Source organism: Pantoea sp. JZ29 (genome assembly GCF_035190385.1).
GTDB classification, from domain to species: domain Bacteria; phylum Pseudomonadota; class Gammaproteobacteria; order Enterobacterales; family Enterobacteriaceae; genus Pantoea; species Pantoea stewartii.
Genome location: NZ_CP045241.1, coordinates 3284293 through 3341567, shown reverse-complemented (window position 1 = coordinate 3341567; position 57275 = coordinate 3284293). Strand labels below are relative to the sequence as shown.

54 protein-coding genes, 1 other RNA gene and 1 other annotated feature (1 of these 56 running past the window's edge) are annotated in these 57275 nt (G+C 53.7%); of the genes, 30 read left to right on the top strand and 25 right to left on the bottom strand.

The features are described 5' to 3' along the window. Positions 1-87: 87 nt before the first annotated feature. From cyoE to GC090_RS15580, 7 genes are all read right to left on the bottom strand, one after another. On the bottom strand, positions 88-975 hold the full coding sequence (cyoE, locus tag GC090_RS15610) for a heme o synthase (protein WP_006117969.1): 888 nt from the start codon (positions 973-975) through the stop codon (positions 88-90). 12 nt (positions 976-987) lie between these two features. Next, positions 988-1317 carry a cytochrome o ubiquinol oxidase subunit IV gene (locus tag GC090_RS15605; protein WP_006117967.1) on the bottom strand — a complete coding sequence of 110 codons (330 nt, stop codon included), beginning with the start codon at positions 1315-1317 and terminating at the stop codon, positions 988-990. Continuing rightward, positions 1317-1928, bottom strand: coding sequence for a cytochrome o ubiquinol oxidase subunit III (locus tag GC090_RS15600; RefSeq protein ID WP_006117966.1), 612 nt, complete (start codon positions 1926-1928; stop codon positions 1317-1319). The genes GC090_RS15605 and GC090_RS15600 overlap by 1 nt, the downstream gene beginning before the upstream one ends. Further along, positions 1928-3910, bottom strand: a complete 1983-nt coding sequence (cyoB, locus tag GC090_RS15595) for a cytochrome o ubiquinol oxidase subunit I (RefSeq protein ID WP_033738655.1) — start codon at positions 3908-3910, stop codon at positions 1928-1930. The genes GC090_RS15600 and cyoB overlap by 1 nt, the downstream gene beginning before the upstream one ends. A gap of 4 nt (positions 3911-3914) precedes the next feature. Next, the gene (gene cyoA / locus GC090_RS15590) at positions 3915-4841 is read right to left on the bottom strand and encodes a cytochrome o ubiquinol oxidase subunit II (RefSeq protein WP_033738657.1); all 927 of its coding nucleotides are present in this window, start codon (positions 4839-4841) and stop codon (positions 3915-3917) included. Between the two features lie 446 nt (positions 4842-5287). Continuing rightward, positions 5288-6760 (bottom strand): muropeptide MFS transporter AmpG, encoded by a 1473-nt coding sequence (ampG, locus tag GC090_RS15585; protein ID WP_324020337.1) that lies wholly within the window; start codon positions 6758-6760, stop codon positions 5288-5290. Between the two features lie 46 nt (positions 6761-6806). Beyond that, on the bottom strand, positions 6807-7385 hold the full coding sequence (locus GC090_RS15580) for a lipoprotein (protein WP_006117962.1): 579 nt from the start codon (positions 7383-7385) through the stop codon (positions 6807-6809). A gap of 266 nt (positions 7386-7651) precedes the next feature. Here GC090_RS15580 and bolA point away from each other — a divergent pair, with 266 nt between their 5' ends. From bolA to GC090_RS15535, 9 genes are all read left to right on the top strand, one after another. After that, entirely contained in the window at positions 7652-7966 is a 315-nt protein-coding gene (bolA, locus tag GC090_RS15575) for a transcriptional regulator BolA (RefSeq protein WP_006117961.1), read from the top strand. A gap of 295 nt (positions 7967-8261) precedes the next feature. Further along, on the top strand, positions 8262-9566 hold the full coding sequence (gene tig, locus GC090_RS15570; protein WP_033738663.1) for a trigger factor: 1305 nt from the start codon (positions 8262-8264) through the stop codon (positions 9564-9566). A 335-nt stretch (positions 9567-9901) separates the two neighbouring features. Beyond that, positions 9902-10525, top strand: coding sequence for an ATP-dependent Clp endopeptidase proteolytic subunit ClpP (gene clpP / locus GC090_RS15565; RefSeq protein ID WP_006117959.1), 624 nt, complete (start codon positions 9902-9904; stop codon positions 10523-10525). A gap of 132 nt (positions 10526-10657) precedes the next feature. After that, positions 10658-11929 (top strand): ATP-dependent protease ATP-binding subunit ClpX, encoded by a 1272-nt coding sequence (gene clpX, locus GC090_RS15560; RefSeq protein ID WP_033738665.1) that lies wholly within the window; start codon positions 10658-10660, stop codon positions 11927-11929. Between the two features lie 186 nt (positions 11930-12115). Next, positions 12116-14470, top strand: a complete 2355-nt coding sequence (lon, locus tag GC090_RS15555; protein WP_033738666.1) for an endopeptidase La — start codon at positions 12116-12118, stop codon at positions 14468-14470. 215 nt (positions 14471-14685) lie between these two features. Then, complete coding sequence (gene hupB, locus GC090_RS15550) at positions 14686-14958, top strand: nucleoid-associated protein HU-beta (RefSeq protein ID WP_006117956.1); 273 nt, start codon at positions 14686-14688, stop codon at positions 14956-14958. Positions 14959-15208: 250 nt separating this feature from the next. Beyond that, positions 15209-17077: a peptidylprolyl isomerase gene (ppiD, locus tag GC090_RS15545; RefSeq protein ID WP_039338626.1), complete on the top strand. Its 1869-nt coding sequence runs from the start codon at positions 15209-15211 to the stop codon at positions 17075-17077. Between the two features lie 139 nt (positions 17078-17216). Continuing rightward, positions 17217-17540, top strand: a complete 324-nt coding sequence (locus tag GC090_RS15540; RefSeq protein WP_033738667.1) for a helix-hairpin-helix domain-containing protein — start codon at positions 17217-17219, stop codon at positions 17538-17540. A gap of 95 nt (positions 17541-17635) precedes the next feature. Next, on the top strand, positions 17636-18040 hold the full coding sequence (locus GC090_RS15535) for an acyl-CoA thioesterase (RefSeq protein ID WP_006117953.1): 405 nt from the start codon (positions 17636-17638) through the stop codon (positions 18038-18040). Between the two features lie 36 nt (positions 18041-18076). Here the strand turns inward: GC090_RS15535 and queC are convergent, their stop codons facing one another. Continuing rightward, positions 18077-18772, bottom strand: a complete 696-nt coding sequence (gene queC / locus GC090_RS15530; protein ID WP_006117951.1) for a 7-cyano-7-deazaguanine synthase QueC — start codon at positions 18770-18772, stop codon at positions 18077-18079. Between the two features lie 108 nt (positions 18773-18880). Then, complete coding sequence (locus GC090_RS15525; protein ID WP_058708281.1) at positions 18881-19915, bottom strand: PLP-dependent cysteine synthase family protein; 1035 nt, start codon at positions 19913-19915, stop codon at positions 18881-18883. Between the two features lie 116 nt (positions 19916-20031). Between GC090_RS15525 and GC090_RS15520 the strand changes: the two genes are divergently transcribed. From GC090_RS15520 to amtB, 5 genes are all read left to right on the top strand, one after another. Further along, positions 20032-20493, top strand: a complete 462-nt coding sequence (locus GC090_RS15520) for an Lrp/AsnC family transcriptional regulator (RefSeq protein ID WP_033738670.1) — start codon at positions 20032-20034, stop codon at positions 20491-20493. A gap of 24 nt (positions 20494-20517) precedes the next feature. Continuing rightward, a complete protein-coding gene (locus GC090_RS15515; RefSeq protein WP_033738672.1) occupies positions 20518-22287 on the top strand; it encodes a SmdA family multidrug ABC transporter permease/ATP-binding protein in 1770 nt (589 codons plus the stop codon). Next, on the top strand, positions 22280-24055 hold the full coding sequence (locus GC090_RS15510; protein ID WP_324020332.1) for a SmdB family multidrug efflux ABC transporter permease/ATP-binding protein: 1776 nt from the start codon (positions 22280-22282) through the stop codon (positions 24053-24055). The genes GC090_RS15515 and GC090_RS15510 overlap by 8 nt, the downstream gene beginning before the upstream one ends. A 257-nt stretch (positions 24056-24312) precedes the next feature. After that, a complete protein-coding gene (gene glnK, locus GC090_RS15505; RefSeq protein WP_003850469.1) occupies positions 24313-24651 on the top strand; it encodes a P-II family nitrogen regulator in 339 nt (112 codons plus the stop codon). A gap of 33 nt (positions 24652-24684) precedes the next feature. Next, positions 24685-25971, top strand: a complete 1287-nt coding sequence (amtB, locus tag GC090_RS15500) for an ammonium transporter AmtB (protein WP_324020328.1) — start codon at positions 24685-24687, stop codon at positions 25969-25971. Between the two features lie 48 nt (positions 25972-26019). Here the strand turns inward: amtB and tesB are convergent, their stop codons facing one another. After that, complete coding sequence (gene tesB / locus GC090_RS15495) at positions 26020-26883, bottom strand: acyl-CoA thioesterase II (protein WP_006117944.1); 864 nt, start codon at positions 26881-26883, stop codon at positions 26020-26022. Positions 26884-27075: 192 nt separating this feature from the next. Here tesB and GC090_RS15490 point away from each other — a divergent pair, with 192 nt between their 5' ends. After that, entirely contained in the window at positions 27076-27633 is a 558-nt protein-coding gene (locus GC090_RS15490) for a YbaY family lipoprotein (protein WP_324020327.1), read from the top strand. Positions 27634-27673: 40 nt separating this feature from the next. Here the strand turns inward: GC090_RS15490 and GC090_RS15485 are convergent, their stop codons facing one another. Continuing rightward, a complete protein-coding gene (locus tag GC090_RS15485; protein WP_033738677.1) occupies positions 27674-27988 on the bottom strand; it encodes an MGMT family protein in 315 nt (104 codons plus the stop codon). Between the two features lie 161 nt (positions 27989-28149). On the opposite strand from GC090_RS15485, the gene ffs reads away from it, so the two are divergent. Further along, an RNA gene (gene ffs, locus GC090_RS15480) (signal recognition particle sRNA small type) lies at positions 28150-28246 on the top strand. 167 nt (positions 28247-28413) lie between these two features. Here the strand turns inward: ffs and GC090_RS15475 are convergent. The 3 genes from GC090_RS15475 to GC090_RS15465 form a co-directional block, all read right to left on the bottom strand. Further along, positions 28414-28629 (bottom strand): hemolysin expression-modulating protein Hha, encoded by a 216-nt coding sequence (locus GC090_RS15475; protein ID WP_006117940.1) that lies wholly within the window; start codon positions 28627-28629, stop codon positions 28414-28416. A 24-nt stretch (positions 28630-28653) separates the two neighbouring features. Beyond that, positions 28654-29031, bottom strand: a complete 378-nt coding sequence (gene tomB, locus GC090_RS15470) for an Hha toxicity modulator TomB (protein WP_039338473.1) — start codon at positions 29029-29031, stop codon at positions 28654-28656. A 146-nt stretch (positions 29032-29177) separates the two neighbouring features. Next, positions 29178-29531: a hypothetical protein gene (locus tag GC090_RS15465; RefSeq protein WP_185199664.1), complete on the bottom strand. Its 354-nt coding sequence runs from the start codon at positions 29529-29531 to the stop codon at positions 29178-29180. 349 nt (positions 29532-29880) lie between these two features. Here GC090_RS15465 and GC090_RS15460 point away from each other — a divergent pair, with 349 nt between their 5' ends. The 3 genes from GC090_RS15460 to GC090_RS15450 are packed head-to-tail and all read left to right on the top strand — an operon-like array spanning position 29881 to position 32276. Continuing rightward, on the top strand, positions 29881-30549 hold the full coding sequence (locus GC090_RS15460) for a metal ABC transporter ATP-binding protein (protein ID WP_033738793.1): 669 nt from the start codon (positions 29881-29883) through the stop codon (positions 30547-30549). Continuing rightward, on the top strand, positions 30546-31385 hold the full coding sequence (locus tag GC090_RS15455; protein WP_006117933.1) for a metal ABC transporter permease: 840 nt from the start codon (positions 30546-30548) through the stop codon (positions 31383-31385). Before GC090_RS15460 ends, GC090_RS15455 begins: the two co-directional genes overlap by 4 nt. Before the next feature lie 12 nt (positions 31386-31397). Continuing rightward, positions 31398-32276 (top strand): metal ABC transporter substrate-binding protein, encoded by an 879-nt coding sequence (locus tag GC090_RS15450; RefSeq protein WP_058708286.1) that lies wholly within the window; start codon positions 31398-31400, stop codon positions 32274-32276. A 57-nt stretch (positions 32277-32333) separates the two neighbouring features. On the opposite strand, the gene ykgO is transcribed toward GC090_RS15450, so the two are convergent. The 4 genes from ykgO to GC090_RS15430 all read right to left on the bottom strand — a co-directional run bounded on the left by ykgO (position 32334) and on the right by GC090_RS15430 (position 37666). Beyond that, complete coding sequence (gene ykgO, locus GC090_RS15445) at positions 32334-32474, bottom strand: type B 50S ribosomal protein L36 (RefSeq protein WP_006117931.1); 141 nt, start codon at positions 32472-32474, stop codon at positions 32334-32336. An 11-nt stretch (positions 32475-32485) separates the two neighbouring features. Beyond that, on the bottom strand, positions 32486-32740 hold the full coding sequence (locus GC090_RS15440; RefSeq protein WP_033738687.1) for a type B 50S ribosomal protein L31: 255 nt from the start codon (positions 32738-32740) through the stop codon (positions 32486-32488). A gap of 548 nt (positions 32741-33288) precedes the next feature. Continuing rightward, positions 33289-36447: an efflux RND transporter permease subunit gene (locus tag GC090_RS15435; RefSeq protein WP_324020322.1), complete on the bottom strand. Its 3159-nt coding sequence runs from the start codon at positions 36445-36447 to the stop codon at positions 33289-33291. Positions 36448-36463: 16 nt separating this feature from the next. Then, positions 36464-37666 carry an efflux RND transporter periplasmic adaptor subunit gene (locus GC090_RS15430; RefSeq protein WP_006117928.1) on the bottom strand — a complete coding sequence of 401 codons (1203 nt, stop codon included), beginning with the start codon at positions 37664-37666 and terminating at the stop codon, positions 36464-36466. Positions 37667-37808: 142 nt separating this feature from the next. Between GC090_RS15430 and acrR the strand changes: the two genes are divergently transcribed. Then, entirely contained in the window at positions 37809-38447 is a 639-nt protein-coding gene (gene acrR, locus GC090_RS15425) for a multidrug efflux transporter transcriptional repressor AcrR (protein WP_039338471.1), read from the top strand. Here the strand turns inward: acrR and rsmS are convergent. Continuing rightward, the gene (gene rsmS / locus GC090_RS15420) at positions 38444-38599 is read right to left on the bottom strand and encodes a pleiotropic regulatory protein RsmS (RefSeq protein WP_006117926.1); all 156 of its coding nucleotides are present in this window, start codon (positions 38597-38599) and stop codon (positions 38444-38446) included. The genes acrR and rsmS overlap by 4 nt on opposite strands. A 76-nt stretch (positions 38600-38675) precedes the next feature. Next, entirely contained in the window at positions 38676-39206 is a 531-nt protein-coding gene (gene priC, locus GC090_RS15415) for a primosomal replication protein PriC (RefSeq protein ID WP_039338470.1), read from the bottom strand. A gap of 57 nt (positions 39207-39263) precedes the next feature. Here priC and GC090_RS15410 point away from each other — a divergent pair, with 57 nt between their 5' ends. From GC090_RS15410 to GC090_RS15375, 8 genes are all read left to right on the top strand, one after another. Continuing rightward, positions 39264-39653 carry a DUF454 family protein gene (locus GC090_RS15410; protein ID WP_039338624.1) on the top strand — a complete coding sequence of 130 codons (390 nt, stop codon included), beginning with the start codon at positions 39264-39266 and terminating at the stop codon, positions 39651-39653. Positions 39654-39798: 145 nt separating this feature from the next. Further along, positions 39799-40350 carry an adenine phosphoribosyltransferase gene (gene apt / locus GC090_RS15405; protein ID WP_006117923.1) on the top strand — a complete coding sequence of 184 codons (552 nt, stop codon included), beginning with the start codon at positions 39799-39801 and terminating at the stop codon, positions 40348-40350. Positions 40351-40508: 158 nt separating this feature from the next. Beyond that, entirely contained in the window at positions 40509-42485 is a 1977-nt protein-coding gene (gene dnaX / locus GC090_RS15400) for a DNA polymerase III subunit gamma/tau (protein ID WP_324020320.1), read from the top strand. After that, positions 41827-41888, top strand: a sequence feature (DnaX frameshifting element). (Overlaps the previous gene by 62 nt.) A gap of 56 nt (positions 42486-42541) precedes the next feature. After that, positions 42542-42871: a YbaB/EbfC family nucleoid-associated protein gene (locus GC090_RS15395; protein ID WP_033738698.1), complete on the top strand. Its 330-nt coding sequence runs from the start codon at positions 42542-42544 to the stop codon at positions 42869-42871. Further along, positions 42871-43476, top strand: a complete 606-nt coding sequence (gene recR / locus GC090_RS15390; RefSeq protein WP_006117920.1) for a recombination mediator RecR — start codon at positions 42871-42873, stop codon at positions 43474-43476. The genes GC090_RS15395 and recR overlap by 1 nt, the downstream gene beginning before the upstream one ends. A 98-nt stretch (positions 43477-43574) precedes the next feature. Beyond that, complete coding sequence (gene htpG / locus GC090_RS15385; protein ID WP_033738700.1) at positions 43575-45449, top strand: molecular chaperone HtpG; 1875 nt, start codon at positions 43575-43577, stop codon at positions 45447-45449. Between the two features lie 279 nt (positions 45450-45728). Then, positions 45729-46373, top strand: a complete 645-nt coding sequence (adk, locus tag GC090_RS15380) for an adenylate kinase (protein WP_033738701.1) — start codon at positions 45729-45731, stop codon at positions 46371-46373. Between the two features lie 368 nt (positions 46374-46741). Beyond that, entirely contained in the window at positions 46742-48043 is a 1302-nt protein-coding gene (locus GC090_RS15375) for an inosine/guanosine kinase (RefSeq protein WP_033738797.1), read from the top strand. Between the two features lie 67 nt (positions 48044-48110). Here GC090_RS15375 and ybaL read toward each other — a convergent pair whose 3' ends face one another. Continuing rightward, the gene (gene ybaL, locus GC090_RS15370) at positions 48111-49805 is read right to left on the bottom strand and encodes a YbaL family putative K(+) efflux transporter (protein ID WP_033738703.1); all 1695 of its coding nucleotides are present in this window, start codon (positions 49803-49805) and stop codon (positions 48111-48113) included. 759 nt (positions 49806-50564) lie between these two features. On the opposite strand from ybaL, the gene ushA reads away from it, so the two are divergent. Continuing rightward, positions 50565-52289: a bifunctional UDP-sugar hydrolase/5'-nucleotidase UshA gene (gene ushA / locus GC090_RS15365; protein ID WP_416381886.1), complete on the top strand. Its 1725-nt coding sequence runs from the start codon at positions 50565-50567 to the stop codon at positions 52287-52289. Positions 52290-52325: 36 nt separating this feature from the next. Here ushA and GC090_RS15360 read toward each other — a convergent pair whose 3' ends face one another. Then, entirely contained in the window at positions 52326-52757 is a 432-nt protein-coding gene (locus GC090_RS15360) for a multidrug/biocide efflux PACE transporter (RefSeq protein WP_039338466.1), read from the bottom strand. 86 nt (positions 52758-52843) lie between these two features. Between GC090_RS15360 and GC090_RS15355 the strand changes: the two genes are divergently transcribed. Then, a complete protein-coding gene (locus GC090_RS15355; RefSeq protein WP_324020315.1) occupies positions 52844-53713 on the top strand; it encodes a LysR family transcriptional regulator in 870 nt (289 codons plus the stop codon). On the opposite strand, the gene ybaK is transcribed toward GC090_RS15355, so the two are convergent. From ybaK to copA, 3 genes are all read right to left on the bottom strand, one after another. Continuing rightward, positions 53710-54189, bottom strand: a complete 480-nt coding sequence (ybaK, locus tag GC090_RS15350) for a Cys-tRNA(Pro)/Cys-tRNA(Cys) deacylase YbaK (RefSeq protein ID WP_033738710.1) — start codon at positions 54187-54189, stop codon at positions 53710-53712. The two genes, GC090_RS15355 and ybaK, sit on opposite strands and share 4 nt — an antisense overlap. 185 nt (positions 54190-54374) lie before the next feature. Continuing rightward, a complete protein-coding gene (locus GC090_RS15345; protein ID WP_006117911.1) occupies positions 54375-55178 on the bottom strand; it encodes a TraB/GumN family protein in 804 nt (267 codons plus the stop codon). Between the two features lie 67 nt (positions 55179-55245). After that, on the bottom strand, positions 55246-57275 hold the 3' portion of the coding sequence (gene copA, locus GC090_RS15340) for a copper-exporting P-type ATPase CopA (protein ID WP_324020312.1). It continues 487 nt past the right edge of the window; 2030 of the gene's 2517 nt are visible here — the last part of the coding sequence; its start codon lies beyond the right edge, outside the window; it ends in the stop codon at positions 55246-55248.

Here is a 57275-nt window from a genome sequence, read left to right as displayed (position 1 = left end):
GGAAGGGTAAAACAATAGTTCTTAAGCAGTCGTAACAAAAAGAAAGGGCGCGAAAATCGCGCCCGTTTCATGCTGTTTTGGTACACATCAGCGCACGTAAGTCAGCAAATCTTTTGACGCTGGCGTCATGAAATCCACTGACATCATCACGCTCAGCGCGGTGATGGCGACGATGGAGAAGACAAACAGCTTACGTGCCCAAACCCGATCGTTTGAGGTTTTATAACCTGACAGCGCCATGCCGAGCCACCAGACGCTGACGGCAGCGGCAACGACCAGATACTTATAGCCTGCATAGCCACCCAGCGTCAGCATCAGCGTGGCAATCATAAACGCCAGGATATAGAGCGTAATATGATTTTTTGCCACAGAGATGCCTTTCACAACCGGTAAGACCGGGATGTTGGCAGCCTGGTAATCCTTAAAGCGGAAGATAGCAATCGCATAGGAGTGCGGCATCTGCCACAGGCTAAAAATCGCCAGCAGAATCAGTGCGCCCGCATCGAACTCATTGGTCACGGCACAGTAGCCAATCACCGGCGGCGCAGCGCCAGACAAGCTACCAATCAGCGTACCGTAAACCGAATGACGCTTCATATACAGGCTGTAAACGCCAACGTATACCACGAAGCCCATCACCGCCAGCCACATGGCCAGCGGGTTAGCACCGAAATACAGCAGTGCAAAGCCAGCAATACCCAACACAGTGGCATACACCAGGCTTACTTTCGCGGAGATAAGGCCTTTAACCAGCACCCGATTCCTGGTTCTCTCCATCTTGATGTCGATATCGCGGTCAATCACGTTGTTGAAGACACAACCTGACGCAACCACCAGCGACACGCCAACCAGTGAGGTGAGAAACAGGGCGTAATCAATGCTGCCCTTAGAGGCCAGCAAAAATCCGCCAATCACAGAAATTAAATTCCCGAAAATAATTCCTGGCTTTGTAACTTGCAGGTATTGCTTAAACATTACACAGACTCTTTAGTGGGGCATCATGTTGTAGTTGAGGTTCCACATGATCCACAGTGAGCCAACCACAACAATCAGGATAATGATTGCTGAGAAGACAATGGCCACCATGTTCCAGCCGCCCTCAGATTTGCTGTCCAGATGCAGGAAGTAAACCAGGTGAACCAGCACCTGAACGACTGCACAGACCAGCACAACGCCGAGGATGGTTCCATGAGAAGCACTACCATCCATTACCATCCAGAACGGGATTGCCGTCAGGATGATAGAGAGGATGAAGCCGATCATGTAAGACTTCACGCTACCGTGTGATGCACCATGTTCGTTAACAGAATGACTCATTACATGGCTCCCATCAGATAAACAACGGTAAACACGCAGATCCAAACCACGTCCAGGAAGTGCCAGAACAGGCTCAGACACATGATACGGGTACGGTTAGTGGCGTTCAGACCGCGTTTCGCGATCTGGAACATCAGCACGGCCATCCAGATCAGACCCGAGGTCACGTGCAGACCGTGCGTACCGACCAGTGTAAAGAAGCCGGACAGGAAGCCACTACGGTTTGGACCGAAGCCTTCAGCAATCAGGTGATGGAATTCATAGATTTCCATCCCGATAAAGCCCGCACCAAACAGGAAGGTCAACGCCAGCCAGCCGATAACGGCGCCTTTGTTTTCCTTGTTCATGGCGATAACAGCCATGCCGTAGGTGATGGAGCTTAATAACAGCAGGGCGGTTTCAACCAGCACGAACGGCAGTTCAAAGATATCTTTGCCTGCCGGGCCGCCGGCGGTGTTGTTAACCATAACTGCATAGGTCGCAAACAGGGTTGCAAAGATAATGCAGTCACTCATCAGGTAGATCCAGAAGCCAAAGACTTTATTGGCTCCTGCATCGTGATGCCCATGCTCCGCATGGGCGTCGTGGTGGTGTTTTACGGTAGTTGACATTATTTCAGACCTGCTTTGCTGATTTCGTCAAAGTGCTGCTTTTCAATCTTCTCTACTTCGGCAACAGGGACGTAGTAGTCCACGTCTTCGTCGAAGCTCTTCACGATCCAGCTTACGATCATGCCGAGGAAAGTAAGACCTGCCAGCCACCAGATATGCCAGATCATCGCAAAACCGAAGATGGTCGCAAACGCGGCAATAACAATCGCAGCACCGCTGTTTTTCGGCATATGAATTTCTTCATATTTAGCCGGCTGCTTGTACGCTTCGCCTTTCTCTTTCATTTCCCAGAAAGCGTCACGCTCATGCACATGCGGGATAACAGCAAAGTTATAGAACGGCGGTGGTGAAGAGGTTGCCCACTCCAGCGTACGGCCACCCCACGGATCGCCAGTCAGGTCACGGTTCTGGTCGCGGTCACGTACAGACACGTAGAACATGATCAGCTGACAAATAATACCGCAGGCAATCAGACCCGCACCTACCGCTGCAACAACCAGCAGAGAGTGGAACTGAGGATCGATATCCTGGCTCAGACGACGGGTCATTCCCATGAAGCCCAGTGCGTACAGCGGCATAAAGGCAACGAAGAAGCCGATGATCCAGAACCAGAAAGCACGTTTGCCCCAGGTTTCGTTCAGGGTAAAGCCGAAGGCTTTCGGGAACCAGTAGGTCACACCCGCCATACAACCGAATACCACACCACCGATAATCACGTTATGGAAGTGCGCAATCAGGAACAGACTGTTGTGCAGGACAAAGTCAGCGCCCGGAACGGCCAGCAGAACACCGGTCATACCACCCACAGAGAAGGTGACCAGGAAGCCTACGGTCCACAGCATCGCAGAGTGCATCTGAATGCGACCCTGATACATGGTGAACAGCCAGTTAAAGATTTTAACCCCGGTCGGAATCGCGATGATCATCGTCATGATACCGAAGAAGGCGTTAACGTTGGCACCGGCACCCATGGTGAAGAAGTGGTGCAGCCAGACGATGAACGACAACACGGTAATGGCGATGGTCGCCCAGACCAGTGAGGTATAACCAAACAGACGTTTTTTCGAGAAGGTGGCCGTGACTTCAGAGAAGACACCAAACACCGGCAGAACAAGAATGTACACCTCTGGGTGACCCCAGACCCAGATCAGGTTGACGTACATCATCATGTTACCGCCCATATCATTAGTAAAGAAATGGAAGTCGAGGTAACGATCAAGTGTCAACAGCGCCAGAGTCACGGTCAGAACCGGGAACGCAGCGATGATCAGGACGTTGGTGCACAGCGCAGCCCAGGTAAAGACGGGCATTTTGAACAGGTCCATGCCCGGCGCACGCATCTTCAGAATGGTCACGAAGAAGTTAATACCGGTCAGGGTTGTACCAATACCGGAAAGCTGGAGACTCCAGATCCAGTAATCCACCCCCACGCCGGGACTGTATTCTGCCCCCGACAGCGGTGGATAGGCCAGCCAGCCAGTTTGCGCGAATTCGCCGACACCCAGAGACAGGTTAACCAGAATCACACCGATTGCGGTAAACCAGAAGCTCAGGTTGTTCAGGAACGGGAAGGCAACGTCACGCGCACCGATTTGCAACGGTACGGCAATGTTCATCAGGCCCACCACGAATGGCATCGCCACGAAGAAGATCATGATTACGCCGTGAGCGGTAAAGATCTGGTCGTAGTGATGAGGGGGCAATATGCCTGCTTCCCCGGAGGAAGCCAGAACCTGTTGGGTACGCATCATCACGGCGTCAGCAAAGCCGCGCAGCAGCATGACGAACGCCATGATGATATACATGATACCCAGTTTTTTATGGTCGATTGACGTCAGCCATTCAGACCACAGATATTTCCACTTACCAAAGTAGGTGATGGCAGAGACGATCGCCAGACCTGCAATGATGATGCCGGCAACCGTAACCATGATAATCGGTTCATGGTAGGGCACTGCATCCAGAGTTAATTTTCCGAACATCGTATTATTCCTCGGCTCCCGCGGTAGCGGTGTGACTCATGTCCATGCCTTTGTGTTCAGACATGTCCATTTTCCCGTGGCTATTCATGAACTTGTTAATGACCTGCAAGAACAGTTCAGGATTAGCTGAAGAGAAATATTCCACCGGGTGATTTTCGCTTGGCACAGCCACTTTCTCGAAATCATCCATCGTCATCAGCGTGTTAGGTGCCGCTTTTACTTTGGCAACCCACTGCTGGAACTCCGCATCGTCTTTGGTTGCAATGGCTTTGAACTTCATGCCAGAGAAACCGCGACCACTGAAGTTGGCGGAAATACCGTCGAAAGTTCCTGGCTCGTTGGCAATCAGGTGCAGTTTGGTCTGCATGCCCGCCATCGCGTAGATCTGGCTACCGAGCGTAGGAATAAAGAAGGAGTTCATGACGGAGTTGGAGGTGATTTTGAAGTTAACCGGGGTGTTTGCCGGGAAGGCAATCTGGTTAACTGTCGCAATACCTTGTTCTGGATAAATGAATAACCATTTCCAGTCCAGAGCAACGACGTCAATTTCAACCGGTTTCACGTCAGAGGCCAGGGGTTTGCTTGGCTCCAGCGCATGGGTTGATTTCCAGGTCAGTACTCCAAGGAAAACGATGATCAGGATCGGAATGGTCCAGACCACAGCTTCCACTTTATTGGAGTGTGACCAGTTAGGACTGTACTTAGCATTCGTGTTCGACGCCCGATATTTCCAGGCAAACACGACGGCCATTAAGACTGCAGGAATCACGACGATCATCATCAGACCAAAAGCGGTCAGTATCAGCGAACGTTGCTCCAGCGCAATCTGTCCTTTGGGATTTAACAATGCATTATCGCAGCCACTCATTAATAAAGTGCCTGCGATTAATGACAAAATCCCCAAACTTTTATTGTATTTACTGAGTCTCATTTAACGACCTCAATGACAAAGGGCTCTATTGTCGTTTAAGTGTGCGCGCATTTTACGGGAAGGTTTATGCAGTGTAAACCAGCTTAAGGATGTGTCAGAACCATGTTGACACCTTTTGCTAAGGGTGTCACAGATGTTGTTCTCGGTGACAAATTATTAACGTGGACAAGCAGTTGGCAGTAATATAACAAAAAGAGATGGATGCGGGGTTAAACAAAAGTAGGAAAGGAATAACCCTGACTTTTAATACCCAATTATTTAACAATATTGCATCATTTTTTCTCTAATTTTTAACTTAATTAATTGCGTACCGGATTTAAATATCTTGCCCGAAGCGCGCACATGATAAAAATATTTTTTGTAAATTGACACGCAAAGACAAATTAGGTTCGCTTAACCAATTGGCTGAAATGGCACCTGCGACTGTGTGATTATGAGGCAAAAGGTCAATTCCCGGCCTTTCTCAATGCGCGATAATCCAGCACCACACCGGACAGCACACCGCAAAGCGCCAGCGCCATACCGGCTTCAAACAGCGGAGCCAGCCACGCCGAAAGCGTGAGCATACCCGTTGCATTCAGCGCCAGCGACAGCAGCCATAGCGCCAGTAACCCGCATCCGCCTGCAAACAGCCGTTTCGTCCAGAGGTAGCCTGCGGAAAAATGGCGACGCGGCAAAAACTGGCCGGTTTTTTGGGTAAAGTCCAGTGTACCGCGACAAAAAGCCAGCAGGGCCAGGCCCGGCAGACCGGCGAAAACGGTAAAGGCGTAGAACGTTGGCCAGCCCCAGATCTCGACCAGATAACCGGCTGCAGGTCCCACGTAAACCCGGCCTACCGCTGAAAGCGCAGACAGCAGGGCGAACTGCGTCGCCGAGAAGGACTTATTACACAGCGTCATCAGCAGCGCGACAAACGCAGCGGTTCCCATTCCGCCACACAGGTTCTCAATAAAGACCGCGCTCGCCATGCTCCAGAGGTGTTTGTCGGTGACCGCCAGCAGCCAGTAGCCGAAATTCGACACCGCCTGGAGCAGGCCAAAAATCATTAACGCGCGAAACAGGCTCAGGCGCTGCATCAGCATGCCGCCATAAAGCGCGCCAATGATGGTCGCCAGCAAGCCCAGCGTTTTGTTTACCAGCCCGACGTCGCCAGGATTAAATCCCACGCCGCGAATCAAAAAGGTGGTGGTGAGAGAGGCGGCAAATGCATCGCCGAGCTTGTAAAGAATGATGAGCGTGATCAGCAGCCAGGCGTTGTTGCGATTAAAAAAATCGTGCAGAGGATCGACAACCGCCTGACGTAGCGTACGCGGCGCGGCCTGCGCGTTGTCCGGCTCTTTGGCAAGACAGGTTGCGATAAGACAGGGCAGCAGGAGCAGGGCCATGAGCCAGTAAGTCGCCTCCCAGCCGAGATAGCGATCGGCCAGCCACAGGGCCAGACCGCCCGATATCAACATTGCCAGGCGATAGCCTAACACCGTAATGGCAGCGCCACTTCCGCGTTCTTCCGGTGGCAACACATCCGTTTTCCAGGCATCGAAGACGATATCCTGTGACGCAGAACAGAATGCAATCAGTACCGCCAGTGCCGCCATCAGGGTTAAATCCCGGCTGGGCTGCAAAAAGCCCATTGCCACAATGCTGGCCACCAGTGCCAGTTGCGTAATGAGCAACCAGCCTCTGCGCCGACCGAGAAGCGGCGGCGTGAAGCGATCCATCATGGGGGACCAGAGAAACTTAAACACATAGGCCTGGCCCACCAGTGAAAAGAATCCGATGGTTTTCAAATCGATATTATCAACCGTCATCCACGCCTGCAGCGTCCCGCTGGTTAAGGCCAGAGGCAAACCTGATGCGAATCCCAGAAGGAGTAAAATGGCTGCATTTTTTTGGCGGAAGACACGGAAGTAGTGATTCATACTGACCTTGAAAAGTGCCCGGCCGGGTGCCGGGCAAAAGACCTGATTAACGGGCGTTTTGTTTGATGAAGTCGTTGACGCTGGTGTCCTGCGCCATATCGGCGATCACGTCGCTCAGCGTAGAATTCACCGCATTGGTGATTTTCTGATTGGTGGCGCTGAAAGCCCCTTCTACGCTGTAGGTCTGGCGGTAATTTTTAATCTGTTTATTGCCATTTTTCGCGGTCGCCACGATAGAGATATCCGCCTTGGTGGTAATGCTGTAACGCACATCACCCTGGGTGACGTCGGCATACAGATTATTGACGATGATTTGCAGATCAACCGCGCCATTAGGACCGACCATATAGCCGCGCGCTGTCATTTGTTTCTCCAGCACTTCCTGGAGTAAGAAACGCAGATCGCGCGACGGGGTCAGGCTGACCAGTTGTCCATCGCGATTAACTTTTGCCAGCGCCTGATCGCGACGCTGATCGGCGCCGTTGATACTCACCGTAATGCCCATCAGGCTCGGATCGCGCTGTGGCAGCTGAATCTTAGGTTGAATGGTCAATGTGTTGTTGCTGGAAGCGCAACCGGCCAGGATAAAAGCAGCCAGCAGCGGGAATAACAGTTTTTTCAACATACGCTTTCTCGTTAGTGTCATGGGTTGGTGTGCAAAAACTGCGGCCATCATAGCAAAGCGGTGCAGTGAATAAAGCCCTTTGCCACAAGGTAAACCGCGCAAGGCGCTTTTTCTTGCTCTCTACCTTTTCATATTCCCCGCCTGACAAGGCACAAGCGAAGAGGGCGACGGAGTGATAATATTGCGTCCGCTGTCGCGTTGCGCAGCCAAAAACGGACTAATATTTAAACAGATGGGGCACAGCGCTCGCCATTGAGGGTAAAACCATGATTCGAGAACAGATAGAAGAGAAGCTGCGCCTGGCTTTTGAGCCGGCTCATCTGGAAGTGCATGATGAAAGCTACCGACACAATGTGCCTGCCGGTTCTGAAAGCCATTTCAAAGTGGTGATTGTCAGCGACGTTTTTACCGGTCAGCGTTTTCTCGCCCGTCATCGCGCAATTTATGGTGAACTCAGTGCTGAGCTGGCGGGAAGTGTTCACGCACTGGCCTTGCATACTTATACCCTGAAAGAGTGGGAAGGATTGCAGGATACGGTACTCGCTTCGCCGAACTGTCGCGGCGCGGGCACACTCGCATAACACCCTCTCTTTTTAAACGGCCTGTGGGCCGTTTTTGTGTTTTTATCCTTGCTAAACGCGTTACCTGGCTCAAAAAAGCAGCAAACTCCCTGAAAAGTGGTGACTTAGCGTCCTCGACTCATCTCAGTGATGCCGCTATAATGCTGCGTCTATTTTTCCGGAATGTCTTCGGGACGCTTCTGGTAACAGGGATCAGGTTCTCTTCACGGAAGCCGTCCCGGTTGTTAGATACGGCGCATTAATTAATGTGTGGTGTCTGAAGTTGACCGAGCACGTGATTTTTTGAGGTAACAAGATGCAAGTTTCTGTAGAAACCACTCAGGGCCTGGGCCGTCGCATTACGATTACTGTCGCAGCTGACAGCATCGAAAGCGCCGTTAAAAAAGAACTGGTGGATGTGGCGAAGAAAGTCCGTATCGATGGTTTCCGTAAAGGCAAAGTGCCCATGAACATCGTCGCGCAGCGCTACGGTGCTTCTGTGCGCCAGGACGTGCTGGGCGATCTGATGACGCGTAACTTTGTTGACGCCATCATCAAAGAGAAGATCAATCCGGCTGGCGCGCCTAACTATGTGCCAGGCGAATACAAAGAAGGTCAGGACTTCACCTATGCGGTTGAGTTCGAAGTGTATCCAGAAGTTGAGCTGAAAGGCCTGGAAAACATCGAAGTTGAAAAGCCTCAGGTCGAAGTGACCGATGCCGATGTCGATACCATGCTGGAAACGCTGCGCAAGCAGCAGGCTAACTGGATTGAAACCGACGCTGCAGCGGGTGCTGAAGACCGCGCTACCCTCGATTTCACCGGTTCTGTTGACGGCGAAGAATTCGAAGGCGGTAAAGCATCTGACTTCGTTCTGGCCATGGGCCAGGGCCGTATGATCCCAGGCTTTGAAGAAGGCGTTGTGGGTCACAAAGCAGGCGAAACCTTCACTATCGACGTGAAATTCCCTGACGACTACCACGCGGAAAACCTGAAAGGGAAAGACGCGAAGTTCGAGATCGTGCTGAAGAAAGTGGAAACGCGCGAACTGCCAGAACTGACCGAAGAATTCATCAAGCGTTTCGGCGTGGAAGATGGTTCGGTTGCGGGCCTGCGTGCGGAAGTGCGTAAGAACATGGAACGTGAGCTGAAAGGCGCGATTCGTAACCGCGTGAAGACACAGGCTATCGACGGTCTGGTTGAAGCGAACCCTATTGATGTGCCTGCTGCGCTGATCGACAGCGAAATCGACGTTCTGCGTCGTCAGGCTGCACAACGCTTTGGTGGTAACGAGAAGCAAGCGCTGGAACTGCCACGCGAACTGTTTGAAGAGCAGGCGAAGCGTCGCGTTGTGGTCGGTCTGCTGCTGGGCGAAGTGATTCGCACGCACGAACTGAAAGCCGATGAAGATCGCGTTAAAGTGTTGATCGAAGAAATGGCGTCTGCTTACGAAGATCCGCAGGAAGTGATCGAGTTCTACAGCAAAAATAACGAGCTGATGAACAACATGCGCAATGTGGCGCTGGAAGAGCAGGCGGTTGAAGCTGTGCTGGCGAAAGCCAAAGTTTCTGAAAAAGAAACTAACTTCCAGGAACTGATGAATCAGACCGCTCAGGCCTGATCGTCCGTTTAACCCCTTGTGCTAAAGCCCGCGCCTGAAAAGTCGCGGGCTTTTTTCTGTAATACGCTTTCTGGCAACGGGTCTGTCGCTATTTGATTAATTTTTAGGCGAATTGTTCACGCATCGCTTTTTCCGGGTTAGCGATTGATGAAAAGGTTGTTATGCTTGAAACAACTGAGCACTATCCCAAGATAGAGGGAGTATGCAAAAAACAGTTCGGCTGACTGATTAACCGTCCTGATGTTGTCGGTAAGAGGCAGAGCATAGTTTTTGTTGCTCGTCTTACGTAAAATCGGTACAGAATGTTGCCAATGAAATTTATCCAGGAGACGGTAATGTCATACAGTGGCGATCGTGAGTTTACTGCACCGCACAATGCGTTGGTGCCAATGGTGGTCGAGCAAACCTCGCGCGGCGAGCGTTCATACGACATCTATTCCCGTCTGCTTAAAGAGCGCGTTATCTTCTTAACCGGCCAGGTAGAAGATCACATGGCTAACCTGATTGTGGCCCAGATGCTGTTTCTGGAAGCGGAGAACCCGGAAAAAGATATTTACCTTTATATCAACTCACCGGGTGGCGTCATTACGGCTGGCATGTCAATTTATGACACCATGAAGTTTATCAAGCCTGACGTCAGCACCATTTGTATGGGCCAGGCCTGCTCAATGGGGGCTTTCCTGCTGACAGCCGGGACGAAAGGCAAGCGTTTCTGCCTGCCAAACTCACGCGTGATGATTCACCAACCGCTGGGTGGCTATCAGGGACAGGCGACCGACATTGAGATTCATGCGCGTGAAATTTTGAAAGTGAAGCAGCGCATGAACGAGCTCATGGCGGAACATACCGGTAAGTCACTGGAAGAAATTGAGCGTGACACTGAGCGTGACCGTTTCCTCTCCGCCAGCGAAGCGGTAGAGTATGGATTGGTCGATTCAATCCTGACGCATCGCCAATAAGCCCTAACTTCACCTTGTCTCTGGTCTATAGTTAACAGGACAAGATAATGACGGGTTGAATGAACATCGGCCGTGTACCCACGGCCAGTGCTGTACGGCTGGTACGGCCTGAGAACAAGAAGAGGTTAACTGATGACAGATAAGCGCAAAGACGGTTCAGGAAAGTTGCTGTACTGCTCTTTTTGCGGCAAAAGCCAGCATGAAGTGCGTAAGCTGATTGCCGGGCCGTCAGTGTATATCTGCGATGAGTGCGTTGATCTGTGTAACGACATTATTCGCGAAGAGATTAAAGAGGTTGCCCCGCATCGCGAACGTAGTGCGCTGCCTACGCCGCATGAGATCCGCCATCACCTCGACGATTACGTTATTGGTCAGGAACGGGCCAAAAAAGTCCTGGCCGTGGCGGTGTACAACCACTACAAACGTTTACGCAACGGGGATACCAGCAACGGTATCGAACTGGGCAAAAGTAACATTCTGCTGATCGGTCCGACCGGTAGCGGTAAAACGTTGCTGGCTGAAACCCTGGCCCGTTTATTGGATGTGCCGTTTACCATGGCGGATGCAACCACGCTGACCGAAGCCGGTTATGTGGGGGAAGACGTCGAAAATATCATCCAGAAGCTGCTGCAAAAATGTGACTACGATGTGCAGAAAGCCCAACGTGGTATCGTCTATATCGATGAAATCGATAAAATTTCACGTAAATCAGACAACCCATCGATCACCCGTGACGTATCGGGTGAGGGTGTGCAACAGGCGTTACTGAAGTTGATTGAAGGCACCGTCGCCGCTGTGCCGCCGCAGGGTGGCCGTAAGCATCCGCAGCAGGAGTTTTTGCAGGTCGATACCTCTAAGATTCTGTTTATCTGTGGTGGCGCCTTCGCCGGTCTGGATAAGGTTATCTCGCAGCGCGTTGAAACCGGTTCAGGCATTGGCTTTGGCGCAACGGTGAAAGGTAAATCACAGAAGGCAACAGAAGGCGAGTTACTGGCGCAATGTGAGCCGGAAGATCTGATCAAATTTGGCCTGATCCCAGAATTCATTGGCCGTCTGCCTGTGGTAGCCACGCTCAATGAACTGAGTGAGGAAGCGCTGATTCAGATTCTGCGTGAGCCGAAAAACGCACTCACCAAGCAGTATCAGGCGTTGTTTAACCTGGAAGGCGTTGAGCTGGAGTTCCGTGACGAAGCCCTGACGGCGATTGCTAAAAAGGCGATGTCACGTAAAACCGGTGCGCGCGGTCTGCGTTCTATCGTGGAAGGCGCGCTGCTCGAAACCATGTACGATCTGCCGTCCATGGAAGATGTCGAGAAAGTGGTGATTGATGAGTCGGTGATTGAAGGTCAGTCTGAACCCATGCTGATTTATGGCAAGCACGAAGCTCAGGCTTCTGGCGAATAAATAAACAAATCGTCCACATTGTGCCATCTATAAAGGGGAAAATCTTTCCCCTTTTGCATTTCTCACCGTTGTGACATTGAATGTCTGACAATCATCCCCATATACTCAGACACCTGTGGGTTTGACCGCACACCTGCCTGATGCGGTACCCATCACCTTGCGGACACTAAACTAAGAGAGAGCTCTATGAATCCTGAGCGTTCTGAACGCATTGAAATCCCCGTCCTGCCGTTGCGCGACGTGGTAGTTTATCCGCACATGGTAATTCCGTTGTTTGTTGGCCGGGAAAAATCAATTCGGTGCCTCGAAGCCGCAATGGATCATGATAAAAAGATCATGCTGGTCGCACAGAAAGAGGCTTCAACGGATGAACCTGGCATAAACGATCTTTTTTCAGTGGGTACCATTGCCTCCGTACTGCAGATGTTAAAACTGCCAGACGGAACGGTAAAAGTGCTGGTTGAAGGTTTACAGCGTGCCAATATCACTACGCTGGCTGACAACGGTGACCATTTTGTCGCCCAGGCGGAATATCTGGTCTCTCCGGAGATTGAAGAGCGCGAGCAGGAAGTGCTGGTGCGCACGGCGATCAATCAGTTTGAAGGCTATATCAAACTGAATAAAAAGATCCCGCCTGAGGTCTTAACGTCACTGAACAATATTGATGATGCGGCGCGCCTGGCGGATACGGTGGCGGCGCACATGCCATTAAAACTCGCGGATAAACAGTCAGTGCTGGAGATGTCAGACGTCAATGAACGTCTGGAATATCTGATGGCCATGATGGAATCTGAAATCGATCTGCTGCAGGTTGAGAAACGCATTCGCAATCGCGTCAAAAAGCAGATGGAAAAGAGCCAGCGTGAGTACTACCTGAATGAGCAGATGAAGGCCATTCAGAAAGAGCTGGGCGAGATGGATGATACGCCTGACGAGTACGAAGCGTTAAAACGTAAAATCGATGCGGCCAAAATGCCGCAGGAAGCGCGTGAGAAAGCTGAAGCAGAACTGCAGAAGCTAAAAATGATGTCGCCGATGTCTGCCGAGGCGACCGTGGTGCGCGGCTATATCGACTGGATGGTTCAGGTTCCGTGGAATGCGCGCAGCAAAGTGAAGAAAGATCTGCGCAAAGCCCAGGAAACGCTGGATACCGACCATTATGGCCTGGAACGCGTCAAAGACCGCATCCTTGAGTACCTTGCGGTGCAAAGTCGCGTCAGCAAAATTAAAGGGCCGATTCTGTGTCTGGTGGGACCGCCGGGCGTGGGTAAAACCTCGCTGGGTCAGTCTATTGCGAAAGCAACCGGGCGTAAGTATGTACGCATGGCCCTCGGCGGCGTGCGGGATGAAGCGGAAATTCGCGGTCATCGCCGTACCTATATTGGCTCTATGCCGGGCAAGTTGATTCAGAAGATGGCGAAAGTCGGCGTGAAAAACCCGCTGTTCCTGTTGGATGAAATCGACAAAATGTCGTCGGATATGCGCGGCGATCCGGCCTCAGCGCTGCTGGAAGTGCTGGATCCTGAACAGAACATCGCCTTTAACGATCACTATCTGGAAGTCGATTACGATCTGTCTGATGTGATGTTTGTGGCGACGTCGAACTCCATGAACATTCCGGCTCCACTGCTGGATCGTATGGAAGTGATTCGTCTGTCTGGCTATACCGAGGACGAAAAACTCAATATCGCCAAGCAGCATTTACTGCCGAAGCAGATTGAGCGTAACGCCCTGAAATCGTCTGAGATCACCGTCGAAGACAGCGCCATCATCGGCATCATTCGTTACTACACGCGTGAAGCCGGTGTGCGTAGCCTGGAACGTGAACTGTCCAAGCTGTGCCGTAAAGCAGTGAAAACGCTGCTGATGGACAAAACCAAAAAGCATATCACCATTAATGGTGAAAACCTGAAGGATTTCCTTGGGGTGCAGCGTTTTGACTATGGCCGCGCCGACAGCGAAAACCGCGTGGGTCAGGTAACAGGTCTGGCATGGACGGAAGTGGGTGGCGATTTGCTGACCATTGAAACCGCCTGTGTACCGGGCAAAGGCAAGCTGACTTATACCGGTTCGCTGGGCGAAGTCATGCAGGAATCCATTCAGGCCGCGCTGACTGTCGTCCGCGCCCGGGCGGAAAAACTGGGTATCAATGGCGATTTCTATGAAAAACGCGATATCCATGTGCACGTACCGGAAGGCGCGACGCCGAAAGATGGTCCCAGTGCCGGTATTGCCATGTGTACTGCCCTGGTGTCCTGCCTGACCGGTAACCCGGTGCGTTCAAACGTCGCGATGACCGGTGAGATCACCCTGCGTGGTCAGGTCCTGCCTATCGGCGGGCTGAAAGAGAAGCTGCTGGCGGCACACCGCGGTGGTATTAAAGTGGTGCTGATCCCGGACGAAAACAAACGCGATCTGGAAGAAATTCCTCAGAACGTGATTGCCGATCTGGAAATTCATCCGGTCAAACGTATTGAGGAAGTGCTGAACCTGGCACTGGAAAACGCGCCTTACGGTATGCAGGTAGCTACCGCAAAATAGTGATTAATGGCATAAAGCGTTAAAAAGCCGCGCTGGCAACACCAATTGGTGCTTGCCAGCTTTTTTTTGTCCCGCTAATTTAGGTGGCTGCTGAAGCGATGTTATAAGAGGATTACCGTTGTTTCGGCATATAAGGCTTGATATAACTTGCTGCGCGTTCGTGCCCGACAGGAAGCGTGGGTACGATGTGAAATAATAAAGAGGGGATGAATAGAGTGAATAAGTCACAACTGATCGATAAAATTGCTGCCGATGCCGACATTTCTAAAGCAGCAGCAGGACGTGTTTTAGATGCATTTATGGGCTCTGTTTCTGACGCGCTGAAAAGCGGAGATGAAGTGGCGCTGGTAGGTTTCGGCACTTTCTCAGTACGTGAGCGTGCAGCGCGCACCGGCCGTAACCCACAAACCGGTAAAGAGATTACTATCCCGGCAGGTAAAGTACCGGGTTTCCGTGCAGGTAAAGCACTGAAAGACGCTGTCAACTAATAACAACGCCACCACTCAATAACACATTTTCTTGAGTGGATTAGAGGACGGTTAACGCGTTCTCATGTAACATACGGGCACATCAATAAGATGTGCCTTTTTTACATCCGGAGAGGCGGTTTAAGGTTGCGAGACTTGTCTCAACAGGATGCATGCTGCCAGCCAGACTTGCAGCGGAGTAATGCGTCGGGAAGATGGCGTTATTGCGGCAGGGCTTTACATTCACACTACAGCGGAGTGTTGTCATACCATGATGGACAATTTACGCGCGGCGTCGAACCATGTCGTGCTCAAGATTATTTTGGGGTTGATCATTCTCTCCTTTGTGCTGACCGGCGTTGGCAACTATCTGATTGGCGGTAACAACGATTATGCGGCCAAAGTTAATGGCCAGGAGATCAGCCGTGCGCAGTTAGAGCAGGCGTTCAACAACGAGCGCAATCGTCAGCAGCAGATGCTGGGTGATCAGTTCTCGCAGCTTGCGGGCAACGAAGGTTACATGCAGCAGATGCGCCAGCAGGCGCTGTCTCAGCTGATTGACCAGGCATTACTGGATACCTACATAAAAGATCTGCATATTGCCATCAGTGACGATCAGGTCAAACAGGCTATCTTCAGCCAGTCTGCGTTTCAGACCAACGGCAAGTTCGATAATGCTAAATACAATGCGATGATCCGCAATATGGGATTCACGCCGGATCAGTATGCCGAAGCGTTGCGTAAACAACTGGCCACCCAACAGCTGATCAATGCGGTCGCGAATACCGATTTTATGCTGAAAAATGAAACCACTAAGCTGGTGGATTTGGTGGCGCAAAAGCGTGATATTCAGACGGCTACCCTCGATGTGAATGCTCTGGCTGCAAAGCAAACCGTCAATGACGACGAAATCAACCAGTATTATCAGCAGCACAAAAGCAGCTTTATGGCCCCTGAGCAGTTCCGCGTAAGCTATATCAAACTGGATGCCGCCAGCATGCAGGAAAATGCCAGCGATGCGGATATTCAGGCCTGGTACGATCAACATAAAGCGGACTACACGCAGCCCCAGCGCGATCGTTACAGCGTGATTCAGACCAAAACCGAAGCCGATGCCGACGCTATTCTGGCGCAGCTGAAAGGCGGCGCGGATTTCGCGGAACTGGCAAAAACCAAATCCATTGACCCAATCTCTTCCCGTAAAGGCGGCGATATGGGCTGGCTTGAGCCGTCAACGACGCCAGACGAGCTGAAGAATGCGGGACTGAAAGAAAAGGGTCAGCTTTCCGGTGTAATCAAGTCTTCTGTGGGTTTCCTGATTGCCCGTCTTGACGACATCAAGCCTGAGCAGGTTAAACCGCTGGCGGAAGTACGTGATGAGATCGCGGACGCGGTCAAACAGGATAAAGCACAGGCGGAATTCTACAAACTGCAGCAGAAAGTCAGTGAAGCCGCGAGCAATGATAATGAGTCGCTGGCTGGTGCAGAGCAGGCGTCAGGTATGAAGGCCACAGAAACAGGCTGGTTCAGCCGTGACGATGTGCCTAAAGATCTCGACTTTGATGCCGTTAAGCAGGCCATCTTCAATGGTGGGTTAGTGGGACAAAACGGTGCGCCCGGAAATAACTCTGACATCATCAATGTCGATGGCGATCGTGCCTTTGTACTGCGTATCAGTGCGCATAAACCCGAAGCGGTGGAACCCCTCGACAAGGTAAAAGCGCAAATCACCGAGACGATCAAGCATGATAAAGCGACGCAACAGGCAAAAGCCCAGGCTGATAAACTGTTAGCCGAGCTGAAAGCCGGTAAACCGGATGTGCTGAAAGCCGCAGGTCTGACGTTAAGCGCCAGCAAAACGGTTGACCGTAACACGCAGGATCCCGTTGCTCAGGCTGCCTTCAACCTGCCAGAGCCAGCGGATAACAAACCGTCATGGGGCGTGGGTGAGGACATGCAAGGCAATGTGGTGCTGATCGCGGTGAATAAGGTTACGACCGGTAGCCTGCCTCAGGCGCAGATTGACGAGATGGTCAAAGGCGTCACGCAAAACAACGCGCAACTGACCTTTGAAGCCTTACTGCAAAACCTGCGTAAAGCGGCCAAAATCAAATACGGTGCCGCTGCTCAAATGCAGTAATCCTCGCAAATTTCAGGTAACAGCTGAAATGACGAAAGGCCGCTTATGCGGCCTTTTCCATTTTAGAACGTTGCCCTTTGAGTCTGTTTAGCGGACATGACACGCTGAGCCTGCTGTTTAACACAAGGAGAAACACAGCATGGCTAAAACCCACTTACATGCCTTTTATCTTTCCCTCGCCCTGTGTGGCGCCCTCGTTCAAACGCCACTGGCAGCGGCGGAAACCCCCAGTGAGACACAGGCTGCACAGGTTTCAATGCCGCATCAGGAGCAGGTCAGTATCAATGAAGCCACGGCGGAGCAACTCTCGGCGGTGATGAATGGCGTTGGTCTGAAAAAGGCGCAGTCTATCGTCAGCTATCGTGAAGAATACGGGCCGTTCACGGCGGTGGATCAACTGAAAGACGTGCCTGGCTTTGGTCACGCGCTGGTGGAGCGAAATGCCTCACGGTTAAAATTGTGAAATGAAGCGCAACTCTGATGCTTAACCTGCTGTCAGGGCGGGACTCTGCTAGAGTGAACAGGTCCAACCAGTCAATAAGCAGCAGGAGAAGGATCATGCAGACCACGATAAAAGTGCGCGGCTACCATCTGGATGTTTACCAGCATGTTAACAATGCGCGTTATCTGGAGTTTTTAGAGGAAGCGCGCTGGCAATGGCTGGAAGAAGCAGAGGCCTTTACCTGGCTGCTTGAGCAAAAACTGGCTTTTGTGGTGGTAAACATCAATATCAATTATCGTCGCCCGGCCGTATTGGGCGACGTACTGGAGGTCAGCAGTGATATTAAGCAACTCAATGGGAAAAGTGGCATCATCACTCAACACATTTTGTTAGCGGGCAGTGAAACGGTGGTCGCGGATGCTGCACTGACGTTTGTGTGCATTGATCTTCGCACGCAAAAAGCCGTTCCGCTCGAAGGAGAACTGCGGCAGCGACTGGAAAGATTAATGAAGCCGGCCTGATTGAGGCGGCGACATGCCATCGTCGCCGCAAAAGTATTATTCCAGACCGGTTTTGGCCTTCATGGCGGCCATAATGCCAGCGCGATCCTGCTGATAGGCCTTCAGACCATTGGCCCGCAGATGGCAGGCGGCACAGTCGCCGCAACCATCGCCTTTAATGCCGTTGTAGCAGGTGAGGGTGTCTTCGCGGATTAAGGTGAGCTGCTGCCAGTAATCGGCCAGCGCCCAGGTTTCGGCTTTATTAAGCCACATCAGCGGTGTTTCAAAACGAATGTTACGCGCCATGCCCAGGCTGACGGCATGGTTGAGCGCCTTGACAAACTCATCGCGGCAGTCGGGGTAGCCCGAGAAGTCGGTCTCGCAAACGCCTGTGATGACCGCTTCCGCTTCAACCTGATAGGCATAAACCGATGCCAGGGTCAGAAACAGGATATTGCGGCCGGGGACAAAGGTGCTGGGCAGGCCGGTTGCAGTCGGGTCATACGATGGCACCGGGATGCTGTCACGCGTCAGGCTGCTCACCGCCAGCGCATTCAGCATCGTCACATCCAGCACTTTATGAGCACGGGCACCCAGCTTCAGGGCCAGGTCGCGGGCAACGTCAATCTCTTCACGATGACGCTGACCGTAATCAAAGGTCACACAGTGCACTTCATCATAACGTTGCAAAGCCTGAACCAGACAGGTGGTGGAGTCTTGCCCACCGCTAAACACCACAACAGCGCGTTTCATGAGATATCCCAGTTTAAACATTTGCGCTTATGGTAATACCTGAGTGCGCCGCTGAACAGCTGCAGGCGGCGATCACATCAGGTTATATCTGCCTGGCGGGGGGAAATATTATTCCAGTTCGCGCTGCCAGGGCGTGATATCACCAATATGTTGTGCGACCCAGTCAGGCTGGTAGTAAGTGTCAGGATAGCGCTCGCCGCTGTCGCACAGCAGGGTAACCAGTGAACCCTGTTGGTTATTGTCGCGCAGGCGTTTGGCCACCTGCATCATGCCCCAGAAGTTTGTGCCGGTAGACGGGCCCGGTTTACGCCCCAGCAGGGTTTCCAGCTTAAGCATGGCGGCAATCGAGGCTGCATCCGGGACTTTGATCATTTCATCAATAACGTCGGGCATAAACGACGGCTCCACGCGCGGACGTCCAATGCCTTCAATCATGCTGCCGCGCTGACCGGTGAGCGAGGCATCACGGTTTCGCCAGTAGTCGTAAAACACGGAATGCTCTGGATCAACAACCAGCAAACGGGTATCGCATCCCTGATAGCGAATGTAGCGGCCAAGCGTTGCGGAGGTCCCACCGGTTCCCGCACTCATAATCAGCGTATGAGGAACAGGAAAAGGCTCATTCGCCATCTGGCGGAAAATACTCTCGGCAATATTGTTATTGCCGCGCCAGTCAGTTGCCCGCTCTGCATAGGTGAACTGATCCATGAAGTGGCCATTCAGTTCCCGCGCCAGCCGTTCTGATTCGGCATAAAGCTGACAGGGATCGCTCACAAAATGACACTGGCCGCCATAGAACGTGATTTGTTCGATTTTACGTCGGGCCGTACTGGCTGGCATCACGGCGATAAAGGGCAGGCCCAGCAGGCGGGCAAAATACGCCTCTGAGACGGCGGTGCTGCCCGATGACGCTTCAATCACGGGCGTACCCTGTTTGATCCAGCCATTAGCGAGAGCATAAAGAAACAATGACCGCGCCAGACGGTGTTTCAGGCTGCCGCTGGGATGCGTACTTTCGTCTTTCAGATAGAACCCGATTCCCGGGAAATCGGGCAATGCAAAGCGGATCAGATGCGTATCCGCAGAGCGTTGAAAGTCAGCATTGATTTCGTTTATCGCGTGGCGTATCCAGCATGAAGACATAAGGGTTATTTCCGACCGGGTGAAAGCCCCTATTTTAAGGCACGTGCAGGAAAAAGAGCTTGCAGCTTTTGCAGTAAGATCGGCGTAATGGAGAAAAAATTTCTACCGGAGTGCGCATGTTAGATAAAATCGACCTTAAACTGCTGGCGATGCTGCAGCAGGATTGCACAGTTTCGCTCCAGGTACTGGCGGATGCGGTTAACCTCACCACCACGCCCTGCTGGAAGCGCCTGAAAAAGCTGGAAGAAGATGGCTTCATCCGCGCACGCGTTGCCCTACTTGATAATGAAAAACTCGGCCTGTCACTTACCGCCTTTATGTTTGTGAAAACCACCCAGCACAGCAAAGACTGGTATCAGGAATTTGTGTCGGTAGTGCAAAGCATGCCTGAAGTGATGGGCTTCTATCGCATGGCCGGGGAGTATGATTATCTGCTGCGTATTCAGGTTGCCGACATGAAAAGTTATGATGCCTTCTATAAGCGTTTAGTTAATGGTGTAACAGGCCTGATCGATGTGACCTCCAGCTTTGCGATGGAAGAGATCAAATACACTACAGCCCTGCCGGTTGCCCCCTGATTACCTGAGATTGAGAGCTGCCTTGTGCGATTATTCAGCCAGTTAAGTTGGTATTTTATCCGTGAGTGGCGGCGTTATCTGGGCGCCGTCACTTTATTAATCATCATTGCCGTGCTGCAACTTCTGCCGCCGTGGGTGGTTGGCGTGGTGGTTGACGGCGTAACGCATCACAGCATGAGCGCCAGCCGCATTATGATGTGGATTGGGGTGATGCTGCTGACTGCCGTCGTGGTTTATCTGCTGCGTTATGTCTGGCGCGTGCTGTTGTTTGGCGCGTCCTATCAACTCGCCGTCGAATTACGCGAGGACTTTTACCGTCAGCTCAGCCGACAGCAGCCCGCCTTTTACCTGCGCCATCGCACCGGCGATCTCATTGCCCGTGCCACGAACGATGTGGATCGCGTGGTTTTTGCTGCCGGGGAAGGCGTGCTCACGCTGGTGGATTCGCTGGTGATGGGATGTGTTGTGCTGATTGCCATGAGTACCCAAATCAGCTGGCAGTTAACGCTGATTTCGCTTATTCCGATGCCGTTTATGGCACTGGTGATTCACCGCTATGGCGAGCAACTCCATAACCGTTTCAAACTGGCTCAGGCTGCCTTTTCCAGCCTGAACGATCAAACGCAGGAGAGCCTGACCAGTATCCGTATGATCAAAGCATTTGGACTTGAGCAGCATCAGTCCCAGCAGTTTGCCGATATTGCACGCGATACCGGCGAAAAAAATCTGCGCGTCGCCCGGGTGGATGCGCGTTTCGATCCCACCATCTATATTGCCATTGGTTTTGCCAACCTGCTGGCGATAGGCGGCGGAAGCTGGCTGGTGTGGCACGGAGACATGACGCTGGGCCAGCTCACCAGCTTTGTAATGTATCTTGGCCTGATGATTTGGCCGATGCTGGCGCTGGCATGGATGTTTAACATCGTTGAACGAGGCAGTGCAGCCTGGAGCCGCATCCGCGCATTATTATCCGAAGCGCCAGTGGTGGAAGACGGTGATCACACCTTGCCTGAGCCGGCGGGAACGCTGCAGGTGGCTATCCGCGAATTTCATTATCCCGCCAGTGCCGGTGCGGTATTAAGCAATGTCACCTTCCAGTTAAAACCGGGCGATATGCTGGGGCTGTGTGGCCCGACCGGCAGTGGTAAAACCACGTTACTGAGTCTGATTCAGCGTCATTTCGACATTCAGCAAGGTGATATTCGCTACCATGCCATCCCGCTGCCGTCGCTGCGTCTGGACAGCTGGCGCAGTCGCCTGGCCGTGGTGAGCCAAACTCCGTTCCTGTTCTCGGACAGCGTGGCCCGTAATATTGCGTTAGGTAAGCCCAACGCCACGCAGGACGAGATTGAGCAGGCGGCGAAAATGGCCTGCGTGCACGAGGATATTCTGCGTCTGCCGCAGGGCTATGAAACCGAGGTGGGCGAGCGCGGCGTCATGCTGTCGGGTGGTCAAAAACAACGTATTTCCATCGCCCGTGCCTTGCTGATGAATGCGGAAATTCTGGTGCTTGATGATGCACTCTCGGCGGTTGATGGTCGCACTGAACACGACATCCTGCATAATCTGCGGCAGTGGGGCAGAGGGCGAACGATCATTATCAGTGCGCATCGTTTGTCGGCGCTGACAGAGGCCAGCGAAATTCTGGTGCTGCAAAAAGGCACGGTGGCACAACGTGGCGATCATGCCGGGCTGGCGAATATGCCTGGCTGGTATCGCGATATGTACCGTTACCAACAGCTGGAAGCGGCACTGGACGACGATGAGAGGGAAGAAGAGGTGGCACATGGCTAAATCACAACGTATGTGGCCAACGCTCAAACGCCTGCTCAGTTATGGCAGCCCGTGGCGCAAGTCATTGTCTTTGGCCGTGTTGATGCTGTGGATTGCGGCCGCGGCAGAAGTGACCGGTCCGGTTCTGGTGAGCTATTTTATTGATAATCTGGTCGCAAAGCATCAGATGCCGTGGGGCACGGTGGCGGGACTGGTCGTAAGTTTTATCCTGTTGCAGCTTCTGGCTGCCGCTTTGCATTACTGGCAGGCCTTACTGTTTAACCGGGCCGCCATTGGCGTGGTACAGCGCCTGCGTACCGACGCCATGAATGCGGCACTGCGCCAGCCGCTCGGCGCCTTTGATACGCAGCCGGTCGGGCAAATTATTTCCCGGGTCACGAATGATACCGAAGTTGTTCGGGATCTGTACGTCACGGTGGTGGCAACGGTGCTGCGTAGCGCCGCGCTGGTCGGTGCCATGATGGTGGCGATGTTTAGTCTGGACTGGCGCATGGCGCTGGTGGCGATGTTAATTTTCCCGATGGTGCTCATTGTGATGCTGATTTATCAGCGCTACAGCACGCCGATAGCCCGTCGTGTACGCAGCTACCTGGCAGACATTAATAATGGCTTCAATGAAGTCATCAGCGGAATGAGCGTGATACAACAGTTTCGCCAGCAGGCGCGCTTTGGTGAACGCATGCTGGAGGCCAGCCGTTCACATTATCTGGCGCGCATGGAAACGCTCAGGCTGGATGGTTTCCTGCTACGACCGCTGCTGAGCCTGTTCTCCGCGCTGATACTCTGCGGATTACTGTTGCTGTTCAGCTTTTCGGTGCCGGGTGTGTTTGAAGTTGGGGTACTTTACGCCTTTATTACCTATCTGGGGCGCCTCAATGAACCGCTGATCGAACTGACCACCCAGCAGTCGATGCTGCAACAGGCGGTCGTGGCGGGCGAACGTATTTTTGAACTCATGGATGCGCCACAGCAGCATTACGGTCATGACGATCGGCCTCTGCAATCGGGACGCATTACGCTGGAGAACCTGAGCTTTGCCTACCGGGACGATCGTGAGGTGCTGAGTAATATTGATCTCGACGTGCCTTCGCGGGGCTTTGTCGCCCTGGTGGGACATACCGGCAGCGGCAAGAGCACACTGGCAAATTTGCTGATGGGCTATTACCCCGCCACGCGCGGCGAGGTGCGCCTGGACGATCGTCCGCTTAACCAGTATTCCCATGAGGCACTGCGTCGCGGTATCGCGATGGTACAGCAGGATCCGGTGGTGCTGGCCGACACGCTGTTAGCGAATGTACGGCTGGGTCGGGATATCAGTGAAGAGGCGGTCTGGTCGGTACTTGAACAGGTACAGCTGGCCCCGCTGGCGCGCGCCTTGCCTGACGGTATCCATACCCGACTGGGAGAGCAGGGTAATAATCTCTCGGTAGGGCAGAAACAGTTACTGGCCCTGGCTCGGGTGCTGGTGCAACTGCCGCAGATTTTAATACTGGATGAAGCTACCGCGAATATTGACTCCGGCACGGAGCAGGCGATCCAACACACGCTGCGCACCTTACGTCAATATACGACCCTGGTAGTGATCGCTCACCGTCTTTCCACTATCACCGAGGCCGATACGATTCTGGTTTTGCACCGTGGCCGCGTTGTCGAGCAGGGGAATCATCAGCAGCTGCTGGCCTTACAAGGACGTTACTGGCAAATGTACCAGTTGCAGCAGGCAGGTGATCAGCTCGAATCGGATGAGGCGCTAACCAGCGCCGGATGATCTGCACCTTTTTTGCGCATTTTTTCCTTGTTGACCCGTTTGGATGCACGTCTTTGTGCTTAACAGCACCAAAAGCGTGCATCCGCTTCGCTTAGTCATCCCGTCACTGCGTCCTGCTTATTTATTCTGCGTTTCCTAACCCTGATTCTATCGCAGCCTGAATAGTGATTTTGCCCACTGATTATATCTGGCACAGGCTTTGCTTAAGTCTCTCCGTGTCCATGAGACCGACCTATTTTAATCCTTAAGGAGAGGCTATGAAGCTGGTTACCGTCGTGATTAAGCCGTTCAAGCTGGAAGATGTGCGAGAAGCATTGTCTTCAATTGGTATTCAGGGACTGACCGTCTCCGAAGTTAAAGGTTTTGGGCGTCAGAAAGGACATGCTGAACTCTATCGCGGGGCGGAATACAGCGTAAATTTTCTGCCGAAAGTAAAAATTGATATCGCCATTGCCGATGACCAACTGGACGAAGTAGTGGACGTAATCAGTAAAGCGGCTTACACCGGAAAAATTGGCGACGGCAAGATTTTCGTTGCTGAACTGCAGCGCGTGATTCGCATACGTACCGGCGAAACCGACGAAGCCGCACTGTAAACAAGACTCAGTAATGTGATGGGATGGAAAAAAATGAATAAAATGCTGACCAAGTTGGGCCTGACCAGCCTGGCACTGTTACCGTCGCTGGCGATGGCGGCACCTGCCGTAGCGGACAAAGCCGACAACGCCTTTATGATGATTTGCACCGCACTGGTGCTGTTTATGTCAATTCCTGGGATTGCACTGTTTTACGGCGGCCTGATCCGCAGTAAAAACGTGCTGTCGATGCTCACACAGGTTGCGGTGACCTTCTCGCTGGTGTGCGTACTGTGGGTGGTTTATGGCTACTCACTGGCCTTCAGCGAAGGCAATGCCTTCTTTGGCAGCTTCAACTGGTCCATGCTGAAAAACATTGCACTGACCGCCGTCATGGGCACCTTTTATCAGTATATTCACGTCGCGTTCCAGGCATCCTTTGCCTGTATCACGGTCGGTCTGGTCGTCGGTGCGCTGGCGGAACGTATCCGTTTCTCCGCGGTGCTGATTTTTGTCGGTGTCTGGCTGACCCTGGCTTATCTTCCCATTGCGCATATGGTCTGGGCGGGCGGCTTACTGGCTCAGGATGGCGCACTGGACTTCGCGGGCGGCACGGTGGTGCACATTAACGCTGCGGTAGCCGGTCTGGTTGGTGCTTACCTGGTGGGCAAACGTGCCGGTTTTGGCAAAGAAGCATTCAAACCACACAACCTGCCGATGGTGTTCACCGGTACTGCGATTCTGTATGTTGGCTGGTTTGGTTTTAACGCCGGTTCAGCTTCCGCTGCGAATGAAATTGCTGCTCTGGCCTTCCTGAATACCGTGGTTGCGACGGCGGGTGCGGTGCTGGCCTGGACTTTTGGCGAGTGGGCGCTGCGTGGTAAACCGTCTTTGTTAGGTGCCTGTTCTGGCTTTATTGCTGGTCTGGTTGCCATCACGCCGGCTTGTGGTTATGTCGGTGTTGGCGGCGCGCTGATCATCGGTATCGTGGGTGGTCTGGCAGGTATCTGGGGCGTGACAACGCTGAAAAAATGGCTGCGCGTTGACGATCCCTGCGATGTGTTCGGTGTCCACGGTGTCTGTGGCATCATCGGTTGTATCCTGACCGGCGTGTTTGCTTCATCTTCACTTGGCGGCGTGGGTTATGCGCCTGGCGTGACCATGGGCCATCAGGTTGCGATTCAGTTGCTGAGCGTGGGCGTTACCATTGTCTGGTCTGCCGTCGTTGCCTTTATTGGCTTTAAACTGGCCGATATGATCGTCGGTCTGCGCGTACCGGAAGAGCAGGAGCGCGAAGGTCTGGACGTCAACAGCCATGGCGAGAACGCTTACAACCAGTAACTTGTCAGTCTGAATAAATAAAAAGGGGCGATGATTCGCCCCTTTTTGCTATTCGCTGCGCTGACGCATAACGCCTTCCTGCACGGTAGACGCGACCAGCTCACCCTGTTGATTGTAAAACTCCCCGCGAACAAAGCCGCGTGCACCCGATGCTGAGGTGCTTTCCACGCTGTAAAGCAGCCAGTCATTGAAGTTCAGTGGCCGATGGAACCACATAGAGTGATCAATGGTCGCCACCTGCATATCGGCTTCAAGAAAACCTTTACCATGCGGTTGTAAGGCCACAGGCAGAAAGTTGAGATCGGACGCATAGCCAAGGAGATACTGATGGATACGCACATCGTCGGGCAGGGTGCCATTGGCCCGAATCCACACCTGACGCTGCGGTTTATCGACATGGCCTCTTAACGGGTTGTGGATCTGTACCGGGCGGATTTCCAGCGGGCGTTCAGCGACAAATTTTTCGCGTAATTTTTCCGGCAGCATATGCGCCATTTTTTGCGCCATTTGCTGCTCGTTGGCCAGGTTTTCCGGTCCTTTAACCTGCGGCATCGGTTTTTGATGTTCAAACCCGCTTTCCGGAGACTGGAAGGATGCCGTCATATAAAAGATCGGCTGACCATTTTGGATGGCACTGACGCGGCGCGCGCTAAAACTTTTGCCGTCGCGCAGACTTTCAACATCGTAAATAATCGCCTTTTGGCTGTCGCCGGGGCGAAGAAAATAGCTGTGAAAGGAGTGAACGCCCCGATCCTCGGGAACGGTCTGTTTGGCCGCAAAGAGAGCCTGTCCAACGACCTGACCGCCAAAGACCTGACGCAGGCCCAAATCTTCGCTCTGGCCGCGAAATAACCCCTCGTCGAGTTTTTCCAGATGAATAAGATTAAGCAGATTTTCGAGTGCCTGACTCATGGCGCTATCCTGAGAAAATGTATTTTGTTAAGTGTGAAAGATCCGACCAGTTTCCGTCAACCACACTTTTGGACTTTCATCCAACCAGGCAAACTTTTGATTTTGTGCCAACATTAAAGCTATACGGCGAGTGAAACGCTGTAATAAAGATTCACTGCTAAAAATCATTCTGATCAAAAGGAGACGACATCGATGAAATTCTGGCATGTGTTAAGTGGCGTCGCGATGGCCATGGCTCTCGCAGGTTGTGCCCATAAAGGAAAACCAGTACCGACACCGACATTGGGCTCTGCGGTCGCAGGACAAACGGCGACCATCGCTCAGCCTAATGTAAGCGGGGCGGTTTATATTCGTCAGCGTATCGCGTTACCGCCTGATGCAGCCCTGACAGTGACCCTGTCTGATGCATCGGTGGCAGATGCACCGTCCAAAGTGTTGGCACAGCGCGTGGTTCGCACCGACGGAAAACAGGCGCCATTCCATTTCATACTGCCGTTTAACCCAGCGGATGTTCAGCCAAATGCACGCATTCTGTTGAGCGCAGCTATTACGGTTAATGGCAAGCTGGCCTTTGTCACGGAAGAAGTGAAACCGGTCGTGAATCAGGGCGGCACCAAAGCCGATCTGGTGTTAGTGCCCGTGCCTTCTGTACCGATGAAGACTCAGCCTGGCGCCGTCACCACTGTGCCACCGACATCGCCCACGCAGGTTACGCCGTCCGCCGCCGTGCCGGCATCGACAACGATGTAAGGCTCTGAGGCAGGGCGGCGCGCTGTGCCGCCCTGCAGTATTAAAACTGCCAGCGAAACTTGGCCAGATCGATCTGACCTGCCTCTGTAACTTCCACGCCTTCCGCTTCCAGCGCTTCACGCTGACGAAAAAAACGTTCGCCCTGGAGCGAAAGCGTACCGTGACGGTTAATCACCCGATGCCAGGGAAGCGTACTGCCTTCCGGTAAGCGGCTCAGAACGCCGCCCACCTGGCGCGCCGCACGGGGTGAGCCTGCCAGTAATGCCACATCGCCATAGGTGGTAACCTTGCCGGGCGGAATGGCGGCCACAATTTGCCAGATACGTTGTTTAAAGCCGTCAGTGGTTGAGTCCATAGGCTTACCTGCCAGTAAAAGAACCATAATGCTAACATAAAGGGGGTAATTTACAGGGATCGTACAAGAAACCAACGGTCATCCATGCCAGGCTTGCAATTGCCATAGGCTTCCCCGATAATGCCTGCGCTCTCGATATGAGGGCTTGTCAATGGGGGCCCTGTTGGTTCTCCCGCAATGCTAGCTTGTGAACTCGGTCAGGTCCGGAAGGAAGCAGCCGCAGCAGGTGACGCGTGTGCCGGGATGTAGCTGGCAGGGCCTCCACCATTTTGTCTCCACCCGATTCCTCTCTTGTCACTCGCTTTTTTTGACACGCCTCTTTCTTCGCAGGCAGGCAAAGCTCGCCTGGGCCGATCCATTGCCGGCAGGCGAGTCGAACAGAAACGGGCGGGTTAAATCAGATTAAACGTAACGCAAAAATTAACTTAGCGTACAAATTTCCATACTGACACGGGGACTTTGTCATACAGTTTGTTCATCGTCAGTTCAGCCAGGCGGTGATCGGCTGCGGAGTAAAATACGGCTAATTCATCATCGGACAATTCATACTTATTTTTCTCAATCACTCTTTCGAGCGTGTCAATTGAGCGACAACGTCTCAGTCGCATCAAATAATCAGTTTTAGTCAGGGTTTTGTTCATAAATAAACCGTTCTCACGTCAGTACTATAATGAATGGCTTGGCTGTTGAAGATAAGCGCACTCTTCTTGAAACAGATTAAATAAACGTTTTGCTGAACGTTGCCAGCGCTGCAGATCCTGAGTGTTAACGCTATAGTTGCTAAATAGCATAAAAGTATCATCAAGATATTCATCGATTTGGGTAATCAGCGCTTCGTCTTCTGCATGCTTAATTTTGTAATTCATGGTGAAAGAGGCGATATGCTCTATCAGATCGTTCAGCTGTAAATTACCATCGGCAGTAGGGTCATTTACCCAGCCATGATGGCTGTCGGTTAATGTTGCCATACTGGCGTCAAACAAACTCTCACACACGTATTTAAGCTGGGCAATATCATGCCGTTTCGGTGAGTATTCGTCCATCTTTTTCCCCTCCGTAGCTAGCAAAGTTACCGCAATGCGGCCAGGTTCGGTGAAGCGGCCAGGAAGTGGTGGTTGGGCTTATAATTAACGGACTGCATTAAGGATAGTGTAAAATCATTAGTTCTGCTCACCTCCATTACTAAATATTACAATTCATCTCCGGGTGAGGGACGGTGATTCTCAATGGGCTCAAACACAAGCGCGGCAGGGCCGATATGAAAACTGACTTGTTCATTTTGCGTAATGGTTTCATTTAAATCCAGACAAGGATTAAATAAATTCCACTGGAAATCGTAAAGTAACTTAAATCTATTCGGTCCGGTCATCTGAACATCAATAACTTTTAAACTGTCTGGTACTAACTGAGCGTTTGCGGAATACCATTGCAAATCGCCAACCAGAGATTCTGTTATTTTGAGAATATTCCGTTTAATGATTGTAGCTAATTTTACGCAATCCGTTTCATTCTGCGCAACATCACATTCAATGCTTACTGACATAGCGTACTCATAATAAATGTCTTCAGACCCATCATTGATGTTCTTTTGTCGCTTTGCAAGTCCCCCTCTTCAGCAATATTGCGCTGTGATGCTCTCATTTAAGCAAGTGATTGATTCACTGTTGCTTCTTATTGGGCCTTATACGGGCAATTTGTGCCCTGGTTTATTTTTTGAAACACATTGCCGTGCCAGTGGGCGGACAACATCGGGTATGATGGTTGTTATGTTATAACATTTTTGGTGTAGTGATGAATCAAAGTGGACTGTTGATGTCACTCGGTGGACGGCTGTTGGTGGCATTGATGTTAATCGCCGTACTGGCGCTGGCGCTGTGGTGGGGAATGCAGCCGTGATAACGTTCAGGCATTTGCAGGCAGGTTATCAGGGACGCGCGGTCACGCCCGTTGTGACAACAGAACTGGCGCAGGGCAGTATGACCGCCTTAATCGGTGCCAACGGCAGCGGTAAATCTACCCTGATAAAGACGATCGCCGGATTATTACCCCCGGTAAGCGGGCAGTGTGATGTGCGGATCTCGCGCCGTGAAGTGGGCTGGTTGCCGCAACGTAGCGAACTGGAAACGCGTTTCCCGCTCACCGTGTTTGAGCTGGTTTCTATTGGCTGCTGGCCGCGCTGTGGCTGGTTTGGCGGCATTAACCGGGCACTGCGCAATGAGATAAACGCCGCGCTGGATGCGGTGCAGATGCGTGATTATGCGGATGCTCAGCCCGCGACATTGTCTGGCGGCCAGCTACAGCGTGTCCTGTTTGCCCGGCTCATGCTGCAACGTAGTCGCTTGTGGCTGCTGGATGAGCCTTTTAACGGCATTGACAGCAAAACGGTGGCGTTACTGATGTCAATTCTGCAGCAGCAGCAGCAGGCGGGCACGACGCTGCTGGTCGTGTTGCATGACCGTCCGTTAGTTGAACGTTATTTTACGGATGTGCTGTCAATGGATGAGGGATCGCATCAGCGCAGTGCGGTTGCTATGACGCCGTTACGGAGCATTGCCCCGTGACGCTTATTCAACCTTTTATTGAATTCAGCTTTATGCGCAGGGCGCTGGTGGCCTGTATTGCTCTGGCATTCAGTGCCACCCCGCTGGGCGTCTTTCTCTCCTTACGGCGTATGAGCCTGATCGGTGATGCGTTATCCCATGCCGTACTGCCCGGTGCCGCCATTGGCTATTTAATCTCAGGCTTATCCCTTGTTGCGATGGGCGTGGGTGGGCTGATAGCGGGGCTGGCGGTGGCGTTATTGTCCGGTGCGGTCAGCCGTTATACGCCACTAAAAGAAGATGCGAGTTTTGCCGGCTTCTATCTGGGTTCGCTGGCGCTGGGCGTGACGTTAGTGTCACTGCGTGGCTCCAGCGTGGATCTGCTTCACGTCCTGTTCGGTTCATTGCTGGCGGTGGACAACCCGGCCCTGATCGTGGTGGGCAGCATCGCCGCGTTTACCCTCTTGATGCTGGCGGTGATCTATCGCCCTCTGGTTATTGACGCTTTTGACGCGGATTTTCTGCGTGCGCAAGGTAAATGGAGCGCACCGCTGGTGCACGGTATTTTCCTGACGCTGGTGGTGCTTAACCTGGTGGCGGGTTTTCAGGTGCTGGGCACGCTGATGTCGGTCGGGCTGATGATGTTGCCTGCCGCCAGCGCGCGATTCTGGAGCCGTCATCTGGTACTGATGCTGGGCGCGGCCATGTTGATGGCTGTCCTGTCGGCATTTACGGGGTTAGTCCTTTCCTGGCACTTTTCACTGCCGGCCGGACCGGCGGTGGTGTTGAGTGCCGCAATGTTGTTTTTTCTCTCCATCTTAACAGGGCCGTGCGGTGGCATTCTGCGCCGCCATTAATCAGAGGTAGCGATGAAGATATTACCCATTAGTCTGGCAATCGGTGCATTAGTCGTCAGCCCCTTCACCATGGCGAAAACGATCGATGCGGTGGCGAGTTTTACCGTGCTGGCCGATATCGTCAAACAAATTGGCGGCGATCATGTTCATGTTAAAAGCCTGGTCGGGCCCAATGGCGATCCCCATACTTTTGAACCGACGCCGCAGGACAGCGAAGCGCTGGCAAAAGCCGATGTGGTGTTTGTCAGCGGACTTGGTCTGGAGGGCTGGATGAACCGTCTGGTGACGGCCTCAGGTTATAAAGGGGAGCCCGTAGTGGCCTCGACAGGGATTGAAACCCGCACGATGGAAGAGGATGGCAAAACCATTACCGATCCCCATGCGTGGAACAGCATGTATAACGGCACCATTTATGCCAAAAACGTAATGAATGCGTTAATCAAGGCCGATCCCCAGGACGCTGAAGATATCCGTCAGCGCGGCGAAAAATATATTCAGCAACTGCAAAAGCTGGACGCCTGGGCCAAAACCTCTTTTGCCGCCATTCCGCAGCAAAAACGTAAGGTGCTGACCAGCCATGATGCTTTCGGTTACTTTGGGCAACGCTATGGCGTCACGTTCCTTGCGCCGGTTGGTTTCTCCACCGAAGCGGAAGCCAGCGCCAGCGATGTAGCCAGTTTGATCACCCAACTTAAGCAGGAGCATATCAAAACCTACTTTATGGAAAATCAGACCGATCCCCGTCTGGTGAAACAGATTGCCAGCGCGACAGGCGCGAAGCCGGGTGGTGAGCTTTATCCGGAAGCGCTGTCCAACGCGTCCGGACCGGCGCCGACCTATGAAGCCGCGTTTAAACACAACGTTGACGTGATGCTCAAGAGCATGCGCTAAGCATAAAAAAAGCCGGAATGGCTCGAAAGAGACAGTCCGGCTAAGATTCACGACACATCAACGTTTTTTCTTTCTTCCCTGCACGGCTTTAAAGCGCGGATTCGTTTTGCAGATGACATAGATACGGCCTTTACGCCGAACGACTTTGCAATCCCGATGGCGACGCTTTGCGCAACGGAGTGAGCTGAGTACCTGCATGTTGCCCTCGCTTATTTCCGACCCAGAAAACGCCCAAAACGCTGATTAAAGCGCGCGGTACTGCCTTCTTTGGCAAAGTCTTTCTGCTTACCGGTGTAAAACACATGAGAGGCCGAGGAGACATCAAGCGTCACATACGGCAGGGTTTCGCCTTCAAACTCAACGGTACGGTCGGTTTTGATTGTTGAACCGATTTTGAAAAAGACATCAGCCGAGGTGTCATGGAACACCACGGCACGATAGGAGGGATGAATATTCGCTTTCATACTTCTCACCAGTGTAATGTTATAATATAACGATATTATGCGCCGTGGCCGATATGAATGCAACCCTGTAAAACCCAGGGGAAACAGCGGGGCGGCGATGGCGGGCAAACCGTGCAACGGATAGCACGCTGTCGCTGACTGAGAACAGGCGCAGGGCAGACCGTGCTTCAGGCAGACAGGAAAGAACAGATTTGCGCTGCCATAAAGACAAAGTGGCTTCAGACATGCTTGTCAGCCGCGTGACACGTCAGCGCAGTCTGACGAGAGGGTAAGAAGCCGGGCAGAGACAAGAGAAAGAAGCGGGTGTGAAATCAGCGTGAACCGGTTAAGACCGAAAAGAAGCAAAGCGACTCGTCAGGTCATCCGGGAGCGCGCCGGGCGTGACCAGCCTGAATGTAAAAGAGGGTGAGGAAGGCAGCGTTCACCCCGAGTGGACAGGAAGTTATCGCGATAATACAAGCCAGCGTCATCGTATCCCTGCGGCTGTCAAAAAAGAGACGGCGTGAGGCATTAAAAAAGGCCGCTGATGCGGCCTTTTAGTTTACAGATTAATGCGAGTGGTCAGGATGATCGACGGGATGACCCTTTTCGATCTCGGCTTTGTTTTTACCAAAGCGACGACGCACCACCACAAAGAATACCGGTACGAAGAAGATGGCCAGCGCGGTCGCGGTCACCATCCCGCCCATGACGCCCGTACCGACCGCATTCTGTGCACCAGAGCCGGCACCGGTACTGATGGCCAGCGGCAGTACGCCCAGAATAAACGCCAGTGAGGTCATCAGGATAGGACGCAGACGCATACGGCAGGCTTCAAGCGTGGCTTCCACCAGCCCTTTGCCTTCTTTCTCCATCAGGTCCTTCGCAAATTCCACAATCAGGATGGCGTTCTTCGCCGAGAGGCCAATAGTGGTCAGTAACCCCACGACAAAGTAAACGTCATTGCTCAGTCCGCGCAAGGTCGTAAAGATCAATGCACCGACCACGCCCAGCGGAACCACCAGCATGACCGAGAACGGAATGGACCAGCTCTCATAGAGGGCCGCGAGGCACAGGAACACGACGATCAGTGAAATGGCATACAAGGCAGGTGCCTGGTTACCCGACAGACGTTCCTGATAGGACATCCCGGTCCAGTCAAAGCCAATGCCCGACGGCAGTTTCGAAGCCAGTTCTTCCATCAGGTTCATGGCATCACCGGAGCTCTTGCCAGGGGCTGCCTGCCCCAGGATTTCCATAGACGGTAAACCGTTGTAACGTTCCAGACGCGGTGAACCATACTGCCAGCGTGCTGATGAGAAGGCAGAGAAGGGCACCATCTCGCCGTTGCTGTTTCGGACATACCACTTATTGATGTCGTCAGGCAGCATACGCGCATCAGCTTTACCCATCACGTAGACTTTCTTCACACGACCGCGGTCAATGAAGTCATTAACGTAAGAGCCGCCCCAGGATGCGCCCAGCGTGGTATTGATATCACTGAGTGAGACACCCAGTGCCTGGGCTTTCTCCTGATCGATATCCAGTTTGAACTGCGGCGTATCTTCCAGACCGTTGGGACGCACACCGACCAGCGTATCCGGATGTTGTGCGATCATGCCAAACAGCTGGTTACGCGCCTGCGTCAGCTTTTCATGTCCCAGGTTACCCTGATCGATAAGTTCAAAGTCAAAGCCGGTCGCGTTACCTAACTCGATAATGGCAGGCAGGTTAAACGCAAAGACCATACCGTCTTTAATTCGCGCCAGCGCTTGCATTGCACGTCCCTGGATCGCAGGCACTTTCATGTCGCTGCTGGTACGCTCATCCCACGGCTTGAGGCTGACGAAGGCAATACCGGTATTCTGTCCACGGCCCGCAAAGCCAAAGCCCGCAACGGTAAAGACAGATTTCACCGAGTCTTTTTCTTTCGTCAGGAAGTAATCAGAAACCTGATCCAGCACTTTCTGCGTGCGCTCTTGTGTAGCACCGGCAGGGAGCTGAGCCTGAGCCAGTAACAGGCCCTGATCTTCTTCCGGCAGGAACGATGAAGGCAGACGCAGGAACAGAAACGCCATTCCCAGCACAATCAGCAGATAAAGCAGCAGATAGCGACCCGTACCGCGAACGATGTGACCTACGCTGTCAACATAGTGATGCGTACTCTTGTCAAACAGGCGGTTGAACCAGCCAAAGAAGCCTTTGGTGGCACCGTGATCGCCTTTTTTCACCGGCTTGAGCATAGTGGCGCAGAGTGCGGGCGTCAGAATCAACGCAACCAGTACTGACAGCGCCATGGCCGACACGATGGTGATGGAGAACTGACGATAAATCACGCCGGTCGATCCACCAAAGAAAGCCATGGGAATAAAGACCGCTGACAGCACCAGGGCAATACCGACCAGTGCGCCCTGAATCTGCTCCATCGAGCGCTTGGTCGCTTCTTTCGGTGGCAGTCCTTCCTCCACCATGACGCGCTCGACGTTTTCGACCACCACGATGGCGTCATCCACCAACAGGCCGATGGCCAGCACCATCCCGAACATCGTCAGGGTGTTTATCGAGTAACCAAAGGCGCCGATAATGGCGAAGGTCCCCAGCAACACAACCGGGACGGCAATAGTCGGAATCAGCGTGGCTCGGAAGTTTTGCAGGAACAGATACATCACCAGGAACACCAACAGAATCGCTTCCATCAGTGTTTTCACCACTTCGAAAATAGAAATTTTAACGAACGGTGTGGTGTCGTAAGGATAAACGACCTTCATTCCCGCCGGGAACGTTGGCTGCAGCTTAGCCAGTTCGGCTTTAACGGCTTCGGCGGTATTCAGGGCGTTAGCGCCAGTCGCCAGTTTGATACCGATACCGGACGCAGGCTTACCGTTATAGCGCGCAATGATCTCGTAGTTTTCACCACCCAGTTCGATCTGTGCCACATCGCGCAGACGCACCTGAGAGCCATCGTTATTCACTTTCAGCAGAATGTTGCCGAACTCTTTGGTGGAGGTCAGACGCGTTTGCGCAATAATTGAGGCGTTCAGCTGCTGTCCCGGCACCGGCGGTGTTCCGCCTAACTGACCGGCAGCCACCTGGGCGTTCTGGGTTTTAAGCGCATTGATCACATCAACCGGCGTCAGCTGATAGTTATTTAACTTACTCGGATCCATCCAGATGCGCATCGCGTACTGCGCACCAAAGACCTGGGTATCACCCACGCCAGGCGTACGGCTGATGGGATCTTTGATGTTAGAGGCAACATAGTCAGCAATATCGTTCTGCGTCATGCTGCCATCATCGCTGATGAAACCCGCTACCATCAGGAAGCTACTGGAGGATTTTTTAACCTGAATCCCCTGTTGTTGCACTTCCTGAGGCAGCAGTGGCATTGCCAGCTGCAGTTTGTTCTGTACCTGAACCTGCGCGATATCCGCGTCAGTCCCTGACTGGAAGGAGATAGTCAGCGTCAGAGCACCCGAGGAATCACTGCTTGATGACATATACATCAGGCCATCAATGCCGTTCATGTTTTGTTCGATGACCTGCGTCACCGAGTCTTGCAACGTTTTCGCGTCAGCACCAGGGTAGTTGGCCTGAATCTCAATGGCCGGTGGCGCAACATTGGGATATTGCTCAATCGGTAATTTAATAATCGATAACGCGCCCGCCAGCATGACGATAATAGCCAGCACCCACGCAAAGATTGGGCGATCGATAAAGAACTTAGCCATGTATCAACGGCTCCTGTTAGGACGATGTTTTAGCAGACTGGGCCTGAGAGGGATCACCTTTTGCGGCTTTTGCATCGTCTGTGACTTCTTTAGGTGTAACTTGTGCACCCGGTTTTGCACGCTGCAGACCTGTAAAGATCACACGCTCGCCCGCTTTCAAACCTTCTGTTACCAGCCATTTATCGCCAATAGCCTGGGCTGCTTTGATCTTACGTGCTTCAACTTTGTTGTCCGCGCCGACCACCATGACAGAGGCGTCACCGGTTGGTGTGCGCGTTACCGCCTGCTGAGGAACGAGCAGGGCGTTTGGATTGGTGCCTTCATCCAGACGGGCACGTACAAACATCCCTGGCAGCAAGGCTTTATCAGGGTTAGGGAAGATCGCGCGCAGGGTGATCGAGCCGGTGGTTTGATCAACGGTCACATCCGAGAACTCCAGCGTACCCGGCTGAGCATAGTTTTTACCATTCTGCATCAGCAGGGTAACGTTGGCTTTGCCATCGTTCTGTTTCAGCTGACCGGACTCCAGTTCTGAACGCAGACGCAGGAAATCTTCACTCGACTGGGTAACATCGACATACATTGGATCCAACTGCTGCACCGTGGCCAGCGCTGTGGTTTGCCCGCTTTGTACCAGCGCACCTTCTGTAACGGATGACTTACCAATGCGGCCACTGATAGGCGAAGAGACTTTTGTGTACGCCAGGTTAATGCGTGCGGTTTCTACGTTAGCCTTCGCGGCCTGAACGGCCGCATTGTTTTGTGCCGCGGTGGCGACGGCATTATCGTAGTCCTGCTGACTGATATATTTGGTGCCAAGCAGCGGCTTATAACGATTGACCGTCAGTTGCGCTATACGTGCATTAGCCTCTGCTTTCGCTAAATCGGCTTTGGCGCTGTCATAGGACGCCTGATAGGTCGCGGGATCGATCTGATAGAGCGATTCACCGGCTTTAATCTCACTGCCTTCAATAAAGTTACGCTTCAGAATGATACCGGAAACCTGCGGACGCACTTCGGCAATACGGTAAGCCAGGGTACGGCCAGGCAGTTCGGTCGAAATTTTTAGGGGTTCACTTTTAACGGTGACAACACCGACTTCCGGCGGCTGTTGTTGGGCGGCCTGGTCGGATTTATTTCCGTCACATCCTGTTAACACAAAGCTGCCTGAGAGCATCAGGACGGCCGCCAGAGGCGTTAACCCTCTGAATTTGTTCATAAATAAACCTCTAGAGTCCGATATCAAATGATCAATGGATCACAAAGCCATGAACCCATTGCTGCGTATTATTTTAGCTCGTGCTATGGTACATACATTCACAAATGTATGTAAACTTACCTGTTTGTAAAAAAAGTCCCCTATGGCACGAAAAACCAAAGCGCAAGCTCTTGAAACCCGGCATCAAATTCTGGACGCCGCCCTTGCTCTGTTTTCGAAAGAGGGGGTTTCAGCCACCTCCCTGGCGGACATCGCTTCTGCAGCCAGCGTAACCCGTGGCGCTATCTACTGGCATTTCAAAAACAAAGCCGATTTGTTGAACGAAATATGGCTTCGCTGCGATGCCGGGCTTAATGAAGTGAAACTTGAGTATCAAACAAAATACCCCGGTGATCCACTCTCCATTTTACGGGCGATGCTGGTCTATATCTTTCAGGCGACTGCGCGCGATCCGCAGCGCCGTGCGTTGATGGAAATCATCTTTCATAAATGCGAATTTGTCGGGGAAATGGCTGCCGTAAAAAGTATCCAGCAAAGTCTGTTGCTTGAGCGTTACAACGAAATTGAAGACGTACTGCGTCAGTGCATTGATGCCGGGCAACTTCCAGAAACGTTCCAGACCCGACAGGCGGCGTTAATCATGCGCAGCTATGTCAATGGCATGATGGAAAGCTGGCTTTTTACGCCTGGCAAATTCGATCTGGTTGCCGATGCGCCCGAACTGGTGGATGCCCTGATTGATATGTTGCGCTTAAGTCCGACGCTGGCAAAAAAGGCTTAGTCTTTGCGCTGTTCGTCGCGTTTCTTTTCGTAATCGCGCTGAACAATGGCCAGGGCGGACAACACCGTTTCCACCGACAGTTGGTGTTCTTCAAACAGCTGAATCAAATCTACCGCCAGTTTGACCTCTTCGGGGGCCGTTTCCAGGGACATCATTCCTCCTGCGACGTTGTATCATGGGCCTGATAAGCGTGCCATCCTGCGATGGCGGTCTTGCAAAGATAGCGCATTAACTGCTAAACGGGCTGTCTGACAGTGACATTGCCCACTCCACCGAGCGGATCGCCTGCCGGCAGCGTGCCATACGGCCTTCCAGTACCTCCAGGTCTTTTTTCAACTGCTGCTGAACGGCAAAGGTTTCTGCCAGCGCCAGCCGTTGCTCCCGCTGGTCGATCATCGCCTGTAGTCGACGCTCATATTCCCGGTATTCCAGATATTTTTGCTGACGGGCGGAAGGCCGGGCACGTTCTGCGCGGCTACGAAGTTGCTGGGTACTGGCTTCACGCTGCAGGGCGGCGATTTGGTCCACCAGATGACCCGCCAGCCACTGGCTACGTTCCACATCCTCGCCGGCCTGACAAAGGCGCTGATAGTTGTGCTCAATTTCCTGCAGATAATCGGCCAGTCGGGTCCCTTTCGTCGTAAAGAGTTGGTTGTCAAAACGCGGCGAGCGACACTCGCCGTCGGGATGGCTGTGGATGGCCTGGCGCAAGGTGAGAAGGCAGTGATGCAGCCTTTGCCGCGTCGGATGCTTACTCATTGCGCCCAACGCAGGTATGCTAAAGTCATGCAACGGAAAACGCACTGGGTGGCAGGTATGCAACGCATTGTCTTATTAACCCTGGGTTGGCTGGCGATAGTGCTTGGCATACTGGGCATTGTATTACCTTTATTACCTACAACGCCATTCATGCTGCTGGCAGCGTGGTGTTTTGCCCGTTCTTCACCACGTTTTCATCACTGGCTGCTCTGGAAATCGCCCTTTGGTCGCTATATTCGCCACTGGCAACAGCATCGTGGCATGCCGCCAGGGGCAAAAAGCCGCGCCATCGTACTGATTGTGGCGACATTTGCGTTATCCTTGTGGCTGGTGCCAGTGCTGTGGGTACGGATCATGCTGGGCATCATGTTGTGCCTTCTGTTGCTGTTTATGTGGCGGATGCCGGTGGTGGCAGAAACACCAGACGACAGTTTACCTCCGCGATAAAGTTGCAATTAGCCGGCCATTTGCTTAGATTTGGGCCTCTTCGTGTGCGGCTTCCCATTATGAATGTATTTCCGCTGAACCTTTAATCAGGTATTGGCGCTATTGAAGCTGCGCAAAACAGAATTTTTTTACCAGGCTTAAGATTATGACCGACACTGCGCAGCAGCTTGAACTGATTAAAAACAGTATCAAAAGTATTCCTGATTACCCGAAGCCGGGTATTCTTTTCCGTGACGTCACCAGCCTGTTGGAAGACCCGAACGCCTATGCAGCGTCCATCGCCCTGCTGGTTGAGCGCTACCGTAATAAAGGCATCACCAAAGTTGTCGGCACAGAAGCGCGTGGCTTCCTCTTTGGTGCGCCGGTTGCCCTGGGGCTGGGGCTGGGTTTTGTCCCGGTGCGTAAACCGGGCAAACTGCCACGTGAAACTTACAGCGAATCCTACGAGCTGGAATACGGTACCGACCAACTGGAATTGCACAAAGATGCGATCCAGCCGGGCGACGTCGTGCTGGTGGTCGACGATCTGCTGGCGACCGGCGGAACGCTGGAAGCCACGATCAAACTGATCCGTCGTGCAGGCGGTGAAGTGAAAGATGCTGCTTTTATTATTAACCTGTTCGATTTGGCAGGGGAAGCCCGCCTCAAGGCGCTGGGCGTTGACAGCTACAGCCTGGTCAATTTCCCCGGCCACTAAGCCTCGCTTCTGGCCTCGCGCACCTGTGGGGCCATTCCGCTTTACCGCTTCAAGATAACGAGTGATAGGTGAAAGCGTAGCTGTTAGACTACTGCAATCATATACAGGGGTTGCAGTGCGTCTGCGCTCACATTTCCATCCAAATTCGTCGAAACCACATGAGCTATCAGGTACTTGCCCGAAAATGGCGTCCACAGGCGTTTGCTGATGTTGTCGGTCAGGAACATGTTCTGACGGCGCTGGCGAATGGATTGTCTCTGGGACGCATCCATCATGCTTATCTCTTCTCCGGCACACGGGGCGTAGGGAAAACCACGATTGCCCGTCTGCTGGCAAAAGGCCTTAACTGCGAAACCGGGATCACCGCCACGCCCTGTGGTCAGTGCGATAACTGCCGTGAGATCGAACACGGCCGTTTTGTCGATCTCATCGAAATTGATGCCGCCTCGCGCACCAAAGTGGAAGACACGCGCGATCTGCTTGATAACGTGCAGTATGCGCCCGCCCGCGGCCGCTTTAAAGTTTACCTTATTGATGAAGTGCACATGCTGTCGCGTCACAGCTTCAATGCGCTGCTGAAAACGCTTGAAGAACCGCCTTCACACGTTAAATTCCTGCTGGCGACGACCGATCCGCAGAAGCTGCCGGTGACAATCCTGTCCCGTTGTCTGCAGTTTCACCTTAAAGCGCTGGATGTTGACCAGATCCGTCAGCAGCTCGACAACGTATTAGAACAGGAGCAGATCGCCCGGGAACCGCGGGCGCTGCAACTGCTGGCCCGAGCTGCCGATGGCAGTATGCGCGATGCGCTGAGCCTTACCGACCAGGCCATTGCGATGGGCGAGGGCAGCGTGACCAGCGCGACCGTCGGGGCGATGCTCGGGACGCTTGACGATGAGCAACCCCTGGGGCTGCTTGAAGCCGTAGTCGACGGCAACGGAGAACAGGTGATGGCGTTGCTGGCGCAGGCAGCTTCGCGCGGGGTTGACTGGGAGGCATTGCTCGTTGAGATGCTGCGCCTGCTGCACCGCATTGCCATGGTACAGTTACTGCCTGCCTCTCTTAACGACGATGAAGAAAGCAATGCGTTGCGCCTGCGGGAACTGGCGCGCGTCGTGCCGCCTGCCGATCTGCAGCTTTATTATCAAACCCTGCTGATGGGGCGCAAAGATTTACCCCTTGCGCCCGATCGTCGTATGGGCATTGAGATGGCCTTATTGCGCGCGCTGGCGTTTCATCCCAAAGCGGCCGTCGCGGAGCCGATCGCGCGGCCCACGCTGACCGCTCAGTCAGCGCCGGTGCCGGTACAGAACGTACCGCCGTCGCCAACCGAATCGGCGCCCGCTGCCCGGCCACAAATGGCGGCACCCGAACCCGCTTCGGCACCAACCGCGCAGTCTGTCTCGCCTGCGGCACCCGAACCGTCACTGTCCAGTTCCACCAGCCAGCTCCTGCAGGCGCGCACCCAACTGCTGCGCCAGGGAGCAAACAAAGTAAAAAAGAGTGAGCCGGCAGCGCCAGGTGCGCGGCCGGCCAGTTCTGCCCTTGAGCGACTGGCCTCGGTGACCGAGCGCAGTCAGCAGCGTGTGCGTGAGCGCGCCCCTGAAGCGCCGGTAAAAAAAGAGGCGTACCGCTGGAAAGCGCTGACGCCCGTAACCGAAGCGGCCGCGCCCGTCGCCACGCCAAAAGCCTTGCGTTCTGCGCTGGAGCATGAGAAAAATCCTGAGCTGGCCGCACGGCTGGCTGAAGAAGCCCAGCAGCGTGATGCCTGGGCGGCTGAGGTGGCCGGTTTGCCGCTGCCTAAACTGGTGCAACAGCTGGCGTTGAATGCCTGGAAAGAGACCACCGATCAGGGTATTTGCCTGCATTTACGTTCCAGCCAGCGCCACCTGAATTCGGCCTCCGCGCAGCAGGCCCTGACCGCCGCATTGAGTCAGGTTGCCGGACATCAGGTTGAACTGTCGGTTATTGAAGACGATAATCCTACGGTATTGACGCCACTGGAGTGGCGTCAGGCCATTTATGAAGAGAAGCTGGCGCAGGCGCGTCAGTCCATCTTGAGTGACAGCCACATTCAAACCCTTCGTCGCTTTTTCGATGCCGATTTGGATGAGGAAAGCATTCGACCCGTTTGAACACGCTGCAACGTTATGAATAAACCGCGTTGTAGCCTCAGCAGAGAGAGAAAACTATGTTTGGTAAAGGCGGATTGGGCAACCTGATGAAACAGGCCCAGCAGATGCAAGACAAAATGGCCCAGGTTCAGGAAGAAATTGCCGCCCTGGAAGTCACGGGTGAATCAGGCGCAGGCATGGTCAAAGTGACCATCAATGGTGCCCACAACTGCCGCCGTGTGGAAGTCGATCCCAGCCTGCTGGAAGATGACAAAGACATGCTGGAAGATTTGATCGCTGCCGCCTTCAACGACGCGGCGCGTCGCATTGATGAAGCGCAGAAAGAGAAAATGGCGTCTGTCTCTTCAGGCATGCAGTTGCCACCAGGCTTCAAGATGCCGTTCTGATGCAAACCAGCCCACTGCTAGAGTCCTTAATGGAGTCATTGCGCTGTTTGCCGGGCGTTGGGCCGAAGTCGGCGCAACGGATGGCGTTCCAACTGCTACAGCGCGATCGTAGTGGGGGAATGCGGCTGGCACAGGCGCTGACCCGGGCAATGTCGGAAATCGGTCACTGTGCCGATTGCCGCACCTTCACCGAGCAGGAAATCTGCACTATCTGCGCCAATCCCCGGCGTCAGCAAAACGGTCAGATCTGCGTGGTGGAAAGTCCGGCAGATATCCATGCTATTGAGCAAACCGGGCAATTTGCCGGCCGTTATTTCGTTCTGATGGGCCATCTTTCACCCCTGGATGGCATTGGCCCGGCAGATATCGGTCTCGATCGGCTGGAACAGCGTCTGGAGAAGGAAGCGATTCAGGAAGTGATCCTGGCGACCAACCCCACCGTGGAAGGCGAAGCGACCGCGAACTACATTGCAGAATTATGTGGCCAGTATGGCGTTGAAGCCAGCCGCATTGCGCATGGCGTTCCGATGGGCGGCGAACTGGAAATGGTGGATGGCACCACGCTATCCCACTCACTGGCAGGCCGCCAGAAGATTAAATTTTAAACGCTTGCCGGCGTTGTGAAAAACGCCGGCTTGAAAATCCTGCATGTACCCCCACATCCTCCTCAACGTTCGTTAAATCTGATTCTGTTGAGGTAGCAATGACCATGAAAGGACAAGAGACTCGTGGCTTTCAGTCAGAGGTAAAACAACTTCTGCACCTGATGATCCATTCTCTCTATTCAAACAAAGAGATTTTCCTGCGTGAACTGATTTCCAACGCCTCGGATGCGGCGGATAAACTGCGCTTCCGCGCGCTGTCTGATGCCAGCCTGTACGAAGGCGATGGTGACCTGCGCGTGCGTCTCTCTGTCGATAAGGATAACCGCACCATCACGCTGAGCGATAACGGTATCGGCATGCGCCGTGATGAAGTGATTGAAAACCTTGGCACTATTGCGAAATCCGGCACCAAAGCCTTTCTGGAATCCCTGGGCTCCGATCAGGCCAAAGACAGTCAGCTGATCGGTCAGTTCGGTGTGGGTTTCTACTCGGCCTTTATCGTTGCCGACAAAGTCTCGGTGCGCACGCGCGCAGCGGGTGCCGCCGAAGACGAAGGCGTGTTCTGGGAATCGGCAGGTGAAGGTGAGTATACCATCGCTGACATCAGCAAAGCCGATCGCGGTACGGAAATCACCTTGCACCTGCGTGAAGGCGAAGATGAATTCCTCGACAGCTGGCGCGTCCGCAACATCATTGGTAAATACTCCGATCACATTGCGTTGCCGGTTGAAATCGAAACCAAAGATGAAGAAAGCGGCACCACGACCTGGGAGAAAATCAACAAAGCTCAGGCGCTGTGGACCCGCAGCAAGTCAGAGATCAGCGACGAAGAGTACAAAGAGTTCTACAAACATATTGCCCATGATTTCAGCGATCCGGCGACATGGAGCCACAACCGCGTAGAAGGGAAACAGGAGTACACCAGCCTGCTATATATCCCGGCTCGCGCACCGTTCGACATGTGGAACCGCGACCATAAACATGGTCTGAAACTCTACGTGCAGCGCGTGTTTATCATGGATGACGCCGAGCAGTTTATGCCGAACTACCTGCGCTTTGTGCGCGGCCTGATTGACTCTAACGATCTGCCGCTCAACGTATCGCGTGAGATTCTGCAGGACAGCCGTGTTACCCAGAATCTGCGCGGCGCGTTGACCAAACGTGTTCTGCAGATGCTGGAGAAGCTGGCGAAAGAGGACAGCGAAAAGTACCAGACCTTCTGGAAAGAGTTTGGTCTGGTCCTGAAAGAGGGCCCCGCTGAAGATCACGCCAACAAAGAGACGATTGCCAAACTGCTGCGTTTTGCCACCACACAAAGCGAGAGCGCGGCGCAAACCGTGTCGCTGGAAGATTACGTCAGCCGTATGGTCGAGGGTCAGGAGAAGATCTACTACATTACCGCCGACAGCTATGCTGCAGCGAAAAGCAGTCCGCATCTGGAGCTGTTCCGTAAAAAAGGCATTGAGGTCCTGCTGCTGTCCGATCGTATCGATGAATGGATGATGAGCTATCTGACCGAATTCGACGGTAAGGCCTTCCAGTCCGTCAGCAAAGCGGATGAAGCGCTGGATAAGCTGGCTGACGAAGAAACGGAAGCGCAGAAAGAAGCGGAAAAAGCGCTGGAACCTTTTGTTGAGCGCGTGAAAACGCTGCTGGGCGAACGTGTGAAAGAAGTCCGTCTGACGCACCGTCTGACCGATACGCCTGCGATTGTGACCACCGATGCAAACGAGATGACCACGCAAATGGCCAAACTGTTCGCGGCGGCAGGACAGGACGTGCCGGAAGTGAAATATATCTTCGAGATCAACCCCGATCACCAACTGGTGAAGCGCGTGGCAGATACCCAGGATGAAGCCCGCTTCGGTGAGTGGATTGAGCTGTTACTGGATCAGGCCCTGCTGGCAGAGCGCGGCACGCTGGACGATCCTAACCAGTTTATCCGTCGGATGAACCAACTGCTGACGGCGTAAGACGACGAAACCGGTGAGATCCTCACCGGTTTTTTTTGGCTGCAGCCTTCCTGCCTGCTTTCCTGCACCCATATTTGTTGCGCAACCGCCTTAAAAGCCGCATTGCACCCGCCACCAGTCCGAAAATGCCTTTTCACTGACATCGCGCACTGCGATCGCTGGCTAAAGTCAGTACACTGATCTGCGTTGATCCGCCCCTTCCTTGTGGTGTGCGGATCATAATGGTATGTTCTTCCGCTTCTCAGATTCATCAATGCGATTCGCAAGGGGATTTACGCAATGCGTATTATTCTGCTCGGAGCTCCGGGCGCAGGTAAGGGGACTCAAGCCCAATTCATCATGGAGAAATACGGCATTCCGCAGATCTCCACTGGCGACATGTTGCGTGCAGCGGTTAAAGCGGGCACCGAACTGGGCAACCAGGCGAAAGCCATTATGGATGCCGGCAAGCTGGTTACTGATGAGCTGGTGATTGCGCTGGTTAAAGAGCGTATCGCCCAGGAAGATTGCAAAAACGGTTTCCTGCTTGATGGTTTCCCACGCACCATTCCTCAGGCTGACGCAATGAAAGAAGCCGGTATCAAAGTGGACTATGTGCTGGAGTTCGCTGTGCCGGATGAACTGATCGTTGAACGCATCGTCGGTCGCCGTGTTCATGCGCCATCAGGCCGTGTTTACCATGTCAAATTCAATCCACCGAAGGTGGAAGGCAAGGATGACGTGACCGGTGAAGAGCTGACCACGCGTAAAGACGATCAGGAAGAAACGGTGCGCAAACGTCTGGTGGAATACCATCAGCTAACCGCACCGCTGATTGCTTACTACAGCAAAGAAGCCGAAGCGGGTAACACTGAGTACCACAAAATCGACGGCACACGTAATGTGTCCGACGTGAGTGCAGAGCTGGCTAAAATTCTGGGCTAAGCAGAGAGGGGCCGGCACGACTGGCCCCTTTTGCTGTAGTGAATCTATCCATACTTTCCTGCGTTCTCCTTCTTCGTTGTCCTCTGAACGCCAGCCGCGCTTGTCGCAGACCGTTTTCTGGCCCTTGCTGCCTGACAGGTACGGAACCGCATTACTGTCGTGCTGCATCCTCCTACAGGCTGTCATGAACCTGCAGGCGCCACGTCCCGGCGTTCATCAGATGGCCTGCCAGGAATATACGCTGATACGTCAGATGCGCCGGAGTCTGGCAGGGCGGGATGGGCGTGCTACGGATTCGCGCGCAGCGTTAAAGTCGTCGCAGAGAATATGATATGCTTCTCTGCCTGTTTTTCCTCACGGCAGTCACCATGAAATTTCCCGGCAAACGTAAATCCAAACACTATTTTCCCGTCAGCGCGCGCGATCCCCTTCTCCAGTCCTCGTCATTCGATAACGAAGACGGCAGTTGGGTAGTGGGCATCGATCAGACGTTGGTCGATATCGAAGCGAAAGTCGATGACGCCTTTCTGGTCCGCTATGGTCTGAGTGCCGGCCATTCGCTGGTCATTGACGATGCCGTGGCAGAAGCGCTGTACGCTGAACTGATGCGTGATGAACTGATTACTCACCAGTTCGCAGGCGGCACGATTGGCAACACGCTGCACAATTTCTCCGTGCTGGCGGACGACCGTTCCGTATTGCTGGGCGTGATGTGCAATAACATTCAGATTGGCGGTTATGCGTATCGTTACCTTTGTAATACTTCGAGCCGCATGGATCTTAACTATCTTCAGGGTGTGGACGGAGCGATTGGCCGCTGTTTCACCCTGATCGGCGATCAGGGCGATCGGACCTTTGCGATTAGCCCTGGCCAGATGAACCAGCTCAAAGCGGAAAGTGTGCCTGAGGACGTAATTGCGGGCGCTTCCGCGCTGGTTCTGACCTCGTATCTGGTGCGTTGCAAAGACGGTGAACCGATGCCACAGGCGACGCTGCAGGCTATCGAGTATGCAAAGCGCCACAACGTGCCGGTGGTGCTGACGTTAGGCACGAAACACGTGATAGGTGACAATCCTCAGTTCTGGCGTGATTTCCTGCGTGACCACGTGTCGATTGTGGCGATGAACGAAGAAGAGGCGCTGGCGCTGACGGGCGAGGCCGACCCGCTACTGGCCTCGGACAGGGCGCTGGAGTGGGTGGATCTGGTGCTGTGCACGGCAGGGCCGACCGGTTTATATATGGCGGGCTATACCGAAGACGAATTTAAGCGTAAAACCAACCATCCTTTGTTACCGGGCGCGATTGCTGAATTCAACCAGTACGAATTCAGTCGCGCAATGCGTAAACAGGATTGTCAGCAGCCGTTACGCATTTTCTCGCACATCGCGCCCTACATGGGCGGCCCGGAGAAGATCATGAATACCAATGGAGCAGGGGACGGCGCGCTGGCAGCGTTGCTGCATGACATTACGGCGAATAACTACCATCGCCGCAACGTACCTAACTCCAGTAAACATGCGCGTGCTTATCTGACCTATTCGTCGCTGGCGCAGGTCTGCAAATATGCTAACCGGGTCAGCTATCAGGTCCTGAATCAGCATTCGCCCCGACTGACGCGCGGTTTGCCTGAGCGTGAAGACAGCCTGGAAGAGTCCTACTGGGATCGTTAAGGCCGACAAGTCAGACGCCCCGCTGAATCTCTGAGAGTTCAGCGGGGCGACAGCCGTTTGGGATGGATTAGTGCTGGCCTTCGCTGACGGTTTTTTCTTCCTGCAGCGTTAGCTTTTCCTGTAACTTCTGAATAATACTGGCGGCAATTTCCCGCTCACCCATAACGACGTGGTTTGCACCGCGCTCCAGAATATACTCCACTTCATCGTCATAATGGGCATGCACGATAATATCAATATCAGCCTGCTTCTGTCGTGCTGCCGTCACAATTTCGCCTACCTCGTAGCCGTTAGGGATAGTGACTAACAGCCAACTGGCACAGTCCACCCGGGCCAGCGCCAGGGTATTGGCGCGGGCGGCATTCGCCAGCACCGCTCTGATCCCCTGATCCCGTAAGGCTTTTACGCGCGGGATGGAGCTTTCTACCACCACCACCGGAATATTCAGTTTGATCAGTTGCTCACACAGCAGGTTGCCGACGCGACCATAGCCAACGATGACCGCATGGTTGCAGACATCCACAGGAATCTCTTGTTCTTCTTCCAGCGCTTCTTCCAGCGTCTGCTGCTCCATCGTTTCATTTTTGGCGAGGTAACGCCCCAGCAGCGTAAACAGAACCGGATTGAGCATGATAGAAAGGATAGCGGCCGCCAGGACCAGATTTCGGCCTTCTTCATCAAGCAGGCCAAGTGAAATGCCCAGGCCGGCAAGAATAAAGGCAAACTCGCCGATTTGCGCCAGACTCACCGAGATGGTCATCGCTGTCCGACGCGAATGACCCAGCAGCGAAACCAGCAGCCAGGCGGCGGCGGATTTGCCGATGACGACAATCACCAACGCACCCAACACGGCCAGCGGCTCTTTCACCAGGATCATGGGATCAAATAACATGCCGACAGAGACAAAGAACAGCACTGCAAAAGCATCCCGTAACGGCAACGTGTCACGGGCAGCGCGCTGGCTTAACTCCGATTCATTCAGCACCATTCCGGCAAAGAACGCACCCAGCGCAAAAGACACGTCGAAGAACTCGACGGCGCCAAATGCGATGCCCAGCGCCAGCGCCAGGACAGACAGCGTAAACAGCTCGCGTGAACCCGTGGCCGCACTTTTCGCCAGAATCCAGGGGACCGCACGTCGGCCTACCACCATCATCAGCACCATAAAGGCGGCAACTTTGCCGATGGTCCAGAGCAGATCCCAGATTACCAGGCTGGCGCTGGCGTTGCCCTGTTCCATCATGCCCGCAATGGCGGGCAGCAAGACCAGCGTAAGCACCATCACCAGGTCTTCGACAATTAACCAGCCGATAGCAATTTGACCGCGCTGGCTTTCAATCAGCTGCCGTTCTTCTAACGCACGCAGCAACACCACGGTACTGGCGGTAGAAAGACACAAGCCAAACACCAGGCCGGTCATCCACGACCAACCCATCGCCCACGACATCAGCATTCCCAGCAAGGTGGCTACCGCGATCTGTGCAATCGCGCCGGGAATGGCTATCCGCTTTACCGACATCAGGTCCTTCAGTGAAAAGTGCAGACCGACGCCAAACATCAGCAGAATCACGCCCAGTTCGGCCAGTTCCGGTGCCAGATTCGTGTCTGCCACAAAGCCGGGTGTAAAAGGGCCGGCCATAACGCCAGCAACAAGGTAACCCACCAGCGGAGAAATTCGTAACCGGTTAGCCAGCATACCAAGGAGGAAAGCCAGAACCAGTGCCCCGACAATAGTGGTGATCAGCGGTGTGGTGTGATGCATGCCTGTCTCCTTGGATGTAAATGTATCCGGTTGTAACAAATGAGTTTAATGCATATCAGGCGGCATCGCTGAATAATTTGTGGGATTATCAAAAGAAATTAGGGAAATAGGCGAAAAGTGCAAGATGAAGGCTGTTTTTCTCACTTATCGCGGTTATGGGTCGATACAACGGTCTGTTGCGTACGGTCAGGAAGGAGTTTATTCATTCTAAATGACACAAGCGTGACGATAATGAGGTGAAAATGTGTTGGTAACAGCCTACAACCGCACTCAGGCAGCGATTTGCCTGCTCCCTTTGCTTCGTTGGCCTCTGTGCGTCGGGGCGGCCGGATAGGCGGCTGACCTGATGGCATGAAAGCGGATGATAAAACAGCAAACAAAACAGTCTGTTATTTAGCATTGGCTCAGCCAGCCTTGTCTGCGCGCGCGAAGGCCATCTTGACGAAATGCACTGTTAAAAAACAGAGTAATACATAAATTTAACACAGGGCGAATCACACCAGCGAAAGTAGCTAAAAATTAACAAACTGATTGTTCCTTCTGCTTAACATTGCGCCTTCATGCATAACAGTGATGACAAAATCAGTCCCTGTCCTGCGCTGAACAACCTGCGATAATGACCGGACGACGCGCGATAAACTTGAGTTAACACAGGGAATGTGCGACACAAAAGGGCGCTGACGATCGGCAAGAATCATTATTCAAAGGAGAGAGGCTGTGGTGTTATCTCGATGGGCGGGTGCGGGTCTGACCGGGGCGATGTTGCTCTCATCACTGTTTACTCAGGCCGCCGAGCCTGACCGGAGTTACCGTTTCAGTATTTTGCACACCAACGATCTGCACGGTCATTTCTGGTTTGATGAGCAGGGCGAGTACGGTCTGGCGGCACAAAAAACATTAATAGATACCGCACGCTACGATATTCAGGCCAAAGGCGGTGGTGCACTGATTTTGTCGGCCGGAGATGTCAACACTGGCGTGCCGGAATCGGATGCCCTGGATGCCGAACCTGATATTCGTGGCATGAACCTGATTGGTTACGATGCCATGACGCTGGGCAACCATGAATTCGATAAACCCCTCGCCGTGCTGCGGAAACAGGAAAAATGGGCCAAATTTCCTTTTCTGGCCGCGAATGTTTATCAAAAAAGCACAGGTAAACGTCTGTTTAAGCCCTGGGCGATGTTCCGGCGCATGGGGCTGAAGATTGCGGTTATCGGGTTAATCACGCCGGATACCGCCCGCCTGACCAACCCTGAACAGTTAACGGATATCGAATTCCGTGACCCGGTAGCCGAAGCCGTAAAGGTTGTGTCTGAACTACGCGCCAAAGAAAAACCGGATGTGATCGTGGCGCTGACCCATCTTGGTCATTATGACGACGGCAAACACGGCAGTAACGGGATTGATGATGTGACGCTGGCGCGCAGGTTGCCTGCGGGCACCCTCAATATGATCGTAGGGGGGCATTCGCATGACGCGGTCTGTATGGAAAAAGAGAATGTGAGCCGCAAAGATTACCAGCCGGGTCAGCCCTGTCAGCCTGACCGGCAAAATGGCGTCTGGATTATGCAGGCGGAAAAGTGGGGAAAATATGTCGGACGTGGCGATTTTACCTACCGCAATGGCGAGGTTACCCTGGCGTCGTATCAGCTCATCCCGGTTAACCTCAAACATAAAATCAAAAATCTCGATGGCAGCGAATCCTGGCTGACCTGGCAGGAAGAGATCCCCAAAAACACGGCTATGATGAAATTACTGACGCCGTTTCAAAAACGCGCTGAAGCGACGTTGCAGGTGAATGTCGGGCGCGTCAACGGGGTGTTTTCCGGCGAAAAAGAAACCGTGCGCGTTCGGCAAAGCAGCCTCGGGCAGCTCATCCTGCGGGCGCAGATGGCCTCGACCCAGGCCGACTTCGCCGTGATGAGCGGCGGCGGAATTCGGGCCTCGCTCAAACCAGGGCCCGTAGCGTGGCGCGATTTGCTCCAGGTCCAACCCTTTGCCAATCAGGTCGTTTCCGTCACGCTGAGTGGGGCGGAAATTAAACGCTATCTGGCGGTGGTGGCGAATATCGAACCGGGTTCAGGCGGTTATGCCCAGTTTGCAAATGTCAGTCTGACCGCGAATGGCAGCGGCGTGAGTAAAGTCACGATCAACGGACAGCCGCTGGATGACACCAAAACTTATCGGATGGCGACTAACAGCTTCAATGCGGCGGGCGGCGATGGCTATCCCCGTATTGATTCACATCCGGGTTATGTCAATAGTGGCAACGTTGACGCCGTGGTGCTGCGTGACTGGGTCAGTAAACATTCGCCGCTGAATGCCAGCGACTACGTGCCTCGCGATAAGGTGATTTACCAGACGGCAACGACCCAGGATACATTGAAAGACGCGAAAGAAACGGTGCCCGCGCGTCGTTATCCCAAAATAATTTTGGCATGGATACAACACTGGAACGGGGAACGCGCAGCACCGCGTTAAATCACCGGGGAGGCGCTTCGTCTCCCCGGTGCCTTGTCAGGCGCGGCAGGCCTTACGGTTGAACCAGTGTGACCGCAGTTTATCCCACACCAGGTTATAGACGAAGGTGTAGGGCAGAAAGAACAGAAAAAACGCCACTTCGATCATAAAGGCCTGCCATAACGAAATCTCCAGCATCCAGGCGGCCAGCGGAAGCCCTATCAGGATAAAGCCGCCCTCAAATCCCAGAGCATGCAGCACACGAACCCACGCACTGCGTTTCTGACGAGGCGGATACCAGCGATCAAACACGCTGTTGTACATCATATTCCAGAGCATCGCGACCGTGGACAACATGATGGCCAGTGCGCCCATCTGAAACAGCGGTTTATCCATCATCCAGGCTGCCAGCGGGGCAATGGTGAGGATGGCCAGGCCTTCAAACAGGCTGGCATGTAAGATACGTTCGGTGAGTGAACGGGTTTGCATGTCAGTCTCCTTAGTTCAGGTGCCTATTTTCCCATGGCATCATGCTAAGATAAAATGATCATCTATCGATAAAAGCGATGGTTCACATGCGTTACTCTCCTGAATCCCTGGAAGCCTTTGTGCAAACGGTAGCCAGTGGCTCGTTTTCTGCCGCCGCACGCGCCTTAAACAAAAGCCAGTCCACCATCAGCGTGGCTGTGGTTAACCTGGAAGACGATCTGGGTTTTGCCTTATTTGACCGGCGCGGTCGTCAGCCGCAACTGACCGAACAAGGGCGACGCGTCTTACCTCAGGTTCAGCAGATTCTTGCCGCCAGTGAGCGACTGGATGCGCTGGCAACGCGCCTGTCCGAGGGAATCGAACCGCGGCTCAGCGTGGCGGTATCTGACTTCTGGCAAACGCACTACCATCAGCGCCTGCTCAGGCAATTTGACAGGCGCTATCCGGAGGTGGAGCTGGAAGGCATTGCCGCAGAAGATGACGATGTCGTCGAACTGTTGCAAACCGGGCGCGCGCAGATCGGCGTGATTCGTGCCCAGCCGACGCTCCCGGCTGACATCGCGGTCGCCCGCCTGCAGGTCGATGCTGAGTTAGGGATTTACCTGCACCGGGATCATCCTCTGGCGCAGGAAGCGACGGTGAATGAAAGCCAGCTTGAACCCCTTCGTCACCTTCGTCTCAATACCTGGACCGAACGCCGCGCCCCCACTTTTAAGGGCAGGGCCTGGTCTGCTCAGACATATTATGTGCTGCTTGAGATGGCGGAACAGGGCTTTGGCTGGAGCATTTTGCCGCGCTGGCTGGTGAAACAGTTTGGACATGGTGTCTTAAAGGAATTGCCTGTCGCCGGGTGGCCGCAGCGCATCGCCGTAGAAGTGGTCTGGTCGCGCCGCCATCCGCCCGGCCCGGCCGGGCGCTGGATGATTGATGAACTCTGCGCTCTGCAACCGGCTTAATCGCGTCGGGCAATGTCTGCCAGCGGGGCATTCAGAAGACGGGACAAATCCTGCGGGCTGAGTTCAATATCCAGTCCGCGTTTACCGCCAGAAATGAACAGCGTGGCAAAGTCGTTGGCTGAGTGGTCAATCACCGTCGGCAGACGCTTTTTTTGCCCCAGCGGACTGATGCCGCCGATCAGATAACCCGTAATCCGCTGCGCCAGCAGGGGATCGGCCATCTCCGCTTTTTTTGCCCCGAGAGCCTTAGCCACCTTTTTGAGATCAAGCTGCGTTGCCACGGGCGTCACCGCCACGGCCAGCTGCTTTGCATCGCCGTTCAGCGCTACAAGCAACGTTTTATAGACCTGGCGGGCGTCCAGGTTAAGCTTACGTACCGCTTCATCGCCAAAATGCGTTTCGCTTGCGTCATGCTCATAAGGGTGCAGTGTGAAGCTGACTTTTTGTTTTTCCAACAGTTTTACCGCAGGCGTCATAATGGCCTCTGATTCAGAAAAATCTTATTACGTTTTATTGAAAGATAAATGTGGCGAAATAATGTGCTTTAGGCGAGAATTGCCACGCGCCAGCAACTGGGTTGTTGAGCGATAACTAAAATCATTAACACATTCCTCTTTGAAGAGCCGATATGACTGTCGGCTCTCTTTTTTTTTATCCCTGATTACTCCGCCCGTAGCAGGGCTGGCAGATTGTTCTCACCATATAAATGCAGTGCGCCGACGGCCACCACATAACGTCCCGCGGGCAACGTTTGTAATCGCCCGCGCCACTCACGGTTGCGCTGGCTAATCAGCGTGTCATTGAGCGTCTGACTGAACGTCGCCGGTAAGGCGATTTGCGGTTCGCGGGGCGGGCTTTCCAGCCACCAGCTCACCATCGTCTGCAACATGCGCGCGTTGGTGTGCCAGTGCGTCAGCGTATCCTGCAGCAGCGCCATACCGTTATCGGGCAGCGACTTTAACAGGGTGATTTGCGCGTCTGCGCCCTCCAGCTCAATCACGGGTTTTTGCAGTGAACGTGCCGCCTGAAGCAACTGATAATCAATGCCGTAATCCGGGCGCAATCCCAGCCGCTGGGCCTGACGGGCCTGCAGCATCAACGCAATTTGCCAGGCTGGTGACGTATCAAACTGCGTCAGGGACAAACCGGTCTCATTGCATAACGCGTCCAGCTTCGCCAGCGTGCCTTCATCCATACGCACCGACAGCGGCGGGCATACTTCGGTGTCATCAAATGGCGAACCGCCCTGGGTAATATCCGCTTCCACTACCAGGGCATCGGCATTTTGCAACTGTTGTAGCAGCCGCACTGGCAGAGGCTGCATATCGCGCGTGCCCATATGAATGCTTCCCACCAGATGAAACTGGCATGCTCCCGACCGGATATCGACGGCCGGCCACCGGTAGCTGGTGGGAAAAAGGGGCGCCATCCAGTTACGCAAACGTTGCCAAAGGCTCGCAGTCATTCCCTGTCCTTACTGTGTTAAAGACACCATGCTAGCGGGATCCGGCGGCGAAAAACAGAGGCGGCCGTTAAGGCTTCTTGCGCGGTGTGAAGCGCAGTAGCCGGTTAGCATTGCTGACGACGGTAATCGATGAGAGTGCCATCGCCGCGCCGGCAACAATCGGGCTGAGTAACAACCCCGTGAAGGGATAGAGCACGCCCGCAGCCAGCGGAATACCGATAATGTTGTAGATAAAGGCACCAAACAGGTTCTGACGGATATTCCTGAGTGTGGCGGATGCAATCGCTAAGGCATCTGCCACGCCATGCAGGTCGTCACGTAGCAACGTTATCGATGCGCTTTCCACCGCCACATCACTGCCGCCGCCCATGGCTATGCCGACATCCGCCTGGGCCAGCGCGGGTGCATCATTAATCCCATCGCCGATCATGGCGACCTGACGGCCTTGCTGCTGCAACTGGCTGATCGCATCGGCTTTACCTTCCGGCAAAACACCCGCAATCACTTCATCCATGCCCACGTCATCAGCAATAGCGCGGGCGGTATTCTCATGGTCCCCGGTCAGCATAATCAACCGGTAACCTGCCTGATGCAGCCGTTGCAGCGCTTCACCCGCCTCCGGCCGCAGAGTATCACGCAGGCTAATCAGGCCAGTAAGCTTCCCGTCTTCAGCCAGTAAAACCGGCGTTGCGCCCTGGCGGGTTAGTCTCTCCGTTTCTTCCTGTGCCGCCTGGCAATCCACACCGTGCTCGCTTAACAGGCTGACATTACCCAGGACAAGTTGTCTGCCGTTAAGAATGCCACTCACCCCTTTGCCGCGTATTGTACGAAATTGCGAAATCTCAGGCTTCTCGCCAGCGCCGGCCTCTGCCACGATAGCTTTCGCCAGTGGATGCCCTGACGCCTGTTCCAGTGCCGCAGCGGCAGAGAGCACGGCATCGCGGGTGCTGCCCTGCCAGGTGATAACCTCGGTGACCTGCGGGGCACCTTGGGTAAGCGTGCCCGTTTTATCAAACACCAGCGTGTCGATATGACTTGCGCGTTGCAATGCATCGGCATCCCGCACCAGCACACCGTATTCAGCAGCGCGTCCGGTGCCCGCGATAATCGACATCGGTGTTGCCAGACCCAGCGCACAGGGACAGGCAATGATCATGACGGTGGTGGCCACAACCAGCGCATAGGCCAGTTGGGGCTGTGGACCCACCAGGTACCAAATCAGCGCACTCAGCAAGGCAATAATCACGACCACCGGTACGAAGACCGCAGAGATACGATCCGCAAGACGGCCAACCTCAGGTTTGCTGCTCTGCGCTTTACGTACCAGCTGAATAATTCGTGCCAGCGCGGTATTGCCGCCAGTCGCCTGCGCAATAAAGCGAACGGTCCCGTCCTGCACCAGCGTACCGGCAAACAGGCGATCGCCCTGTGTTTTGGATTGGGGAACCGCTTCGCCAGTCAGCATTGCTTCGTCACACCAGGCTTCGCCTGACTGTACCTCGCCGTCTACGGGGATACGATCGCCTGCGACCAGTCGCAGGATCATACCGGGCTCTACCGCGCTGACGGGCATAAGCGTCTCACCTTGTTCCGTGATGACATTGGCCTGTGCGGGCGTAAGATCCAGCAGCCGCTCCAGGGCGCGTGAGGCACGCTGGCGCGCGCGTTGTTCAAGCGCATGGCCCAGATTGATCAGGCCCAGAATCATCACGCTGGCTTCAAAATAGAGATGACGCGCCTGCGGCGGGAAAAAGTCAGGCCAGACGACCACGCTGAAGGAGTAACTCCAGGCGGCCGCCGTTCCCAGCGCCACCAGCGTATCCATGGTGGCGCTGCGGTTAAGGAGACTGCGCCAGGCGCTGCGGTAGAAATGGCCACCCGCCCCGATCATTACCAGCAGGGTGAGCATCCCGAGGACCAGCCAGGTGGTTCTGTTCGCGGCAGTGAGCATCATATTGTCGCCCATCATGCCCCATACCATCAGCGGCACGCCCAGCAGCAGCGCGACGCCCGCCTGCCAGCTAAAGCGACGCAGGGCGCGTCGGGCGCTGATTTGCTGCTTTTCACGCCGTTGCTGCTCGTCGTCAACCACTTCCG

Bases quoted from the DNA above. Each gene is read 5' to 3' on its own strand.
- cyoE (WP_006117969.1), bottom strand. From the start codon at position 975: ATGTTTAAGCAATACCTGCAAGTTACAAAGCCAGGAATTATTTTCGGG.
- GC090_RS15605 (WP_006117967.1), bottom strand. From the start codon at position 1,317: ATGAGTCATTCTGTTAACGAACATGGTGCATCACACGGTAGCGTGAAG.
- GC090_RS15600 (WP_006117966.1), bottom strand. From the start codon at position 1,928: ATGTCAACTACCGTAAAACACCACCACGACGCCCATGCGGAGCATGGG.
- cyoB (WP_033738655.1), bottom strand. From the start codon at position 3,910: ATGTTCGGAAAATTAACTCTGGATGCAGTGCCCTACCATGAACCGATT.
- cyoA (WP_033738657.1), bottom strand. From the start codon at position 4,841: ATGAGACTCAGTAAATACAATAAAAGTTTGGGGATTTTGTCATTAATC.
- ampG (WP_324020337.1), bottom strand. From the start codon at position 6,760: ATGAATCACTACTTCCGTGTCTTCCGCCAAAAAAATGCAGCCATTTTA.
- GC090_RS15580 (WP_006117962.1), bottom strand. From the start codon at position 7,385: ATGTTGAAAAAACTGTTATTCCCGCTGCTGGCTGCTTTTATCCTGGCC.
- bolA (WP_006117961.1), top strand. From the start codon at position 7,652: ATGATTCGAGAACAGATAGAAGAGAAGCTGCGCCTGGCTTTTGAGCCG.
- tig (WP_033738663.1), top strand. From the start codon at position 8,262: ATGCAAGTTTCTGTAGAAACCACTCAGGGCCTGGGCCGTCGCATTACG.
- clpP (WP_006117959.1), top strand. From the start codon at position 9,902: ATGTCATACAGTGGCGATCGTGAGTTTACTGCACCGCACAATGCGTTG.
- clpX (WP_033738665.1), top strand. From the start codon at position 10,658: ATGACAGATAAGCGCAAAGACGGTTCAGGAAAGTTGCTGTACTGCTCT.
- lon (WP_033738666.1), top strand. From the start codon at position 12,116: ATGAATCCTGAGCGTTCTGAACGCATTGAAATCCCCGTCCTGCCGTTG.
- ppiD (WP_039338626.1), top strand. From the start codon at position 15,209: ATGATGGACAATTTACGCGCGGCGTCGAACCATGTCGTGCTCAAGATT.
- GC090_RS15540 (WP_033738667.1), top strand. From the start codon at position 17,217: ATGGCTAAAACCCACTTACATGCCTTTTATCTTTCCCTCGCCCTGTGT.
- GC090_RS15535 (WP_006117953.1), top strand. From the start codon at position 17,636: ATGCAGACCACGATAAAAGTGCGCGGCTACCATCTGGATGTTTACCAG.
- queC (WP_006117951.1), bottom strand. From the start codon at position 18,772: ATGAAACGCGCTGTTGTGGTGTTTAGCGGTGGGCAAGACTCCACCACC.
- GC090_RS15525 (WP_058708281.1), bottom strand. From the start codon at position 19,915: ATGTCTTCATGCTGGATACGCCACGCGATAAACGAAATCAATGCTGAC.
- GC090_RS15520 (WP_033738670.1), top strand. From the start codon at position 20,032: ATGTTAGATAAAATCGACCTTAAACTGCTGGCGATGCTGCAGCAGGAT.
- GC090_RS15510 (WP_324020332.1), top strand. From the start codon at position 22,280: ATGGCTAAATCACAACGTATGTGGCCAACGCTCAAACGCCTGCTCAGT.
- glnK (WP_003850469.1), top strand. From the start codon at position 24,313: ATGAAGCTGGTTACCGTCGTGATTAAGCCGTTCAAGCTGGAAGATGTG.
- amtB (WP_324020328.1), top strand. From the start codon at position 24,685: ATGAATAAAATGCTGACCAAGTTGGGCCTGACCAGCCTGGCACTGTTA.
- tesB (WP_006117944.1), bottom strand. From the start codon at position 26,883: ATGAGTCAGGCACTCGAAAATCTGCTTAATCTTATTCATCTGGAAAAA.
- GC090_RS15490 (WP_324020327.1), top strand. From the start codon at position 27,076: ATGAAATTCTGGCATGTGTTAAGTGGCGTCGCGATGGCCATGGCTCTC.
- GC090_RS15485 (WP_033738677.1), bottom strand. From the start codon at position 27,988: ATGGACTCAACCACTGACGGCTTTAAACAACGTATCTGGCAAATTGTG.
- GC090_RS15475 (WP_006117940.1), bottom strand. From the start codon at position 28,629: ATGAACAAAACCCTGACTAAAACTGATTATTTGATGCGACTGAGACGT.
- tomB (WP_039338473.1), bottom strand. From the start codon at position 29,031: ATGGACGAATACTCACCGAAACGGCATGATATTGCCCAGCTTAAATAC.
- GC090_RS15465 (WP_185199664.1), bottom strand. From the start codon at position 29,531: ATGTCAGTAAGCATTGAATGTGATGTTGCGCAGAATGAAACGGATTGC.
- GC090_RS15450 (WP_058708286.1), top strand. From the start codon at position 31,398: ATGAAGATATTACCCATTAGTCTGGCAATCGGTGCATTAGTCGTCAGC.
- ykgO (WP_006117931.1), bottom strand. From the start codon at position 32,474: ATGCAGGTACTCAGCTCACTCCGTTGCGCAAAGCGTCGCCATCGGGAT.
- GC090_RS15440 (WP_033738687.1), bottom strand. From the start codon at position 32,740: ATGAAAGCGAATATTCATCCCTCCTATCGTGCCGTGGTGTTCCATGAC.
- GC090_RS15435 (WP_324020322.1), bottom strand. From the start codon at position 36,447: ATGGCTAAGTTCTTTATCGATCGCCCAATCTTTGCGTGGGTGCTGGCT.
- GC090_RS15430 (WP_006117928.1), bottom strand. From the start codon at position 37,666: ATGAACAAATTCAGAGGGTTAACGCCTCTGGCGGCCGTCCTGATGCTC.
- acrR (WP_039338471.1), top strand. From the start codon at position 37,809: ATGGCACGAAAAACCAAAGCGCAAGCTCTTGAAACCCGGCATCAAATT.
- rsmS (WP_006117926.1), bottom strand. From the start codon at position 38,599: ATGTCCCTGGAAACGGCCCCCGAAGAGGTCAAACTGGCGGTAGATTTG.
- priC (WP_039338470.1), bottom strand. From the start codon at position 39,206: ATGAGTAAGCATCCGACGCGGCAAAGGCTGCATCACTGCCTTCTCACC.
- GC090_RS15410 (WP_039338624.1), top strand. From the start codon at position 39,264: ATGCAACGCATTGTCTTATTAACCCTGGGTTGGCTGGCGATAGTGCTT.
- apt (WP_006117923.1), top strand. From the start codon at position 39,799: ATGACCGACACTGCGCAGCAGCTTGAACTGATTAAAAACAGTATCAAA.
- dnaX (WP_324020320.1), top strand. From the start codon at position 40,509: ATGAGCTATCAGGTACTTGCCCGAAAATGGCGTCCACAGGCGTTTGCT.
- GC090_RS15395 (WP_033738698.1), top strand. From the start codon at position 42,542: ATGTTTGGTAAAGGCGGATTGGGCAACCTGATGAAACAGGCCCAGCAG.
- recR (WP_006117920.1), top strand. From the start codon at position 42,871: ATGCAAACCAGCCCACTGCTAGAGTCCTTAATGGAGTCATTGCGCTGT.
- htpG (WP_033738700.1), top strand. From the start codon at position 43,575: ATGACCATGAAAGGACAAGAGACTCGTGGCTTTCAGTCAGAGGTAAAA.
- adk (WP_033738701.1), top strand. From the start codon at position 45,729: ATGCGTATTATTCTGCTCGGAGCTCCGGGCGCAGGTAAGGGGACTCAA.
- GC090_RS15375 (WP_033738797.1), top strand. From the start codon at position 46,742: ATGAAATTTCCCGGCAAACGTAAATCCAAACACTATTTTCCCGTCAGC.
- ybaL (WP_033738703.1), bottom strand. From the start codon at position 49,805: ATGCATCACACCACACCGCTGATCACCACTATTGTCGGGGCACTGGTT.
- ushA (WP_416381886.1), top strand. From the start codon at position 50,565: ATGTTGCTCTCATCACTGTTTACTCAGGCCGCCGAGCCTGACCGGAGT.
- GC090_RS15360 (WP_039338466.1), bottom strand. From the start codon at position 52,757: ATGCAAACCCGTTCACTCACCGAACGTATCTTACATGCCAGCCTGTTT.
- GC090_RS15355 (WP_324020315.1), top strand. From the start codon at position 52,844: ATGCGTTACTCTCCTGAATCCCTGGAAGCCTTTGTGCAAACGGTAGCC.
- ybaK (WP_033738710.1), bottom strand. From the start codon at position 54,189: ATGACGCCTGCGGTAAAACTGTTGGAAAAACAAAAAGTCAGCTTCACA.
- GC090_RS15345 (WP_006117911.1), bottom strand. From the start codon at position 55,178: ATGACTGCGAGCCTTTGGCAACGTTTGCGTAACTGGATGGCGCCCCTT.